The following is a 57671-nucleotide window of genomic DNA, read 5'->3' as shown; positions in this document are numbered from 1 at the left end:
AGAATATTCATCAGACTTAAAAATATTTTCACTATTTGAAATTGTAGTTGCTTCTACATATATTTCATGTCCATCCTTTTGCAATTGCTTAGTTACTTCTTTTGCCATTAAAGAACTAGATAAACCTGCATTACATACAAGAATTACTTTTTTCATATTTCCCCTCCATTTTTTGTAATTTTTTATTTAATTTTATCCACCTTTTTGCATTTTCCATTGCCATGGTAGCCATTGTAAGATGATCTTGTGCATGGACTAATATAATGTTTATTTTATTTTTTTCTCCATTTGCTTCTTCAGTGAGCATATTTGTTTGAATTTCATGGCATTTTATAAATTCATCGTTAGCTTTTTTTAATAAAGATTTAGCCTCATCAAACTTATATAATTCTGCAGCATCCATAGCTTCTGATGATAAGCTTCTGCTTTCACCTGCATGGACAATTATATTAAAAACTAACTCGTATACTTTTTGATTTTCATCCATAAAACTGCTTATTCCTCCTTTAAAAATATCTTCATAAATTTTATTTTATCGTCAGCTGTTAGCGATTCTGATATAAGATTTTTATTTGATAAGAAATTTCCCAGTTTCTCATAGTAAAATTTCATATCTCCTATATCTTTTCCGATTACCAAGCTATAAATAAGTCTAATTTTTCTACCGTTCCAATCTATCGGTTTTTTTAACATTATTATTATTGAATATGACTTTCCATCAACTTGGTCAAATATGTGTGGTATAGCAATATTATCAAAAGATGTTTGACCCATCTTCTCTCTATTTATCAACTGTTTTAAAGCTTTATTATTTGGAAAATTTGATTTTGTGGAAATTTTTTCTGCTATATATTCTAGAACTTCATCCTTGTTTTTGAATACTTTGTCTTTAACAAATATTGAGTTTGAAAATATATTGTATATCTCATCTAGATTAGAATTCTCAAATGCTAATTTCAATTTATTTAAATCACTTTTTGAAAAAATAACATCTACATATATAACTGACATATCAAATTTATCGCTAATATTTACTGATGATATGATCAAATCATATCTATCAATATCAAATTTTTTTAAATTTCTAACATCTGTTGTTGCTATGTTCTCAATATTTCCTTCAAATTGCTTCATAAGTTGTGATTTCATTATTTGAGCAGAAGAATTGCCTGATCCACATACTATAAGAATATTTTTCTTATTAGATGAATTATTACCGATTGCAGCCATTATATGTAATGCAATATATCCTATTTCGTCATCTGATAATTTTGTCATATATTTATCATTTATTATGTTTGAGCCGATTGTCGCTAACATAAAAGAAATCTTATCTTTTTTTATATCTTCAAGTATAGGATTTTTCATATTAAATCCATATTTTATCCTATATATTAAAGGTCCAAGATGTGTTGCTAAAGCAAAATAAAATTCTATGTTTGATCTGAAATCATATTTTGATACCTTATATATCTCATCTATTATATCCTGAGATAACTTTAAGATTTCTGAAGATAATTTTTCTTGATCCCTAATTGTGTTTTTTGCAATTAAGTGCATGGTTATATATACTAATTCTTGATTTGGAATTTCTATTTCTAGTTTAGCTTTTAAGCTATCAACAATTTTATTTGCAATTTTGAATTCTTCGTATGAAACAAGCTTTTTTTCTACTGATTTTGGCAATTTTACATATTCTTTTTGCTTAATTCTTAATATAGAAATATAGATATGGATAACTAAATTTTTAAAATTAACATAAGGCATATAGTAATCTTCACCAAAATCTATATTATCTATTATTTCTTGAATTTTATTAAAAAGCTCTTTATTTTCATCACCATCAAAAAGTTTTGGATCTACTCCTATTTCATTTTTTATTGCAAGTCTTATATTTTTCTCGCTACCTTCAATTTTCATTCCATAATATGGTTTTGAAATTAAATCTAGCTTGTAATTATTCAAAGTTTTTTTTATTATTGGTAAATCTTTATTTATTTGTGACTCACTTACATGAAAACTTTCAGCTAATTCATATTGCTTAATATATGAACTAGAAAATAAAAACATTCTCAAAATATTTTCGTATCTGCTATCTTTATCACCTCCACCTTGTTGAAAGTAAGCATATTTATACCAATCATTTTTTAGGAAACTTTTAAATTTATCTTGATCCTTAATTTTAAATTTAAATCCCTTCCCTGTTTTAGACTCTATTATCGCTCCCTTATCTTTAATTACTAAGTTCAATAGATCTATCTCTTTTCTTATAGTTTTTGAAGATAATTCCATTTCTTTTCCTATATCTTTAGAGGTGTGATAATCATAGTCTAAAGTTAAGTAGTCGAATATTTGTTTCATTCTTGTTTCAATCATTTAACCACCTCGTATAAACATTATAATAATTAAAAAAACAAATCTCCACACAAACATTTTCCTCATACTTATGGAAGTTTGATTTTTGAATTATATAATTTCTCTAATATAATTATAAAATAAGAGAATAAAGGAGTCATTATGAAAAAAATTATTGCAGTTGATATAGATGGTACTTTGTTAAATTCGAAAAGGCAGATTACTGAAAAAACTAAAAATGCTTTGATTAAGGCGCAAGAGCTTGGTCATATTGTTGTTATTGCATCTGGGCGTGATCCTCTTGGGGTTTATCCTTTTGCGGATATTTTGGAATTTGAAAAATATGGTGGGCTTATTTCTAATTTTAATGGTGGAAGAATTACTAATTATAAAACAAAGGATGTAATTATTAATCATCCTATGGATTTTGACCTTGCAAAAGAAATTTTGCAATTTAGCGAAAAAAATCTTTTTATGCACTATATTATTTACACTGAGGATAAAATTATTACAAGTTCTTCTAAAACTTACAAGCTTGAGGAAATTTGTCAAAAAGCCTTTACTCATTATGAAGTCATTGATGATTTGGCTTATAGTTTGGATTTTGCTCCTAATAAAATTTTGTTTTCTCAAGATCCTAACTTGATTGATGATGATGCAAAAAAATTGATGGATAAATTTTCTGATAAAACTACTCAGGTAAAATCTACTCCTTATTTTTATGAAATTATGCCAAAGGGAATTGGCAAGGGAGAAAGTCTTGTTGAAATCGCCAAATATTTTGATATGGATATGAAAGATGTGATTGCTTTTGGCGATGAGGAGAACGATCAAACCATGATTGAGATGGCAGGCCTTGGTGTGGTTATGGAAAATGGTGCTAATTTTATGAAAGAAAAAGCTGATTTTATTACAAAATCAAATGATGATGATGGAATTGCTTACTATTTGGAAAAATTTGTTTTTAATGAAAAATAATTAAAATTTTTGATTTTTTATTTGATTTGGGTATATTTTAATTGAGATATTTCGAAATATATAAGGAGGAAATATGATAATAGGAATACCAAAAGAGATTAAGGACCAAGAATCTAGAGTTGCAACTGTGCCTGGCGCTGTTGCGGAATTAGTTAAAGCTGGTCATGAAGTTTTAATTGAAAATAATGCCGGTTTAAATTCTGGTATTACAAATAAAGATTATGAAGATGTTGGCGCAAAAATTGTCGATTCAGCAAAAGACGTTTGGGAAAAATCTGATATTGTCTACAAGGTAAAAGAGCCTTTAAAAGAAGAATATAAATATTTAAGAGAAGGTTTGATTTTATATACTTATCTCCACCTTGCAAGTAATGAAGAATTAACAAAAGAATTAGTCGATAAAAAAGTTACAGGCATAGCTTATGAAACTTTAAAACTTGATAACAAATTACCACTTCTAGCTCCTATGAGTGAAATTGCTGGAAGAATGGCGGTTCAAGAAGGCGCAAGATATTTAACAAAGCCTGAAGGCGGAAGAGGAATTTTACTTCAAGGAGTTCCAGGAGTAAGACCTGCTCACGTTGTAATTGTTGGAGCTGGTACTGTTGGAGCTGGTGCTGTAAGAATTGCTGTAGGAATGGGCGCAAGAGTTACAGTTTTGGATGTAAATATTGACGCTTTGAGCAGATTACAAGATATTTTCCCAGATAAAATAGAAACACTCTATTCAAATCCTATAAATATTGAAGATTCTGTTAAAGATGCAGATTTAGTAATCTCCACAGTTTTAATTCCAGGAAGACGTGCTCCACAACTTATAAAAGAAGATATGGTAAAACAAATGAAAGATGGATCAGTAATAGTTGACGTTGCAATCGACCAAGGTGGTTCAACAGATATTACAAAAGGACATCCAACAAGCCACACCGATCCAGTTTTTGTAAAACACGGAGTAATTCATTATGCTGTTGCAAATATTCCAGGAGCAGTTGCTATGACATCAACTTATGCCCTATCAAACGCAACAACAAAATATGTAAAAACAATAGCAAATCTTGGACTAAAAAATGCCTGCGAAAAATCTCCAGAAATAATTTCTGCAGTTAATACTTACGATGGATATGTTACAAACGAAGGAATAGCAGAAGATAACGGCTACGAATATAAAGAATTAAATATAAAATAAAAATCAAATAGGGACTGTTTGAAAATGAAATAATCATTTCAAACACTCCCTTCCTTATTCACAAAATATAATTTTATTTCACTAAGCACACTAATCAAAATCAAAAAAACAATTTGGATTCCAACTAAAATCAAAACAATTTTATCATTCAAATCATATTTGTAAAAAACAAACAAGGTCATAACCATACTAATTATCCCAAAAATCAAAGACAATTTGCTAGCATAAAGATTTCCAATTTCCCAATTTTTTTCATTTTTCATAGAAAGCCTAGTCCTAAAACCAGACCATTTTGAAATTTTTTTACCAGCCTTGTTCTTTAAGAAAAAATACATAAAAAAGAAAGAAATAGGAATAATCAAACATACAAAAAATAAAAACATACCATCCTCCAAGTTTTATTACTTTACTTATACCCAAAATATACTATTTTTTAAATTTCTTAAATACATTTATAAAAAAAGAAGTAGAAAGCTCTACTTCTTTAAATTCTCTTATTTACTTATAAAATATTTATAAACTTAGCAAAAAAGCATTTTTCGCTGATTCCTCTATTTCTTCAATCATATAAAAAGCTTCTTCAATGCTTTCTCCTACTACTATCACTCCATGGTTTTCCATAACATAGGCTTTTATATTTTTATCAATACTTTTCTTTAGCTCATCAAAAAGTTCTTGACTTCCTGGATCCTTATATTTTACCCAACCCAAGTCTCCAACTTTAATTTTTAAATATGGAGTTTTACATTTTAAGTCAATAGTTTTATCTTCAGATTCTAGTATACAAGACCAATATGTTATAAAAGTACTATGAGTGTGAATTACACACTTATATTTATCATCAATATCGTATAATAATTTATGCATCGGGTATTCTTTACTTGGTTTATTTTCAGAAATAACTTTATCATTTTTTAAAACAGAAAAACTATTTTCATTCATATTTCCAAAGCATGAGCCTGTTTTTGACACATATATTATATCTTTATCTTTAAAACTAATATTTGCTGTCGAACCTGATACTTTATTTCTATCAAACAAGGCCTTAGAAACCCAAATTAAATCTTTTAAATCTTTTTCTTTCATTTTTAACCTACTATCATCTCATAAGTTTTATTGAAAAAATCTTCCTTACCAAAGTTACCTGACTTCAAAACCAGTCTTACTTTATCATTATTTACTGGCATTAAAATTGGAACTCCAGCTGCAACACTTTCACCTATATAATAAGTTTTAAAACCTAAAGTAGAAGTTGCAACTCCACTAGTTTCGCCTCCAGCTATAATAAAGTTATTAAAATCTTGGTCTAGTGCTTCTTTTGTTAATGATTCATATACTTTTTCTAAGTTTTCAGTTATTTTTTCTTGACCATATTTTTTTTGTAATTTATCCAAAGTAACAGCATCGTCACTACTATAAAACATTACTTTATCATCAACTTCTTTTAATAGTTTTTCTATATAGGTACCCGGTTCTTTCATTAGACTATCAATATCTATTTTGACCTTCTTAAATTTAAAATTATCAATTTGCTTTAGGGTCATTTTTGAGCAAGATCCTACTATATAAATTATTTTTCCTTTATTTTTGCTTTCTAAATCAAATTTATTTATATCTTTTTCTCTTTTGATTTTTTTAGAAATCGCAGTATTTAATCCACTTCCACCAGTTAGTAATTTTAAATCACCAAAAGCATCTATAATAAGATCATCATCGCCTTCTTCATAGTAATCTGGAACAAGATAATACTTTTCTTTTTCATCTTTTTTGGATTCAAATATTTTAGTTATTTCTTCTTTTCCCTTATTTAAAAAGTCTCTAGAAATATTTATTGTTTTATACTTACCTTGATCTTTCATAAGTTCGCTAATTCTACTATCCCACATAGGATTTAAAGGATGATCTTTCATATGACTTTTATGAAGCTCCAGACCATCCACATATAACTTGCCATCTTTTATTTCTCTTCCATTTACTGGCAAGGCTGGTTCCAAAATTGTATATTTTTGATCCATTTTTTCTAATAAAAAATCTGTAATAGGTCCTATATTTCCTTTTGGTGTAGAATCAAATGTAGAACAATATTTATAAAATATTTTTTCAGTATTTTTATTACATAGATACTCATATGCCTTATCTACTTTTTCTAAGGCTAAATCTTTTCTCTCGCTTCTGATTTTTAATGCTATTACAAGTACCGCATCTTTATTTAGAATAGTATTTAAATTTTCATCATTTTCATCAGGCACTCCATTACTTAAAACTGTCCTGATTTTATTTTCTGCAAAAAATGAGGCTGCATCGCTAGCACCAGAAAAGTCATCTGCTATTACACCTAATAATATACTCATCTAATCCTCCTTCTTAACTTAATGTTAGTATAGGGAATAAGGCTACAAAAATTGCGACAGCAATCATAATAAACCAAAATGGCATTAATGATTTTGAAATCTTTTCTATTGATATTTTTGATATATTACTTACAACATATAAGGCTGTTCCAACAGGGGGAGTTAGTAAGCCAACTGTTAGTAAAATTACCATAAAAACACCAAATTGCACTGGATTTATTCCAATTGAACTAGCTATAGGATATAAAATTGGTGATAACATCATTATTGCAGGGCTGCTATCGATAAACATTCCTACAATTAATAGTAAAATCGACATCAATAGTATCAACGCTAACTTGTTATCAGTTAGAGATATTATATACATTGAAACTCTTTGAGGAATTTCATTTGATGCTAAAAACCAAGTTAATGCACTTGTTGCACATATAATTAGAGTAATTGCTGCAGTAGATAAAGCTGCATCAAGACATATAGATTTTAAATCTTTTAATTTTATATCTTTATATACAAAAATACTAATTATTAGTGCATACACTGATACAATTGCTCCACCTTCTGTTGGAGTAAATATTCCTCCTCTGATTCCTACAATTATAATTATAGGCATAAATAGTGCAAAAATAGAATCCTTAAATTTTTTTATTTTTTCTTCCTTACTAATATTATTTTCTTTGGGGTAATTGTTTTTTGTTGCAACAAAGTGGCAATATAGTAAAAAACATAAGCCTATTAAAACACCAGGTATTAATCCTCCCATAAATAAATCACCTATTGATGTTTGAGTGCTGACTCCGTATACAATTAAAGCAATACTTGGGGGAATTATCAATCCAATACTTCCTGATGATGCAATTACTGCTGCAGAAAATCCTTGATCATAATTTCTATCTTTCATTTCTGGAAATAGTATTGAACCTAAAGCCGCAGTATCCGCTACTCCCGATCCTGAGATACCTCCCATAACTATTCCAGTTACAGTTACGACCTTTGCCAAAGCCCCTCTTGATTTATAAAAAATTACCAAAGCAAAATCTATTAATCTTTTGGTAATAGTACCTTTACTCATTATTGACCCTGCAAACATAAACAATGGTATAGCCATCAAAGAAAATGAATCAATTGCTGTAAAAAATCTTTGAGAAATTAAAGCTAAAGGTTCTTGTTGAATAATTAAACCTGATAAAGTAGATAAAATTATTGCGAATCCAACTGGCAATCCTAAAAATAAGAATACTAGGAATATTAAAATCAGCAAAATATTATTAATCATTATCTGCCATCCCTTCCTTTGTAAATATTTTCTCAACGGAGAATATACTGATTAGTACACCTGAAACTGGTATTACTAAATAAACTAAAAACATGGGAACTCCTAATGTAGCAGAGCTTTGATGAACTCCTAGATTCATTAAAACAATTCCTCCATATGTAATTATTATTCCAATAATACAAGTTAAGCTATAATTTAACCTAGAAACTATTTGTTTTCTATCTTCACTCATTCTATCTGTTAAAATACTTAATGCTATATGACTTTTAGTCCTAACCGCATCAGCTATTGCTAAAAATGATATCCAAACAAATAAATATCTTGACAACTCTTCTGACCAAACAAGAGGACTATTAAATATATATCTTGATATAACTTGAAGAAAAATAATTAAAGTCATTGCAAATATAGCTGCAGATAAGAAAATATTTATTAACTTTTGGATTAAGTCTAAAGTTTTTTTCATACTAATTTCCTTTGCTTTCTAAAATCTTTTGATATAATTCTTTATCAATTGAATTTGCATATTTCTCTGCTATTGGCATAGCTTTACTTCTAAATGATTCCCTATCAGGTTCAGTAACTTTCATACCATCTTCTTGCATTTGTTTTAACATTTCATCTGTAACTTTTTTAACTTCTTCATTTTGATATTCTGCCGCTACTTTAGAAGCATCTTTTATTATTTTTCTATCATCTTTATTTAAAGATTTCCAAGTTGATTCACTAAATGAAAATGTTACATATTCATATTTATGTGCTGTTAATGATATATTAGATTGAACTTCTTGCATCCTTCCACTAAACATAAACGGAATAGGATTTTCTTCAGCTTCAATTACGTTTTGACTCAAAGCAGTATAAACTTCACCCCAAGCCATTGTTGTTGGAGATGCTCCTAAGCCTTCCCAAACAACTTTCATAGCTTCAATTTCTGGAATTCTGATTTTTAATCCTTTAATATCGTCAACATTTTTTATTTCTTTGTTTGAACTAATATGTCTAGGACCCCTATCCCAAAAATCTAAAACTCTTATTCCAGATTTTTCTCTTAATCTGTCACACATTATTTGACCAACTTCACCGTTTACTACATTTTTATAATGGGTTTCATCGTCAAAAATATAAGGTATCTCTAATAAATTGAAAGAATGTTCAAAGTTACTTAGTACTCCTGCTATTAATCCTATATCAATAGATCCTATTTGCATTCCCTCAACTATATCCCTATCTCCACCTAAGGTTGAGTTTGGATAAATTTTAACTTCTATTTTACCATCAGAATTTTTTTCAACTTCTTCTTTAAATTTCAAACTAGCTTTATGCCATAAATCAGATTCAGATTGAATATGGCATAGCTTTAATACTTTAACATCTTTTTCTTTATTTCCACAAGAAACAAAGAAAAGTGATAAAAATATTACTACTAAACTATAAAGAGCATGTTTCTTTTTCATAATTAACCCCTTCATTTAAGGTTCATATCGATTAAAATTTTTACAGTATCTTCTGTCCTATCTCTTAATAATTCTAATGCATCTTGACTTTCATCTATAGGATATTTTTTAGTTACAAAACTTTCCCAGCCTATGTCATTATTAATTAGTTCAATTGCCTCTTCAAAATCTTTACTTGTATAGGTCATAGCTCCTATTAATTTTAGTTCTTTAAATACTAAATCATAACTATAATATGGTATATCATCTGTTATCATTGCAACTAAAACTATTTGTCCTCTTTTCTTTGCAATCTTACCAGCTTCAGTTAAAATTTTTGTATAACCTGTACTTAGCAAAATATTTTCGCAACCTTCATTATTGGTAATACTTGAAACTTTTTCTACCATATTTTCTTTTGAAGGATTAATAATATAATCAGCACCATTTTCTTTAGCTTCTTTTAAAGTAAATTCATCCAAATCAACACAAATTATATTTTTATAAAGATTTTGTCTTTTCGCTACTTTTAATGCCAACAATCCAATGCTACCCATACCAATTATTGTTAAAGTATCACCATGACTTTCAAATCTATTTAATGCGTGAATTGAAACTGCTGCAGGCTCTGCCAAAACTGCACTTTCATAACTTGCTTCATCTTTAACCTTGTGAACATACTTTTCAGGAGCATTAAAATATTCTACAAATGTACCAGTCCAATCACCTGTTCCTGGTGCAGATTTATTTAGACATAAATTAACAAGACCTTTTTCACAGTATTCACAATGCCCGCATCCCTTATGAGGTTCAACAGTAACCTTATCACCTAATTTAAATTCATTTACATTTTTACCAATCTCTACAACATCACCAACAACTTCATGACCCAAAACTACAGGAGGTTTTCTAAATGGATGCTTACCTTTGAATAAGTGTAAATCTGATCCACAAACTCCAGCATATTTTACTTTTATTAAAACCTCATCATCTTTTATTTCAGGAATATCATTTTCTTTTATTTCAATTTTTCCTGTATCAACTAACACTGCTGCTTTCATTTTTTTTGACATATTTTCCTCCTTATATTATCATTTAACTATATTCTAAATAAAAAAATCGTTTTCATCAAAAAATAATCTTTATATCTTCTATAACTTATTTTTGCATATTAAAATAATCTAGATTTACTTAAATAACATTATTTGCTTATAAATAAAAACAATAAGAAGGAGGAAATATGAAAGAAAAATTTGATAAATATATAAATAAAAATCCTTTTACTAACTATTCTGATCTGACTTATAAAATATTATCAGAACAAATTATAAAACTAAAAATAAAACCTGGAACAATTTTAAATGAATCTAATATATCCAACAATTTAAATATTTCAAGAACTCCTGTAAATTCAGCCATAAAAAAATTAATAAAATCTGGTTTGGCTACAAAAGATGACAATGAAAAATTTACAAAAGTTTCAGAATTAAATATGTATCATTTAAATCAATATTATAATTCTAGAATGGCAATAGAACCATATTGTGCTATGATAGCAGCAAAAAATTTTGATGATAAACAAATTGAAAAACTCGAAATTTTAACTTCAAATATAAAAAAATCTTGCGATATTGATAATTTAAGCTCAGACTTGATAAATAAATATATTGAAAATGAAATAGAATTCCACAAGTTCATTGTTATAGGAAATGAAAATAAGTACCTAAATCAAATGTTTAAAGTTACATTCGATATCGGTCTAAGATATAGGTACTATATGCTAAATTTTATAGCAAAAAACCAAAAAAATATAAATATTAAAGAATTTTTACAAGATAGCATAAAATTTCATGAATCAATCTTTTTCTCAATTAAACACCATCTATCAACAATTGCTTACGATCAAATGAAAGAAGATATAAACAGAATGATACCGCTTATTCTTGACTCTAATTTTTATATTTTTGCTAAATAAATATTTAACTTAAATAAAATTTAATTTAATAAAAAAGATGCCCTTCTTAACTGAATAATTCTTTAAAGAAGGGCATATTCATATAAAATTTTTATAACTAAATTCTATTATCATCAGCAAATCTTTGAATAGGCAAATATTTTTTGTAATCATTTAAAAATTTGTCAAAGCTTTTTATTATTTTATCATCAGCAAGCTCGGTATATTTTGATTGATTTGCAAACAAAAACTTTTCCAAAAAATCATCCAATGATTTGTAATCATCTTTTTTATCCATATACATAGCTAAGCAAGCCATTCCCCAACAACCGCCTTCACTTGCAGATTTGTATATGGAAACATTTGTATTTAAAGCTGATGCAACAATTTTTTGCATAACTTTTTTTGTTTTAAAAACGCCTCCATGAGCATACATTTGTTTTATTTGTATATTTTCTTTTTCCGTCAGTATATCTTGACCAATTCTAATACTTGCCATAATGGAGTAAAGATTTGCCAATATAAATTTTGAAAGGCTTGGAGTATTAGACTTATCTCTAATTATCATTGGTAAGCCATCAAGCACCTTATTAATAGGTTCTCCTGATAAATAATTAAAAATAGTAAAACCACATTCATCATCAACTGCTTCCAAGGCTTTATTGAATAAATAGGAATATATTCCTCCTTTTTCAGAAAAATCAATTTTTAAATCTAAAGCAAATTCTTTAAAAATATTTAACCATCCATCAAAATCAGCTGTACCATTATTACAATGAACCATAGCAACTGGTTTGCCATCTGGTGTTGTAACCAAGTCTATTTCTTTATAATATTTTTCTAATTGATGATCCAAAACTATCATAGAAAATATAGACGTACCAATAGAAATATTTCCTGTATTTTCTCTAATAGTATTTGTTGCGATCATACCAGTCCCTGCATCGCCTTCTGGTGGACAAAAATTTATTGACGCCTTTAAATCTCCATCAATATCTAATAATTTCGCTCCTTTTTCTGTAAGCTTTCCTGCACACTCCCCTGCAACCATAACTTTTGGCAAAATATCTTGCAATTTTATTCCAAGATTTTTAATCTCATCTAAATCATTTGTTTTTTTCAAAAAATCTTTATTATAATTTAAGCTATCATCCACAGGAAATATTCCAGAAGCATCTCCTATGCCTACAACTTTCTTGCCCGTTAGCAAATAATGTATATATGATGATAGGGTACAAATATAATCAACATCTTTTACAAAATTTTCTTTATTCAATATAGCCTCATAAAAATGAGCAAAAGACCATCTATGAGGAATATTATATTCATAAAGTTCACTCAAAAACAAACTTGCCTTGTCGGTATTAGTATTTCTCCAAGTTCTAAAAGGAGTAAGTAAATTCATATTTTTGTCAAAAGCCAAAAGTCCATGCATCATCGCAGAAATTCCAATGGCTTTAAAATTTGAAATTTTATAGCCATACTCTTTAAAAATATTTTCCTTTAAATTTTTAAATGAACTTTGAAGCCCCTTTGTCAACAAATCAAAATCATAAGTCCAATAGCCATTTTCAAATTTACTTTTCCATTCATATATTCCATTAGAAATTATTTTTGCTCTATTATCAATCGCTATAGCTTTTATCCTAGTAGATCCAAGCTCAATTCCCAAATAAATATTATTTTCTTTAACTTTTTCCAAAAATAAATCTTTATCGTACATTTCCCCCTCCACAAATAAAAGCTGCTGCCAATAAAATTAAAATTTTATATAGCAACAGCTAATTTAATTATTCTTTTACTTGTCCATATTCTTTAAATTTAACAAGCATTTTTGTCATTTCATCGTCATCTAAAATAACAGGTTTTCCAATAGATTTTGCCATGTAATATATTTTTGCACAATACTCAACTTCATCAATTATATTAAAGGCATTCGCAAGCGAATAAGAGCCAGATAATATTCCGTGATTTGCAAGTAAAACTGCATATCTATCTTTCATAGCTTCATAAGCATTTTCTGCTAATTCTTTTGTACCAAATGTTGCATACTCTGCACACTTTACATCAACTCCTGCAACAGCTATCATATAATGAGCAGGTGGCAAAGTTTCTCTTAAAGTTGCTACAACGGTACTATAAGTTGTATGTGCATGAATAACTGCTGTTATATCATCTCTATTTTTATATTGGATTGCATGCATATACCATTCGCTTGAAGGTTTTTTATCCCCTTCTAAAATAGTACCATCTAGTTTCATAGTTACTATATCTTCTACTTTAATATCAAAAAAATCAATTCCTGAAGGAGTAATCAACATTTTTTCTTCTGATGGAATATATACACTTAAATTTCCACCTGTTCCTTTAGTTAATCCTACTTCTACTAATTTTTTTCCATATTCAATTAACTCTTGTTTTAAATTTTCATGTGACATTTTTTTTCCTATTTTATTCGTATAGTAGTGATTTTACTTCTTTACTATCAATATTTTCAGCGTTATACCAAACTGCTCCTGTATCAATATCTTCTACTTTTTCACCTTTTGAAGCTTTAACTGCAAGCTCAACTGCTTTGTATCCTATAGAAATTGGATCTTGTGTAATTGAACCAAATAAAACACCTTTTTTGATTGCGTCGATTTGGATTGCACCAGAGTCAAAACCAACTCCTATAATTTTATCTTTTCCAAGTTTTCCACCAACAGCATTGTCAGCATTTATAATAGATTTTGCTGCAAATTCGTTAGAACCGTAAATTGCTATTAAGTCTTCTTTGTTTAATAAAGTTTGTGCTTGAGTTTGTCCTTCTGCATCAGTTACATTAGCTGGAACTGCTAAATCTATTACTAAAGCAGCATCTTTTTCTTTTACATCATTTGCAAATTTATCATTACCTACAACTGCGATTTTATCTTTTAAATTGTCAAGTTTTGAAGCTTGTTCAACCATTTTATCGATAAAACCTTTTGTTCTATCACTAATTGATGCTGAGTTTACTTCTTGAGATACAACTCCAACTCTTACTTTTTTATCAACTGAAGCTTTTTTCAATTTTGCTTCTATTTCTGGATATAATTTATCAGCTGCCATTGCTGAAGCTGCTATATTATCTGTAGCTGCTGTAGCTTGAATTGTTCCTTCTGGAGCATTTGGAACACCAGAATCAAATCCAACTACTGGAATTTTATCATCTTTAGCTTGTTTTAATAAATCAATTGAAGCTTTTGTATCTAAAGCAGCGTATGCTATAGCTGCTGGTTTTTTGTTTACAGCATTAGCAAACATTTGTACTTGTTCTTGAACAGCTGTTTCATTTTCTGGACCTTGGAAAGTAATTTCTGCATTTAAGTCTTTTGCAGCATTTTCAGCTCCAGTGTTTACAGCTTTCCAAAATTGATGTTGGAATCCTTTAGCAACTACTTCTACTTTTATTTTTTCGCCATCACTTGCTTGTTCTTTTTCATTAGAAGCCTTTTCAGTTTCTGTTGGTGCGTTACTAGCATTATTTTCTGCTGGTTTTGCTTCATTTGAGCCACAAGCTGCCAACAAAAGTGCAGCTGACATTAAAATACTTACCTTTTTAATTTTTTTAAACATAAATTTCTCCTTATTTAATAAAATTTATTTTTCTTTACGATTTCTAATTACGTCTAGGTAAACAGCTATTAACAATACAATTCCTGTAATTAATATTTGATAGTGTGATTGAAGTCCAATAAATGGTAGACCTACTTTTAAAACTGTCATTATAAACACACCAATCATTGTTCCTAGAATAGTTGCTTTTCCACCTGCCAATGATGATCCACCTATTACTGAAGCAGCAATAGCATCTAGTTCGAATCCAACACCTTCGCCTGGCATTATTGTTGTATATGTAGCAGAATATGCAATTCCTGCAAGACCAGCGAAGAACCCACAAAGTACAAATGAAAGCATTATATATTTTTCTGTATTAATTCCTGAAAGTCTTGCTGCTTCTTCATTTGAACCTATGGCTAGTAAATACCTACCAAATTTTGTCTTTCTTAATATTACTGACATTAAGATTGCAACCAAAGCTACAACGATTATTCCAACTGGAAATCCACTTCCTAATTTGAAAATTGATTTATACCAACCATCAGCTGCATCTCTTAATGGATAATTTACAGTTTGCACTTTTGTAAAAATTGAACCTAAACCTACAGCAATCATTTGTGTAGCTAAAGTTGTTACAAAAGGATTAATTTTTGCTTTTGTTATCAACAGACCATTTATTAAACCAAATATTAAACCAATAATTATTGATATAATTAATGCAACTATTATTGGAAGTCCCATTTTTATTGAAATAAATCCTGCAATAAGAGCTGAAGTATTCATTACAGCTCCGATAGACATATCAAAAGCTCCCGTTGCTATTGTAAATGTTACACCTATTGCCAAAAAACTTAGATAATAACTAGAATCAAAGATACTAGCAAGTGTAGTTGTTGAACGAAAAGCCGTACTTTTTATATAAAAGAATATGTACAGTATGGCCAAAACTATCATGGCTATACCCTGTTGGGTGCCGAATATCGATTTTTTTCCTTTATTTTCTTTTTTTATTTTCATACTAATCCTCCACAGATGCTAATTCTAATATCTTTTCTTGGCTAGCATCTTCTATTTTCAATTCTCCTGCTTTTTTACCTTCAGCCATAACGATAATCCTATCGCTAAGTCTTAATATTTCATCCATTTCTGATGAGATAACAATTATAGATTTCCCTGCCTTAGCTAGTTTATTTATAATCTTATATATTTCATTTTTTGCACCAATGTCTATACCTTTAGTAGGTTCATCAAATATTAAAATTTCAGAATCTCTTACTAGCCATTTTGCAACTATTACTTTTTGTTGATTACCTCCAGAAAGTGTCTTTACAACTTGATCAGATGAAAAACATTTTATGTTTAAGGATGTTACAAAGCTATCGCTAACTTCTTCTATTTTTTTATCATCAATAATTTTATTTTTGATAAAATCATCAATAGCACAAATTGAAATATTATCTTTTATTGGAAAACCAGTAATTACTCCGTCAACTCTTCTATCTTCTGACAAATATCCTATACCATGTTTTGCTGCATCCTCAGTATTTTTTATATTAACTTTTTTGTTATATAATAAAATTTCTCCTGAGTCTAATTTATCTGCACCAAATATAGCTCTTGCAACTTCTGTTCTTCCAGAGCCCATTAAGCCTGCCATTCCAAGAATTTCTCCTTTTTTTAAAACAAAACTTACATCTCTAATTTTTTTGCCTCTGTTAAGATTTTTTACTTCAAGAACAACTGCTGCATTATCTGCAATACTTGATTTTGTTTTTGGTTCAACATAAGAAACTCTACCAACCATCATATTGATAAGTTCATCTCTACTTGTTTCTTTAGTATTTACAGTTCCTACATATCCACCATCTCTTAGAACAGTAATTCTATTAGATATTTTTCCTATTTCATCCATCCTGTGTGAAATATAAATTATTCCAACGCCCTTTTTTTGTAAGCGATCAATAACTTTAAATAAATGTCCAATTTCTTCTTCTGTTAATGATGATGTAGGTTCATCAAATACAATAACATTTGCATTTAAAGATATAGCTTTAGCAATTTCTGTCATTTGTTGGATACCAACTGGCAACTCTCCAACTACAGTTCTAGGATCTACGTCAACTTCAAGAATTTTGAAAAGCTCTTTTGATTTTTCAATCATCTCTTTGTCGTTTATGATCTTACCATTCATAGATTCTCTTCCAATAAATATATTTTGTGCTACTGTAAGATCATTTAGCATATTTAATTCTTGATGAACTATCGCAATTCCTACTTCTTGTGCTTGTTTAGTATTGTCAAATTTAACATCTTTTCCTAGATAAGTCACTGTTCCACTTTCAAGTGAATAAACACCTGTAAGTATTTTCATTAAAGTTGATTTTCCAGCTCCGTTTTCTCCCATCAAGGCATGAACTTCGCCAGATTTCAACTCTAAGTTTACATTATTTAAAGCCTTAACATTTCCAAAAGTTTTGGTAATATTTTGCATTTTTAATAAAACTTGTTCCATAAATCCTCCGAATTTATTTTATTTTACTACACCTTTTTTGAGGATTATGTTAGCATAAAGAGCTGTTTCGCCAGTATGAACTACTGCAAAAGCTTCTTTTGCTCTTTCGTAGAATTTAAATCTTTCTATATTTCCTATAGTATAATTTTCTTTAGATTCATCTAATACTTTTTTATAATCTTCCCATATTTCAGGCTTATAAGTATCGCCCGGAGTTACTTCCATTAAGAAAACTTGTTCATCTGAATAATCAGTATCAAGAGGGAAAAGAACTAATATAGATTTTAATAAATCCGTAACTCCGGTACTATCACATCTAACAACTTTATCGTTAATTCTTTCAGATGGAAAATTTCCATCTGAAAGAACTATTTCATCGCCATGTCCCATTTCATCTAGAACTTTTAAAAGCTCTGGCGAAATATTTTTTGGAATATTTTTTAGCATTGCTTGCTCCTAACCTTTGTATAGTGGTCCAAAATATTCACAAGCTCTATAATCTACACTTTCAAGATCTTTTGTACCAAATCCATTAAATGTTTGTGGTCTAAATACATCTTTATCTTCAACGTTGTGTAATGAAACTGGAATTCTTAACATACTTGCTAAAGTTATGAAGTCTGCTCCTACGTGTCCATAAACTGTTGCACCGTGATTTGCTCCCCAGTTTGCCATTACTTTATATACTGATTCAAATCCTTCCATGCCTAAACGTGGTGCAAACCATGTAGTTGGCCAGGTTCTATCTGTTCTATCTTCTAGAATTTGTGATTCTTTATCTGGAAGATTTACTGTATATCCTTCAGCAATTTGAATTGTTGGACCAACGCCTTCTACCATATTAACTCTTACCATAGTAACTGGCATTTCTGCATTTGTTCTAAAGTGTGATGAGAATCCGCCGCCTCTAAAATATTGGTGGTTTGCTTGACACCAATCTGTATTATCAAGCATTGCTTTTATATCTTCATCTTTTAAATCCCAGAAATGTTTCATTATAGAATTTCCGTCTTCATCTTTTGCAGCTCCTGTTGCATCTAAGCAAGTAGCTCCTGAATTTATTAAGTGGATAATTCCATCTTGACCTTTTCCTTCTAATTGATAGCCTGTAACTCTTTTAACAGAATCTTTTGACCAATATGTTCTAACATCTGAGAATATTGGAGCTCTGTTTGTTAAAAGTGTTCCAAATAACATTGCAACTCCATTTAATGTATCATTTTCTGTTGCGAATGCTGTTGGAGCTTTTGGTCCATTCCAATCAAAAGTTGATGCCATAATTGATTCTGTAAAGTCAGCATTTGGTAACCAATCTGTCCATTGTCTTTGGCCTTGGAATCCTCCTGCTATAGCATTTTTACCTAGTGCTTCTTCTGACCAACCAATTTCTGCAAGCTTTGGATTTCCAAATAAAATATCTCTTACTATTAGGGCATGTTTTAAACAGAAATCCCATTCTTCTTCGTAAGGTACAACTTTAGATCTCATTAGATTTTCTTGTAAATCTAATGTTTCATTTATATTAAATCCTTCTTTAATATATTCTTTTTGCCATTTTTTTGCTTTTTCAAATTCTTCATGATCATAAATTCCTAGTTTCATTCTTCTAAGAATTTCTGTCATATCTACCCATTCAGTTCTCATTCCCAAATAATTTTGGAAGAAAAGTGCGTTTGCGTCAGAACCTGCTATACCCATAGAGATTGCACCAATATTTACATAAGCCTTATCTCTCATTTGTCCAACAGCGATAGCAGCTCTTGCAAATCTTAGAATTTTTTCTTTTACATCATCTGTTATTGAATTATCATCTGCTTCTTGAACTTCTGAGCCATAAATTGAAAATGCAGGAAGTCCTCTTTGTGCATAAGCTGACATTACTGCTGCAAGATAAACAGCTCCTGGTCTTTCAGTTGCGTTTAATCCCCAAACAGCTTTGAGTGTTTTTGGATCTAAATCCATTGTTTCTGTACCATAGCACCAGCAAGATGTAACGCTTAAAGTTGCTACAACATTTTCTGTTGAAAATTGCTCAGCACATTGTTTTGCCTCATAAGATCCGCCTATAGTTGTATTTGAGATTACACATTCTACAGGATCTCCATCAGCATATCTTAAATTAGATTCAATTAATTCTTTTGCAAGATGTGCCATATTCATTGTTTGTTCTTCAAGGCTTTCTCTAACGCCTCCCCATCTTCCGTCGATTATAGGTCTAATACCAATTCTTGGATGTGTCATATTATTTCCTTTCTTTTTTAATTATTTTTATTAGGTAAGTATGTAATTGTTTCAAATCCATCCGTTACAATTTTCCTAATATTTTCTTTTTCATTCTTATACTCTAATTGTGCCAAAATATTTCCTATAGCTGTTGCCTCTTTAGGTCCTGCTATAACTTTTATATTAAGTTTATCAGCTATCATTTGACACAACACTTTAGATTGAGAGCCTCCACCCATAACGTGAATTCTTGTAAATTTTTTTCCTAAACAACTTTCTATATTCTTAACTACTTCCTTATAATTTGCAACAATGCTTTGATAAATAATTTTAAAATAGTCCTTCTTATTTTCAATAGCTAGATTATGTTTTTCTTTAAAATATTTATCTAAATCCTCGATGAAATTATCAGATTCTTTCGTGAAAACATCATAATCAACATCAATAATACATTCATCACTTATAGAAGATTTCTCAACAAGCTTAGTTATTTCATCAAATGAAAACTTGCTTTTATCTTCCTTAACTAAACTATCTCTTAACTTTTCTATTAAATATAGTCCCGTAACATTTTTAAAAAACATATTTTTGTTATCATAACCCGTTTCATTTGTTAGGGAATAATTATAAGCTTGATCTGTTAAAATTGGTTTTTGATTACAACATCCAATTAGAGACCAAGTTCCACTTGATAAAAACAAGCAATCTTCATCATTATAAGATTCAGTAACATAAACAGCACTTGCAGTATCGTGGCTTGCTACAGAAATAACCTCAATATCTAAATCTCTAAGAGAATCTATTAAAGAATTTCTTGTGCTACCAATTACGATTTTATTGTTGATAATTTCTGGAAGTAAATCTTTATTAAGCCCTAGATTTTCAACTAAATCTTTATTCCATTCGCCTTTTTCTAAATCAAACATTTGACTTGTTGAACAAATAGTTCTTTCTCCATATTTTTTGCCAGTAAGTAAATAATTTATAAAGTCAGGTGTCATTAACAATTTTTCTGCTTTTTCATAATAAGTTTTATTAGTTAGCTTTACTGTTTCTAATTGGAATAAAGTATTTATACTCATTATTTGATTACCAGTATTTTCAAACAATTTATTGAAATCGATTTTTTCTTTTATAGACTTAAATCCTATTTCACAAGATTCATCCCTATAAGAAGTAGGATTATAAACAAGCAATCCATTTTTGTCAATTAATCCAAAATCAACTCCCCAAGTGTCAACTCCGATAGTAGAAATTTCATCCTTATATTTCAAGATAGTATTTTCTATTTTTGAAATCATAGCGTCAAAATCCCACTGTTTTCTTCCATTTATATCTTTGATTTCATGATTGAATCTCATAACTTCTTCAGTTATAAGCTGTCCATTATCTATGTAGCCAAGAATAGCTCTTATAGAAGTTGCTCCCATATCTATGGCTAAAGATTTTTTCATTTCCACCTCCTTATGATAATGTTTTCTTTACAATATTATGATAGCATTTAAATTATATTTTGTAAATTTTGAACTAAATTATTATAATAATTCAACAAAAATCCTTTTTTATTTCATTTGAATTCATATTAGTTCAGTGATATAATAATTTTAGGAAAAACAAAAGGAGAAAAATATGATTACAGAAGAAAGAATGACAAAAATTCTAGATATTTTAAAAGAAAAAGAATTTGTAAGTATACAAGAAATATCTGAGAAACTTTATATTTCAATTTCTACAGTAAGAAGAGATTTAATAAATTTAGAAAAATCTGGAGCTATTAATAGAGTTAGAGGCGGAGCTTCCTTAGTAAAGGAAAAAAATCAAATACAACCAAGTAACATCAGAAGTAAGATTAACACAGTAGAAAAAAGAATTATTGCTAATCTTGCTCTTAAATTCATTAAAGAAGATATGTCAATATTTATGGACGCTTCGTCTACCGTACAATTTTTGTGCCCAAAATTAGAAAATTTCAAAAGACTTATCCTTATAACAAATTCAGCAACTATCCCCTATATGTTAAATGACAACAGAAACATAAATATATATTGCTCTGGAGGTTTTTTGAAACCAAATTCTCATTATTTTATAGGAAGCGCTTCTACAAATTTTATTTCAGAATTTTCAACAGATATTTATTTTATGTCTTGCAAATCGATAGATTTCAACAATATATATGATGCTGATTATGAACAAATTCAACTTAAAAAACTTATGATTAAAAATTCTAAAAAAACTGTTCTACTTGTAGACTCATCAAAATTTGATGAAAATTCTTTCATAAAACTTTCAAATCTTTCAGATATAACTTATATTATAACTGACAAAAAACCAAAAAACTTTGAAAAATACGATAAAACCATTCAAGAAAAATTTATTTGGCCTGATGATTAATTATTTGACAAAAACGATTTTCTGAATTATAATGAACTAAAATAAACTATTTTAAAGGAGAAAATTATGGGTTACAAATTTGTTTTGAACGAAACTAGCTATCATGGATACGGAGCTCTTGATGGCATAACAGAAGTTATTAATGACAAGGGATTTAAAAAAATAGCAATTTTTGTTGATTCTTTCTTAAAAGAAAACAATATCGCTAAAAAAGTTACCGACAAAATCGATGCACTTGATGTAGAATATACTTTCTACACAGACATCAAACCAAATCCAACAATCAAAAATGTTCTTGGCGGCCTTAAAGTTTTAAAAGATTTTGGTGCTGATGCAGTTATAGCTATTGGTGGCGGTTCTGTAATTGATTGTTCAAAAGCTGCTGCAATTATAAATACAAATCCTGAATTTGAAGATGTTAAAAGCCTTGAAGGTCTTGCTGAAACAAAAAATGCTGCAACTCCAATAATCGCTGTTCCTACTACAGCTGGTACAGCTGCTGAGGTTACAATTAATTATGTAATAACTGATGAAGAACTTGAAAGAAAAATGGTTTGCGTTGATCCTCATGACATTCCAATAGTTGCAGTAGTTGCTCCTGAAATGATGGAATCAATGCCAAAATCTCTTACAGCAGCAACAGGAATGGATGCATTAACTCATGCTATCGAAGGTTATATTACAAAAGGCGCAAATGATCTTTCAGATATGTTCCATATCAAAGCCATTGAATTAATAGCAAAATATCTTCCATTAGCTGTTAACAATGATAAAGAAGGAAGAGAAAAAATGGCTCTTGGTCAATACGTTGCTGGAATGGGATTCTCAAATGTTGGACTAGGTTTAGTTCACTCTATGGCTCACCCTCTTGGAGCAGTTTATGATACACCTCACGGAGTTGCAAATGCAATTATTCTTCCAAAAGTTATGGAATTTAATGCTGAATCAACTGGAGAAAGATACAAAGAAATTGCAAAAGCTATGGGAGTTAATGATGTTGACTCAATGAGCCAAGATGAATATAGAAAAGCTGCTGTAAAAGCTGTAAAAGATCTTGCAAAAGAAGTTGGTATACCTGAAAATCTAAAAGAAATCGTTGATGAAAAAGATTTAGATTTCTTAGCAAAATCTGCTTTTGAAGATGCTTGCTTGCCAGGAAATCCAAGAGATACAAATCAAGAAGAAATCAAAAACCTTTATAAAGAATTATTATAAGTCCACATTTAAATAGTGCAAAAAAATACCAAATTTACGAAACTAAATTTGGTATTTTTATTACTTATTAAATTTCTATTAACATAATATATAAAATTTTTACAAAATTCCTTAAATCAAAAACCAAACTAAAAAACACCAAAAATTATTTTGGTGTTTTTAAATTTATTTTTCCCAAATATTATCTGGGTATAATCCTTGGTCGAACATTTTTTGGAAGGATTTTTGTGCTGGTATTAGGTCTTCTTTGTAAGTTATTCCTATCCATTTGTCGTTTGTTGGAAGAATTGTTATATCAGCTTTATTTTCTTTTATTAGCTCTCCTATCATTTCTGGAAGAACGTATTCGCATGAATCTAAATTTTCTTTATTTTTTTCTAGATATTTTATAAAATAATCTTCGCTCATATCAATAAATTCTGGGAATGATGCCCAAAGGTTCATTGATACTGTTGTTTCTAGGTTAAGTATATCGCTATCTAAATTTTCTTTGCTTGATATTTTTCCATCTTTTTCTAATTTTATTTCGTGAGTTTCTATTATATCTACTAATTTATTTTCTTCGTTTCCTATAGATACTCCTCTTGTAACTGCTCCCTTGTCTGATAGGGTATTTTTTAATTTATATCCTGCCATAGCTATTTGTAGCTTGTCATCGATTTTTTTATCGCTTGTTACAAGAAATTCGTGTAGGGAATTAAACACACCTTTTCCATAATAATCGTCTGCGTTTATTATTAAAAATGGTTCTTTTACTATATTTTTTGTAGATAGTAAAGCATCAACTGTTCCCCATGGTTTTTTTCTGTCTTTTGGACTTTCAAATCCTTTTGGCAAATCCATATCTTGGTAAGCATATTCTACTTCTACTATTTTTTCAATTCTATTTCCAATTATTTCTTTAAAGTCTTCTTCTATATCTTTTCTAATTATAAAAACAACCTTATTAAATCCAGCTTTTATTGCATCATAAATTGAATAATCGATTATGGTATAACCGTTGTCATCCATTTTTGCAAGCTGTTTTATTCCTTGTCCATATCTTGAGCCAATTCCTGCAGCAAGAACTACTAGTGTTGTATTCATTATTACTCCTTTTCTTCATAACCGTTAGGATTTTGTGATTGCCATCTCCATGAATCCTCGCACATCTCATCAATGCCTTTTTCTACTTTCCATCCTAATACTTCGTAAGCTTTACTTGCATCTGCAAAGCATTTTGCAATATCTCCTTCTCGTCTTTCTACAATTTTATAGGAAATTTTCTTGCCACAAGCTTTTTCAAATGCTTTTAAAACTTCAAGGACAGAATATCCATTGCCTGTTGCAAGATTTATAATTGAAACTCCTTCTAGCTTATCAATTTTATCTACAGAAAGCACATGGCCTTTTGCAAGATCTACTACATGAATGTAATCTCTAACTCCTGTTCCATCAACTGTATCATAATCATCTCCAAAAACTCTCAAATAGTCAAGTTTTCCTACAGCAACTTGGGCGATGTATGGTAAAAGATTGTTTGGAATTCCTTGTGGATCTTCTCCAATTTTTCCTGATTCGTGAGCTCCTATCGGATTAAAATACCTCAAAAGAACAACTTTCCATTCGGGATCTGATTTTTGTAAATCTGTCATAATTTGTTCCATCATGGATTTTGTCCAACCATACGGATTTGTGCAAATTCCTTTTGGAAAATCTTCAGTAATTGGAACTTTTTCTGGATCTCCATAAACTGTTGCTGATGATGAAAAAATTATATTTTTGCAAGAATATTTTCTCATAATCTTTAATAAGGACAAAGTTCCACTTATATTGTTATGATAATATTCTAGAGGTTTTTTCACTGATTCTCCTACAGCTTTCAAAGCTGCGCAGTGGATTACTACATCTATATTTTCTTTTTCAAAAACTTCGCTTAATTTTTTTTCATCAAGTATATCAGCTTCATAAAAAATTATATTTTTGCCAGTAATTTCCTCTACTCTTTTTACAGAAATTTTTGATGAGTTTGTTAAATTATCATATACTATAACCTTGTAATTTTTATTTAATAATTCAACTGCTACATGGCTTCCAATATAACCTGCTCCACCGGTTATCAATACATTTTTCATTTAAAATCTCCTTATAGAAGAATATTTTTTTGACTTTCTTTATCAAAGAAATGCATTTTTTCTTCGTCTAGGTATATTTTTATTTCCTTATTCTTTTCCAATAAATTTTCAACGCTCAAAGCGCAAGTAATTTTTTCTTCTTTGCACTTAATATAAGCGTATTGTTGGGCTCCTAATAATTCTACAAAATCAACTTGTCCTATTAATGTTGAATTAGTTTTTCTAAATCCATCATATATATGCTCAGGTCTAATTCCACAAACAATATCTTTTGATAAATATCCTAAATCTTGAAGTTTTAATGCTTTTTCTTGACTAATATGGAATTTTACATTTTCATTTTCCATATAATAATCGTCATCTTCTTTTATTATTTTACCACTTATTAAATTCATTTGTGGAGAACCAATGAAAGTTGCTACAAATAGATTTTCTGGTTTTGAATAAACGTTTATAGGAGTATCTACTTGTTGGATAACTCCGTTATTCATAATTACAATTCTATCTGCCATAGTCATTGCTTCTGTTTGATCGTGGGTTACATATATAAATGTTGTTGCAAGTTGCTCGTGAAGTTTTGATATTTCTGCTCTAGTTTGCACTCTAAGTTTTGCATCCAAGTTACTAAGAGGCTCGTCCATCAAAAATACTTGAGGATTTCTTACAATCGCACGCCCTAAGGCAACTCTTTGTCTTTGACCACCAGAAAGAGCTGCAGGCTTTCTATCAAGATATTGTTCTAGTCCCAAAACTTCTGCTGCTGCTTTTACTTTTTTATTTATATCTTCTTTTGGAACTTTTGCAATTTTTAAAGCGTAGCTCATATTATCTTTTACAGTCATTTGTGGATATAAAGCATAATTTTGAAATACCATTGCTATATCTCTATCTTTTGGTTCAATATCATTTACTAACCTATCTCCAATATATAGCTTTCCTTTTGATATTTCTTCAAGTCCTGCAACCATTCTAAGAGTTGTAGATTTTCCACAACCAGATGGCCCAACAAAAACAATAAACTCTTCATCTTTTATTTCTAAATTAAAGTCATTTACAGCAGTAAATTTATTATCATATATTTTATAAATATGCTCGAATTTTAATCCAGCCATATCAAACCTCCTTAAACATGTCTTCTATTATATAAAAACAAAACTAAAAGCATAAGCGCTAGTGAAACAAATTGAATTAAAAGTGGGCCATAGCCTGCTTTTCTATGTCCTACAAATTGCAAAATAACTCCAAGAACAAATATTATAAAAAGTACAATATTATTTAATTTTTCTTTTTTGTAATAATCCATATTTACTCCTCAAACCAGATAATTTCGCCTGCATCAATTTCTATTTCGTGCGCATTTTTATCTCCATCATAAACAATAGATTTTACTTTTTCATTTGAATTGTTTATTACACAATATTTAGAAATTTCAGGATAAGCAGTTACTTCTAGCCTAATGTCTTTAGCAAAATATTTTTCTAAAATATCTTCCTTATGAGAAACATAGTGAATAGCTCTTTTTAACAATCTTGTATTTTCTAAACTATAGGAAAGGCCCATAGCATAAAAACTTCTTCCTTTTCCATAATCATTTGCTGCCATATAGACTTCATTATTTTCATATTTTAAAATTTGAGTCTTTTCATTTATTGCATAAACATTTGGTTTTTCTTCCCCATATTTATATTCTTTTAAATCTTTAGTTATAAAATGATCTTTAGTTTCTTGTGTAAAATATCTATCAAATCCTTGTGAAAATCCTTTTTCAACATCAACTCCCAATACATCTGCAAGTTGGAAAAATCTTCCTTGATGTTGGTAAGCACTTGGCTCTCCTATTCCTATAAAACCTCCGCCTTCATAAACAAATTTTCTAATATTTGCAAGGACTTCTGGATCTAAGAAATTTTCTCCACCAGAAAATGCAGTATAAGCATCTCCAGCATTAATTATTACATCAATGTCCTTATCAATTCCTTTTTTTACATCTTCAAAATTAATAAATTTAACATCCATGTCCATACCAGAAAGTGCTTCAATTATTCCACTGTATGAATAAGCTAATTTAAACCATTTTCCATGAGCTACAACATAAGCTCCCCAAGTTCTTATAGATCCCCAAGAATTTAAAATTGCAACTTTACAAGCCTTATAAGGTTTTGCCTTTGATGAAATATCATAAATTTCTCTAAATTCATCTGCAACTTTTGTTATATAATCAATAAATTTTGGAAATTTGTAAGCAAGAGATAAGTATCCGCCATATCCAATCCTATCAAGAGGATTTCTCAATAAAGCACGTCTTGCCTTTACCCAATTATCTTTTGCTTCAATTGATGGGTCATTTCCTTCATAAAATTCATCTGGGAAAAAGTATGGTAAAAATCTTCCCTCTGTCATAGGAACATCTATGTCTGAAATTATTCTTAAAGTTGCTCCATCTCCAACAGAACCAACAACTCCATCAAGTCCTATATTTTTAAAATATTTTCCATAAGGCTCTGTTCCAATCCAATGATCTCCCAAAAACATTATTGCTTTTTTGCCATATTTATGAACAAGATCAACTAATTTTTTTGCCTTATTAGAAACAAATCTTTGTTGAAAATCAATGTAATCTAAATATTTTTTGCTTGGTATTCTGTAATTACTATTATAAAAACCTTGGTCAACAAAATCTTCGCTGGTTAATCTATAACCATATTCTTTTTCAAAAGCAATCATTGCCTCTGGGGAAACACTGTTTGAATATCCAAACCAATCTACATATTTTTCCTTAGCATCTTCATTAAAGAAAAGTGAAAATTGATAGAAGAATGTAGTAAATCTTACTACATTTGTTTTTGGATTTTCTTCTAACCATTTTTCTAAATTTTTTTCTACAAATTCACTAGATTTTTCATATCTAACATCAAAAGGAATATGATGAGCAACTTCATCTCCCCAATCATTTGTTATGTGATTGTACATTTGAACTGGATCCCAAATTCCATAAGCCAAAAAGTTTACTGTATAAACATGATAAGGAATTGTTTTTACACTAACTATATCTTTTTCTTTATCAATTTCCCAATTTGAAGGATCAACTACTTCGCCTGTGCTTCTATCAATAACTTGCCACCATTTTTTGGGATCATAATCATAATCAGCTATTAATTGTTTTTTGTAATAACCTTTTAGAAAATCTATTTTTGTAATATCGCTAGTTGCTGTTACAAAATCACTTATCAAAAAAAATCTAGATCTTTCAAAAGGAACAGTTTCTGCAAATTCGTTGTGACCACGAGTTGGAAAGAAGTTTGTATATATGTCAACTCCTTCTATATCTTTAATCTCATCTGGAAGATATGTTCCATCAGAATCTCTTATTGCATCTGCTCCAAGCTTTTCAAGCATTTCGCAAGTTTCATCATAAAAATTAGCTTCACTTGGAAGAGTCAATCTTCCTCTTTTTTTATCTATCATCCCTTATCTCCTCCTACCATCATTCCTTCAGTAAGTTGTTTTTGAACTAAAATATAAATTATTAATGTTGGTATCATTACAATTACTAGACCTGCGTAAAGTCTTCCATAATTCGCTGCTCCTCTTGCTGCTTGTTGAAGATTTATTAATCCAACTGGCAAGGTTCTTTTTGATGGATCAGTCATAAGAGTTAGGGCTAAAATATATTCATTCCAAAAACTCAAAAAATTAAATAAAATAACTGTAATAACTGCTGGTCTTGCCATAGGTATCATTATATCCATCATAGTTCTATAATAACCAGCCCCATCAATATAAGCTGCCTCTTCATAAGATTTAGAAATTGATGAGAAAAAGTTTGTCAAAAGATAAACTGTAAATGGAACTGCTGTTGACGCATATATTAATGCAAGGACAAATCTATTATTTAATAAAGCTAATGGAATAGATTTTGAAACATCTCTTAACATTAAAAATATTGGTATAACGATGTATGACAAGTTTATAAATAAACCTGCTTTTATATATGAAGTTACGAATCTTCTTCCTTTAAATTGCATTCTTGCTAAAATATATGAAAATGGAAGTGATATAAGCAAAAGCAAAGCCAAAGCAATTGCTGTAACTATCAAAGAATTTAAAAAATAATCTCCCATATTAGCAGCGGCCCACGCATCTTTAAAGTTATTTAAGTAAAAACTCATAGGCAAGGCCCAAGGGTTGCCATAAAATTCTGGATTTGTTTTTATTGATGCCATAAAAACCCAAAAAACTGGGACTAAAATTGATAAGGCAAAAATAACCAAACACAAATAAATAAATATATTAAAAAGTTTTGATTTTTTCTTCATTTTTTTCTCCTAGTATTGCATGATATCTCTTTTTGTCAATCTATGAATTATTGCTGAAAGAATAAAAGAGAATAAGAACACGACAACACCAATAGCAAGTCCATAACCAAAAGATGAATTGGTGTAGGCTTGTTCATATTGATAATTTAATAGGGTAAGACTTGCACCATCAGGTCCTCCGCCTGTCAAAGCTTTTATAATTTGGAAAGCTATGTTGATATTTGAAATTACATAAAATGTTAATGTAGTTCTAATTGTTTGCCATGTAAGTGGTAAGGTAATATCAAAAAATTGGCGAATTTTTCCAGCTCCATCGAGGTTTGCTGCCTCATATAAATGTTCAGGAATTTGACTCATAGTTGACATATACATTACCATATAATATCCAATCGCTTGCCAAATCATTGCAAAGCCAATTGAATAAACAACATACATCCTATCTCCTAAAAAAGGAACATTAGTATGATTACCATTAAATAATCTCATAAATCCATTTATAAGACCTTGATCCATTCCATAAATTGCTGCAAAAATTGATGCAATAACTGCTATAGAAAGGATGTTTGGTATATAAAATATAATCCTAAAGAAATTTTGGCCTGCTATTTTTTCTCTTGATAAAATTGATGCGAAAATAATTGCCAAAAACATAGTCACGATTGTAACTATTACTATTAAAAATATTGTATTTTGAAAAGACCTAATAAAATTACTATCAGAAAATAATAATTTAAAATTAGCTAGACCAACAAAAGTTTTATTTCCAGACAAGCCCCCTGTTTTAAACAAAGATTCATAAAATACGTTTATGGTAGGATAGACCATAAAGATAGTATAAAGTATCAATGAAGGTAATAATCCTAAGGCTATAAATCGTTTTTTATCCTTACTATTTTTCATATTAACTCCTTATAAAAATTTAAGGCGGAATAGACCGCCTTAATTATTTTCAATTACTTTTCAGCTTTTACAGCTTCTGAAATTTTTTGTGCTGCAGATACTACATCTTTTTGCCAATCTTTTACAGATTTATCTTTATTTGCTACTGAGTTTATAGCATCAAATAATTCTTTTGACATATCTACACCTTCAACTGCTGGAGCTGCTGCCCATCCACCTAGAGCTGCTTTTACATCATCGCCATAGATTGAATAGAATAATTTTTGATTTTCATCTGTTATCATATTTTCAACATCGTTGATTGGTTGAACTGCTCCACCATTTTCTATAAATGCTTTTGCTGCTTCGTCTGAGTACAAGTAAGCAAGAAATTCTTTAGCAAGTTCTGGTTCTTTTGCAGTTTGTGTTACAAATATTTGTTCAAACCAAGAATATGCATATCTTTCGCCGTCTTTCATTGAAGGAAGTGGCATAAAGCCCCATTCAAATCCATCAGCAACGCCTTTTGCATCTTTCATTTCTTCAACTACCCAAGTTCCGTTTGGCATAAATAATGCTTCGTTTTTCATAACTTGTAGTTGGTTTTGTGTAAATGATTCGTTGTTAGCTTGAGCTACTGTATTTGGATTTAAGTATTCCAAAATTTTTCCTACTGTTTCAAAATATGGTGTAGCTTCATTTTCCCAAGCTTTTGCATCGTAGTTCATCAACTTATCAAATAATTCATTTCCACCAATGTTATAGAACATTGCAAATGAGAATGTGTCAAAATATCCTGTTGTAGGATATGTAAATAATGAAATTTTATCTTTTTTAGCTTCTTCGCCAAGTGCTAAGAATTCATCCATTGTTTTTGGAAGTTCATATTTTCCGCCACCATCTTTAAACATTGCTTTGTTATACCAAAGTCCTGTTGGTGAATAGAATAATGGAGCAAGATATGTTTTGCCATCGCCGTAAGGATTTGTTACAGCAGTATCTGTAAATCCTGGAATTATTTTTTCTCCTACAGTTTTTTCTTCTCCTGGAACTTTTTTGTCCAAAACATCGCTTATATCCATAAGCATTTTTTCTTTAATCATAGTTTCTGTAAGACCTGATTCTTGTCCAATATTATTATAAATTACGTCAGGAGCATTTCCTGCTTGGATTTCTGGTCTTATTACTTCGTGAATATTTTTTTCAAATTTTGCTTCTACTTTTGCGCCTGTCTTTTTTTCAAAGTTAGCTATAACTTTTTTCCAGCCTTTTGTTCCATATCCGCCGTCAAGACCTGCTAGTGTTAATGTCTTACCTTCGAAAGCCTTTTCAGAATTATCTGAACTTTTTTCAGTTTCTGAAGACTTGTTTGACGCTGCATTATTGCTAGTATCGTTTGCTTTGTTATTGCCACAAGATGTAAGTGCAAATACTGCTAACAATGCCACCAAAGTTGTTTTCCATTTTTTCATATTTTCCTCCTCGTATATGGTAATTACCTATATTGTTATTATAATTAATAACTTTCAAAAAGTCAAGATTTTTTAGAAACATTTTCAAGGCTTAGAGTGTGAAAATACTTTCAATTTTTCCTTTTAAAAATACCGTTTTCTAGGAAATAATTTCAAAATTTATTTCTTTATTTTAAATTTTAGTAAAAAAATAGAGTTCGATAAATAAACTAATCTTTTTTTATCAAACTCTTGTGTTTTTTATAAATCATAGAATCCTTTTTCATATTTTTTTAAAGAAGATTTATATAAAAAAATTATAGAAATTATTATTAAGCTTATTACAAATAAAAATCCCAAGTAAATATTTGTAATATTATAAATTAAATACGCAAAAACCCCTACTATTGTCATTATTATTCCGCTAATTACATAATAACCTACATTTTGTGATGAGCCTTTTGTAAGATCTCTTTCTTTTTGCCAATGAATGTTAATTGAATTTGCATCCATCAAAAGTCCCAAAAAAGATGAAAGAAGACTTGCAAGTGTAAAGCCCAAAAATATCGCTAGGCTTACGGGGATATTTATTTTAATTATAAATTTCACTACCAAACAAAAGAAAATATTTATAATTAAATTTACAAAATTTATTGATAGGGCTCTTCCCAAAATATTTTCTTTTGGACTTATTGGCAAGGTTAGGGTTTGGTACAAGCTTTCTCCTTCTCTTGAAAGGGAAGAATTTATTCCCAAGTCATTTGCTGATATGAAAAATCTAAAGACAAATGCTCCAATAATTATAAATAAATATATTTCTACATTTGAAAAATCAAGTTTTTTTATAAAATCAAACATTTCAATTGTCCCAAATCCCCATATACATGTAAAAATAATCATAGATGAAATAATTGGAAACAAATATACCGGACTTTTTATAATAGTTTTAAAATCTTTTTTAAAAATTGCTATTATAACCGATGATTTTTTGCTTGATATTTTTATATTTTTCTTGTGAATTTTTCTTTTTTCATTTCCTAATAGGGAATCAAAATATATTTTTGATGCAATTTTTGCCAAAATGTATAGGATTAAAAAAGTGTATATATAAAGAAGGAAAGTATAAATAATAAAATCTATTCCACTTCCTCCTAAACTTTTTCCATAAATTCTTGTATGGAAAAATAGAAGTGACAACTTATCTTTATGGTCAAGAAAAAATTTTGTTACTAGCTTAATTATATTTTCGTCTCCATTTTTCCTATAAGAATAAAAATATATAAATCCCAAAAGCAAAAGCAAAAATCCGTATCCAATAAATTTCAAACTTGTTTTGTAAAATCTTATGTTTGAATACCTCATAATTACCATTATAAAAATAGAAATTATGGCAACTGATGTTACAAATATTGGAAATGAATTTATTATCAAGGCAAAAAATTTAATAAAGGAAAATCCCATATTAAATAAATACACCAAAATCATCAAAATATAAAAATAAAATATTTCAAATTTTGATAAAACTATGGCAAGAAATTTTGACAAATAAATTTCTTCATCTTTTATTGGCATAGTCATCAAAATATTTGTATCCTTGCTTTTTGAATAATCAGAAATCAAATCAACCGCCGATAAAATTATTGTAAAAATACTTATAAGTAAACTGGCAGATAAAAAATAGGAATATTCATCATTTTTACTTAAATACGAAAACGCCAACAAAGAAAATGTTGCAAGTCCCATAACAGTATAAAATCCATACATCAAAAGTATGTATAAAATCCTCAGTGTATAATCATTTGGAAGTCCATAAACTTTTGTTCCTGGCAAATATTGGGCGATTTCTTCCTTAAAATTTTTCCTAAAAAGAATTTTTAATCTTTTATTTTTCATCTGTAAGCTCCAAAAATAATTCTTCTAGGGATTTATTTTCATTAAGATTTGCTCTCATTTCTGAAAGTGAACCTACTGCTACAATTTTTCCCTTAGAAATTATAGCAAGTCTATCACAAATATTTTCTGCAACTTCCATAATATGAGTTGAAAAGAAAACCATCTTCCCCTCATCTTTTCTTTCTTTCATTATTTTTTTAAGATTAAAAGAAGATTTTGGATCAAGACCAACCATTGGCTCATCTAAAATCAAAAGATCTGGATTGTGGATAAGGGATGCAATTATGGCAAGTTTTTGTTTCATTCCATGAGAATAAGAAGAAATTAAATCCGCCATAGCCTCTCTTATGTCAAAATAATCAAGATAGGTATTGAGCCTTTCATTTCTAGTTTTTTCATCAATTCCATAAATATCTGCCACAAAATTTATGTATTCAACTCCTGTAAATTTATCAAATAAATCCGGATTATCGGCAAGATAGGAAAATTTATTTTTGTAGAAAATAGGATCATCTTCTAATTTTAATCCATCAATACTTATCTCTCCATCTGTTTTTTTGATAAGACCTACAATTGCCTTTATAGTTGTAGATTTTCCAGCACCATTTGGTCCCAAAAATCCAAAAATTTCTCCATTTTTCACTTCAAAAGAAATATCATCAACGGCAAGCTTGCCATTATTGTATTTTTTTGTAAAATTTTTAACTTCTAACATAAAATCTCCTTTATCTTAAAGCCTATAAAATATTTACCCAACTTCCAAACAAAAAAATCTCACAGAATTTTCCGTGAGATTTTTAAAAATTTATTTAATTTGCGCCATCAATTTTAACAACCGGCTTTTCGTATTCGCCGTGAACCTTTACAGGGTCAACTGTTAGACGAGCAATGTTAAACGCATGGTCTCCGATTCTTTCTACTGTTGATGCAATATCGACAAAAACTGAGCTTGCAACTGTAGATAATTTTTCGCCTTCGGTAAGTCTTCTATAATGAGATCTTCTTAAATTTTGTTCTAATAAATCCAAGTTTGCCTCATCTTCTCTGAGTGTTTCGTACAAGGCTGAATCTTCAGATTCAAAAACTTCTATGGCATTTACATAGTTATGAATTACAAGCTCATAAATACTATTTAAATCAGCCAAGGCCTCATCGTTATATTTTTCTCCCGCTTCATTTATTTCATCAAAATATTCTCCAAGATTTTGAGCAAGATCTGAAACTCTTTCTACATTTATTTGTACTTGCAAATAATTGTGTATATCAGCCTCAAGCTCGCTAACTAAATTTGATTTTGAAATATCTAAGATATATTTTTGAATTTTTGTATCCATTTCATTTACCAAAGCCTCAGCTTGATTGGCAGTTGATAAATCATTTTTATCTCTTGAATTTAAATATTTTTGAGTTGATTTTATAGTTTCAAGAGCAATTTTACTTTCTTTTATGATGGCAGTTTTCGCTTGGTCAAGAGCTGCTGCTGGGAAAGTATTTATTAGACTTTCTTCAAGTTCAATGTCTGAAACGTCAGAGAAAATTGAATCTTTACCAGGAATAATTTTGTGAAGTATTGTTGATACTTGCTTAATAATTGGAACAAATAAAATCATACCCACAAAGTTAAATGAAAAATGTCCCAAGGCAATAGTCATCATTGGATTTAAGGAAAATTTATCAGAAACAAAAGAAATAAATCCTTCGTAAGGCACCAATAATACCAAAAATATTGCTGAAATTATAACATTAAACAAAACATGGAATAAGCTTGTTCTTTTTGCAGACAAAGAGCCACCCAAAGATGCAAGAACTCCAGTTATACAAGTTCCAATATTTGCTCCAAATAAAAATCCTAAAGAAAGATTTAAGCCAATAGCTCCAGACGCATACAAAGATTGAACAATACCAATAAAAGCAGATGAAGATTGGATAATAGCAGTAAGAACTGCTCCAACCAAAACAGCAATTATAGGATTTTTGCCAAGATTTGTAACTATATCTTCAAAGCCTGGAATATTTTTAAGCTCAGCAAGGCTATCTCCCATCATTTTTAGACCAATAAATAAAAGTCCAAAACCAATTAAAATTTCTCCAATATATTTGCCCTTTCTCTTTTTTGAAAATAAAAAAACAATAACTCCAATAAGGCAAATAAAATAAGATAAATAATCTAAATTAAAACCAATCAAAACAGCTGTAACAGTTGTACCAATATTAGCACCCAAAATTACACCGATTGCTTGCTCAAGGCTCATCACACCTGCCCTAACAAAAGAAATAGCTATAACTGTAGTTGCTGATGATGATTGAATTAATCCCGTAATAACAATTCCAACTAGAACTCCTTTAATAGGATTTGACGTATACTTTTCTACATATCCCCTAAGTTTTGGTCCAGCAAAATTTGTAAGAGAATCCCCCATCAAATTAATACCGAACAAAAATATTGCAAGTCCCCCTGCAATAAGGTTCCATTGCAAAGACGATAAAGTCGATAATTGCATAATTCCTCCAAATAATTTTTTTAAGATAAAAGATTTTTCAAAAATCTCACCTAGTTATAATATTATCATAAAAAATATAAAACAACAATTGAAAAATAAATATTTCAAACTAAAAAACAAATTAAAATCAGACAAATATTTTCCCCTTTTAAAAATTTTTATCTGCTAAAAAAATTTTTTAAAAATAAACCAAATTATAATTAAAAATAAAAAAATCTTAAAAAATAAATATAATTGACAGCTAATGATTATTAGCCTATAATGGAATTAAGAAATATTTCTTAGGAGGTCTAATGAATACAAAAGAAAAAATTTTGTCAAAATCATTGGATTTATTTTCCAAATATGGATATTCTGATATGTCTATGGAAAATCTTGCAAAAGAAGTTGGCATAAAAGCTCCTTCTATTTACAAACATTTCAAATCAAAAAAAGATATTTTTGATACTATCGTAAAAGATGCAATGATTAGAATAGACAATCAAATTGATGATGTGGATGATTACAAAATAATAAAAAATAATCAAAAAACATTAAATATAGAAAAATTATCTATAGATATTTTTAAATACTTACTTCACGATCCCTTTGTTTCAAAAGTTAGGAAAATGTTATCTATAGAAATGTACAAAAATCCACAAGCCATGCAATTTTATGTAGAAAAATTTATCCATAATCCAATGACAAAACAACAAGAAATTATAGATTATTACGGGCTAAGCAAATTTGCTGATTTGAAAGTTTTATCAACAATCTTTTATTCTCCGATTTTACTTGCAGTAAAATTATATGACGCAGATCCTGAAAAAGAAGATGAGCTTATAGAATTATTAAAAAAATCCTACGAACAATTAGAAAAAATTATTATATGAAAATTTATTTTTATATTTCAAATAATAAAAAGGAGGAATTATGAATATAAACAATAAAGTCAAAACATACGGTGTAGAAAAAACTTTAAAATATGTTCACAAAGATCCAGAAAAAAATTTAAAAAAAGCAATTGATTTAGCAAAAAAAATTTCGCCAAATGATTATAGAACACAAATAGAAACAATAGATAAAGTAATAAAAGATCCAGAAGATGTTTACCATAAATACATATTAAATATGCTAAATACAATAGATCCCGAAGTGTTCGACAAAACAATTATAAATTTTCTATTAAATTCAGTCTTATTTAGTGAAGATTTAAAAAAAGAAAGTAGAAAAAAATATAAGTGTAATATTCCTTGGACAATTCTTCTAGATCCTACAACAGCCTGCAATTTAAAATGTAAGGGTTGCTGGGCAGCAGAATATGGAAATAGTTTAAACCTATCCTTTGATCAAATTGATGATATAATTTTTCAAGGAAAAGAAATTGGAATATATTTTTACATATTTACAGGCGGAGAACCACTTGTAAGAAAAAAAGATATAATAAAAATTTGCGAAAAACACAATGACTGTGAATTTTTAATTTTTACAAATTCAACCCTAATCGACCAAGATTTCATAGACGAAATGCTTAGACTTAAAAATATAGTTCCAGCCATATCCGTTGAAGGAGAAGAATTTACAACCGATGCAAGAAGAGGAGATGGAGTTTATAATAAAGTAATTAAAGCAATGGAATTATTAAAAGAAAATAAACTTCCATTTGGAATATCATGTTGCTACACTTCCCAAAATTATGAGTCAATAATTAGCGAAGAATTTGTAGACGAAATGATAGAAAGAGGAGCCTTGTTTGCTTGGTACTTCCACTTTATGCCAGTAGGAAAAGGTACAGGCAAAGAACTCTTACCAAAACCAGACCAAAGAAAACACGTCTACCGCCAATTAAGGAAATTTAGAAAAACAAAACCACTATTCTTCCTAGATTTTCAAAATGACGCTGAATATATCGGAGGCTGCATTGCAGGAGGAAGAAATTACCTTCACATAAATGCAAACGGCGATTTAGAACCATGCGTATTTATCCATTATTCAGACTCAAATATAAAAGAAAAAACCCTAGTAGAAAGTTTGCAATCACCATTATTTATGGCATATCACGACGGACAACCATTTAACGAAAATATGCTAAGACCATGTCCAATGCTAGAAAATCCAAATTTATTAAGAGATATGGTAAAAAAATCAATGGCAAAATCAACAGATATATTAGAAAAAGAAAACGTAGACGATTTGTGCGATAAATGCGAAGACTACGCCAAAGATTGGAAACCAGTCGCAGAAGAATTGTGGAATAAATAATTAAAAAATAATCAAAATCGAATTAGCAAAACTTATTGAAAAATAAGCATTTAAAAAAGTGCCTTAAGGCACTCACAACTAAAAAAAACAAATCCTCATGCAAAAATTTATTTGATTTCAAATTTAAAAATCAAAAATTTAGAAGCCTAAAATTTGTATTTGAGGATTTGTTTTTATTTAAAACACATTCAAGAAAAAAACTTAATCACTTTTTCCATCTTTCGAATAAATCGTCTCAAGTCTTTCATCTTCATTTACCACTTCCATTTTAATTATTTCATCTCCCGAAACATAGCAGATTACATAAGTTTTTTCACTTACCCCTTGCCTTATTTCAAAAACATTTTCATCCTCTAAGACCTCTCCATTAGCTTTTCCTATTTCATTTAAAAGTTTTTTGTAGTCAGTGCTTTCTCTTATAAAATTTCTAAAAAAATCAACAGAAAGCTTCCTATCAACGGGCTCATATTCTCTTCTATTTCCATACAAAATCATAGTTTTGTAATCTTCACAAGCTTCTTTTTGCACATATATTCCATCTTTAGAATGCCAAAGGAAATATCTGTCTTCGTAAGCATTTTTTGTCGACAAATCAATAATGTGAATCCCTTGATTTTTTGGATTATTTTTATCCGAAGTTACAACTTTCATATAAATAAAAAATTCTTCCTTACCCTTTTTCAACATCAAATCAGCATCCAGACACCAATAACTCTTATCTTGAATGCCTTGTGTACGAGTCAAAATATCATTCCTATCAAAATCGCTGGATCTAGCATTTACTTTATAAAATTTCAAAAAATCATTTAATTTCTTATCAAACTTATCCTTATTTCTTACATTTTCTGCAAACATCTTCTTTATAGCTTCCTTATCATTTTCATCAGCCGCACTAAGAAAATCCGTAAGAATGTTAGAAAAATCCTCATCATCAGAAGAAAATAAATAATCAGCCATAAAAGCTCTCCCACATCCAGATAAAAATATAGTAATAAATAAAAAAATTCCTATTATCCTTTTTTTAATCATTAAATTTCCCCAAATTATTCCTATAAAATTATATATCAATTGTTAAAAATTTCACTTAAAATAAAATTCAAGAAAAAATTTCATCAAACAAATCATTTTGGCAATCCAAATGTCCAACAAAGCCAACAGGAATTTTCCCGCAAGTTGCATCAATAATCTCCCTTGCACCACTTTCCCCAAAAGCCCCACAAAGCTCAATCACATCAGCAATCCCAATTAAAGATTTAGCAACCACTTTAGCCTCATCCAAATTTCTAACACCAATAATTTCAGCATTATCGTTTTTTCCAATGGCTTTTCTGTCAACCTTTGAATCAAAAGGCCCTATAATTATATAAATAAATTTCATAATCCCTCTCTTACTGCAGTGTTTCTTTTGCAAACTTCCTAATATCTAAATTTATCATACATTTTCTAATGAAATATTCGTTAAAACTAATTATATTTTTCGAATATTTTTACTACCCAATTCTTATAAATTTTTCAATAAAGATCATTTTACTATAGTAGTTACAACAGAGATTAGAATTATCCCTATAATAGAAATTATCGGCCAATGATTTTTAAAAATATTATTTCCAGTATAAATTTTTCCTACTGATCTATAACCACTGATTATGTCTTTACTATTCATAGCTGAAATCATATCATCTGTAACTCCAGGAATTACTTTCGTTATAGAATTTAATCCATTTCTACTCGCGGCCGCTTCTTCTATGTCCAGCATATTCTGTAAAATCCATTCTTCAAATTCTGTACGTTCTCGGTTACAAAAATTAATGTATCTTGTCATCATTCCCACCTGAATTCTTCCAACAAAAAATACAATAAGCCCAATAACTAATGTACCAATTGTAGCAAGAAACATAAAAACCTCATTAACGTCACAAAACATTATTATAAAAGAAAGAATCCCCCCAAATAATAAGTCAATCCCCCAATTCGACAAATAGAATCCTCTTCGAAGTCTTTTAGTAACTTCTTCCGGAGAATAAACAATCTTATTTTCATCGAATTTCTTAAAAATACGAAAAATCAAATATGAAGGAATTCCTATAATAGCCAATGCTATAAGTAATAAAACAATGATTTCCATACAACTACTACCCCTTTGTAAAAAATTATATTTATAATTATATTATATCATTCATTATAAAAATTCACATTTGTATTTTTTCAATATACAATACAAAAATTATTGTAAAACTGATATTTCCATCATTCCCCAACCTATTTTTCTCTATGTTGTTTTTATTTATAAAATGCTTATCTATTATAAGTAAGACTATATTTATACAAAAAAAATTATATTTCAAACAAAAAAATGCAAGATGAATAATTCAATCTTGCATTTTTTTGTTTGAAATACTGTAAGGTTTTGAAAAGAAACTAGGTTAATTTTAATGATTTTTAATCATTTTACAACAACACGAAAAACGTATCTTTTTTAGGTATTTCAATTTCAATTTATCTTGTATCTTATTCCCGCTCGATATTCCCATTTATATTGTTTTGTATAAATGGCACAAAATCAATGTTATTCTTATATTTTTAAGCCTTATTATCTAGTTTATTACTGTTTATCTGATTTTTTTAAGCAGAAATTGATTTTTCAGATCAATATTTATATTTATTTAAAATATTCATTCAATTTGGAGTGTACTTTTTTATTTTTCCTTACTCTATTAAAAATATATTTTCTAAATTCCATTGCTGAAATTATTGCTATATCCGTTTCATAGAAAGTTGGAAAATAGCCACACTGAACAATCCTATTCCTCAATTTTTATTTCCTATAGATTTACTAAATTTATAATAAATATAAGAAAAAACATCTCTTCCGTCACTCTAAAGCACCTATCATATAAAGTATAATACTTTTTTTACAGGTAAATCCTTATGTTCCACAATAATCTTTTAACGTTCATGTGTTTTATAAAAATAATGCAATATACAGTTTTCTTTTGTAAAATTAAATAAACTCTTATCTTCCAATGCTAATTGAAATGGCAAAGATATCTCAAATTCTAAAAATCTATTTATATCAAATTTAACATTTTTATAATGTGGCTTAATTTGGCTATAAAAAAAATCTTCCCCAATAAGAAAAGTTTTCTCATTTCCCAAACAACATTTTTTATATTTTTTCCCACTTCCACATGGGCAAGGATTATTTCTACCAATTTTCATAATTATTCCTCACATAATCACAATCCAATTTCCATCACGCTTTGATCCAATTCTTTCTATCATTTTCTTTAAATGTAAAGATTTCAATGTCCTGTCGATAGCTCTCTTTTCTACACCTGTTTTTTGAAAGTTGAATTGATTTAAATCTTGGATTTTCTATCAAAATTTCTATCACTTTCTTTTCAGTCTTATTCAATACGACACTAAAACCGACATTTTTATTGTCGATATAGACAATTACTTCTCGCTCAAAAGGAATATTACATCTAGTATAGTTGCTTTCAATTTCAAAAACGTCTTCCCCATATTTTTCTAAGAACTTCATCAATTTTGTAAATTCCAACCACAAGTCCATTATCTTTTATACCAATTAGAATTGTTCCTCATGTACCATTAAGGGAAGATACTATTACCTTTGTATTATATCTTTATTTTTTCTTTTAGTTCCAATGTTTCTGATTTAATTTATCGGTTTATCGAAATTCTAATCTAATATAATAATTATATCAGATTTGCGACAATGCTAGAATTTAAACCGACATTTTATTGTCTCTTTTAATTTTACAACCTATCAAATAAAATAAAAAAGACCATAACACTTAAGTTATGATCTAATTTTTTGTCCAAATTTAAACCGCTTGGAACTATTATTCAGTTTATTCTTTTTTACTTCCAGTACCATTTGAGTACCAGTAGCTGTTTTTCATTCTCTTCGTTTGAGTAAGTCTATATCATACTTGAAAATTACTTCGTAATTTTCAAGCCCATTCAGCGAATCAGAAAAGCCAACGCTCCTATTCGTCGCGTCGGCTTGTTTAATGGATTTAGATTAATTTACTTATAAACGTGGTATAATATTATAGAAATACTGTACAAAGTAGAAGATTATATTGAGGTGGATTATGGGATTTTCCTATGATAAATTATGGAAAAAATTAATAGATGAAAAGATGAATAAATTAGACCTACAAAAATCCATAAAAACAACTCCTCATACCATAGCTAAAATGGGACGAGATGAGAATGTTAGTATGGAAATACTGGGTAGAATTTGTAGGTATTTTAAATGTGATATATCGCAATTTTTGGAGCATAAAATTGAAAATATTAATGATTGAAGATGACAGCACAATTGCCTTTGCTGTTAAAACTTACTTAAACAAAGAAAATATTGAGACTATTATTTATAACAATCTTTCTCTGACAGAAAATCTTAATTTTAATGATTTTAATTTAATTCTACTTGATGCCAATCTTCCAGATGGATCAGGCTTTAATTTTTTGAAGTGGCTGAGAGAATTTTCTGACCTTCCTGTAATAATGCTTACTGTAAAAAATGAAGATGAATATGTTATAAAAGGTCTTTCTCAAGGAGCAGATGACTATATTACAAAACCTTTTTCTCTTCCTGTCCTAAAGGCGAGAATAGACAATGTATTTAGCAGAAAAATAAAAAAGGTTGATGAACTGACTTTTGAAAATTTATCTTTAGATCTTATATCAAAACAAGCTTCGATAGATGGGAAAGATTTAGACCTTAACTTAAAAGAGTTTGCTATATTGGAAATGCTTTTAGAAAACCAAAATATAAATCTACTAAGAGAGCGAATTTCAGATTATGTTTGGGGTTATGATTTTTATGAAGTTAATGACAATACCCTAACTGTCACCATAAAAAGACTCAGATCTAAACTTGGAAATTATGGCAGTCATATAAAAACTCTTAGAGGTATAGGATATAGGTGGGACAATGAATAAAAACAAAAATATTTTACTTGTCTTAATTTTAAATTTGATAATGTCTTTGTTTGTAGTTTATCTCAATCCAAGATTTGATATTCTAACACTTATTGGTTTTTTACTTATAAATATAATTCTGTTTATAGTTATTTCAAAAATTGAAAAGAAAAAAGAAAAAGCTCTTGAGGATAAGATTAATAATATATTTAGCCTCCTCCATTCACTTTATATTGACTCAGATAATTATGAAATTATAGACGATGAATTTGGCAAACTCAGAGATGAGATTATTAAAATTATTATAGAAAATAAGAGAATAGCTGAAAATGCTGAAAAAAACAAAGAGATCTTAAGAGAATATACTGAAGACATTGCCCATCAAATAAAAACTCCATTGACGGGGTCCTTATTATTGCTAGACCTATTAGAAGACGAAAATGACAACTTTTCCGAAGAATATATAGAAAGACTCAGAGATAATTTACTTAGACTCCACAACTTGTCTGATATTTTATTAAAACTTGCAGCCCTTGATTCTGGAACAATAGAAATGGCAAAAGATAGTATATCAGCTAGAGAGTTAGTTGAAGATATCATACGAAACCTAAAAGATTATTTTATCAATGATAATATTGAAATTCCTCTTGATGGAGAAGACTTTTATCTTATATGTGATAAGAAATGGACCTATGAAGCAGCATTTAATGTGATGAAAAATGGTCTAGAAGCAACAGAAGATAGGCATATAGAAATTCAACTTAAAGAAACAAATCTATATAAAAGTATTTTTGTGGAAGATTTTTCTAAAGGTTTGGATCGTGAAATGTTAGAAAAAGTTTTTAAACGTTTTTATAAGCTGGATCCAAATTCAAAAGGTTATGGGATTGGGCTTCCTATGGCAAAATCTGTTATGGAAAGACAAAATGGAGAGCTTTTATATCATAAGGGAAAAAAATCAAATGCCTTTGAACTGAGATTTTATAACTGATTTAATTATGGCTGTGTAAATAAAGCACAGTCATTTTTTTCTAGTCACTTTCCAGTCACTTAAGTCTAATATCATACAAGAAAGATAAGGAGGACTAAATATGAATATTGTAAAAACAGTAGATTTAACAAAAACTTACAATAGTGGTGTAGAAGTATACGCTCTATCAAATGTGAATTTTGAACTAGAAAAAGGAGATCTTGTCGCCATTATTGGAGATAGCGGGTCAGGAAAGTCTACCTTGCTTCATTTATTAGCAGGAGTTGATAAACCAACAAGTGGGGATATTTTTATTCAAGATAAAAATATTACCAAGTTTAACAAAGATGAGATGACAATCTTTCGAAGAAGGAATATAGGCGTTGTCTATCAATTTTTTAATTTGATTCCAAACATTAACGTTCGAAAAAATATTTTACTTCCTCTTTTGTTAGACAATAAAAAGGCAGATGAAGAATATTTAAAGGAAATTTTATCGATACTAGGAATAGAAGGAAAGCTTGATAGGTATCCAAAACAATTATCCGGTGGTGAGCAACAAAGAGTTGCCATTGCCAGAAGTCTTATTACAAGACCTGCCATAATTCTAGCAGATGAACCTACAGGAAATCTCGATAGAAAAAATTCTGAAGAAATCACAGGACTTTTCAGACTTGTAAATAAAAGATTAAATTCTACAATTATGATAATAACTCATGATGAAAAAGTAGCAAATTCTTGTGACAAGGTTTATAGAATGGTAGATGGTAGGTTAAATTTCTTAGGAGATGGAACTTATGAAAATTATTAATGACCTAGCTGATGGAGCTGTAAAAAATAACAAGAAAGACAGTTTTGCTATTAAAATATCAATACTTTTAGCAGTCATGTTATTAGGAACTGTAATTTTTATCTTCAACTCGTTAAAAACTGACAAGTATGAGTATGTAAAGAAAACTTTTGGAGATTATCATGTGAATATAAGTAATATTGACCAAGGTTTTTATGATAAATTAAAAAATGATAAAGATATAGAAAAAGTTTCTTTCAACAAAATAATAAAAACAGACTTAAATGCAGTTATATATGAAAATGGAGATCCTGCAAGTCTTTTAAGCTATGACATTAAGGAAGGAAAAAAGCCAGAAAAAGCAAATGAACTTTTAGTTCCAGAGGGATTTTTGATAAAAAATAAAGAATATGATCTGGGTTCTGAAATAACTGTTCGTGATAAAACTTATAAAATAGTTGGTATTTATGAAGATTTTAGCTATTCATTTGAAGAGGCTATGCTTGTAGGTTTATCTGAAAGTGATGATAAAAAAGTCATATTTGAAAAAAATGGTGGAATAGAAGCCCAGATTTGGTATAAAAATATAAGAGATACTTATACAAAAACTAGAGAAATATTGTCAGAAATGAATATTGACGAGAACCATGCCTTAGATATTGGTAGAGTATTTTATAATAAAGATATCTTAGAATATAAAATGGTCTATCCAAAAGGAATCATTCCACCAAAAAGTGTTGTTAATTCAGCTTTAGAAGAATATGGAGCAGATTTCTTACTTTGCCTACTCTTTGCTTTTATCATTTATGGGGCTTTTAATGTGTGGAATAATAGGGATTTAAAGGAAATTGCCCTTTTAAAAAGTACAGGAATGACAGATAAGCAGGTCAAAAAAATGATTCGAAAGAAAGCTTTTAAACTTTCAACCTCACCAATAACCTTGGGAACAATTCTATCTTTGGCATTTGCAAATTTGCTCTTATATTTGATGTGGCTTAACAATTCCATATCCTATAAAAATATGTCTGAGATAGTGGGAGAAAGTTTAAAATCGCCAGACTTTCATTTCGTTTATCCAAATCCTATTTCTATAATAATCATTCTCTTATTATCTCTTTTAATGGTGTATTTGTCTGCGACAATCCCTGCTAGGAAAAGTGCAAAATTAAAGATAATAGAAGGTTTAAATGGGATTACAGAAAAAAATATTAAATTAGGAAAATCAAAAATAAATGGACCTATAGAAAAGACTTTAGCAAAAGATTATTACAGGTCTTATCGTTCAACCTATCGAATTATTGTAATCTCAATGGCTCTATCAGCCTTTGTACTGACTACAGTTTTAGTTAGCCAATCATATAGAACTTTGAACGAAAAATATAACTCTTATAAAAGTCCTTACAATTTTGACTCCAGTATTTATGTAGATGATTTTTTGGATAAAAACATTGTTCATGATATAGAAAAAGTTGAAGGCATAGACCAATTGCATGTATACCAAAGAGTTGATACAAAATTTTACCTTGGTGATAATAAGGATTTTATTTCTAATGATTTAATGGAAGCTTTAAATAGCGGTAAAATACCGGAAGATAAATTATATTCCAACATATATGCCCTAACAGATAAGGATTTTGAAAATCTTTTAAATGAAAATAATATTTCGAATGCAAAGTATTTACTACTAAATAAAATTCCAAAAGATAGTAGAAGTCCTTATTCTTTTAATGAATATATAAAAATTTCTGATAAGGATACAGGAAAAGTTACTTTAAAATATAATGCAAATGGTAAGTCCATGCCTATAAAAATAGATTCAAGTATCGATGAAATGCCTTATAATCTAGAATCTTATAATGACAATCAAATATCCATCTTTACAAGTGAAAGTACTATGAAGAAATTTATTGATGAATATGGAATAGCTGAAGGCGACCCAGTCTATTATTACTTTGTAAAAATTAAAGCTGATGAAGATAAAGAAAAAGTTTTCGATGATGTCGAAAAGGTAATTTCTTCCTATGTTTCGAAATCTGATCATGGAACTTCTACAGAAATTATAAAAGCTGCTATGAATAAAGAACAAATGAGAAATGAAAAACTTTTAAATCTTGGCATCCAAATCATTCTTATAACCATCGCTCTTTCCAATGCCTACAATAGTTTCAAAGGAAACCTTAGAGCGAGAGCCAATGATTTTAAACTTCTATCAACAGCAGGTATGACAGAAAAACAAATGGAAAAGATGGTCTTCGGAGAGGGGAAAATATTGTTTAAAAATATTTTCTTAGCCTATATCTTTATGTTCATTATTGGAATTGCATTGAGAGCCTATAGAAGTAACTATGAATTAGGCTTTGGAATAAAAGGTCTGATAACAGATATGAATTATCTCCCTCTAATAATAGTATTTATCTTTCTGGTCTTAGGTGTATTACTTGCAATAAAAAGTGGTTTTAAAACAATAAACGAAAACTCAGATAATACTTTCAAGAGTATATAAGAAAAAGGCTGTGAGCATTAAACTCATAGCCTTTTTTATAGCACCAAACTTCCCTATAATAAAAAATTGTATTAGAATCACATACAAAACTGAACTATTACTATCATTGTCTTCTCGTGTTTTCAAAAATTGAATATGTGCAGTAGATAGATGACATTTGAATGAAGATACCAAAATTTTTCAATCAATTTTTTTCACTTTTAGTTGTATAATCTATTGCCAAATATAGAGTTGATTTTATGGGATGTATTTTTGTAATTGCCATACTAATCACCAGAACTTTCTTTTGATTTATTAAGAAGCAGGGAATGTATATCCCATATTTCTTTTGATAATTTTTCTATTTGTTTATTCATTGATTCAATTTCATTTTTGTAAATAACACCAGTTGTATTAGTAGCTTTTGCAATCTGGTTTATGTTATTTGTTGCATTTGAAAGTAGCTATTGGGGATCTCTAAATGGTTCTAGGTCTACAATATAAATTTCTTTTTCTAATACACATTTTCTAAGAAAGTGGGACATTGTTTTGACATTAACATCTGGCATTATTAATATTTTTAAATCATTCTCTAGAAAAAATTTTATACTAGGATATACCCATTTAAAAAAGGTATACCCTAGTATGCTCATTACTATTACAAACAAACTAGTAATTTTTCTTGCATCTCTTTTAGTTATTCTCATTTTTCAATAAACTCTATATCTTTTGCCTTTACACTTAACATATTAGAGTAATCTCCATAGACCTTAGCTTCAGCCTCTATAATCTTAACTTTAGATAGCTTTTTAAAATGCTTATTCTCTGCACTTACTTTAATAGTTAAAGATTCTACAGCATTAACTCCTGCATCTTTAGGATTTTTATACTTGGTATTATCTGAAAATATAATACACTTATACTTAGTACCAATTGTTTTTCCATCACTACCTTGGCTATAATCTATCCAAGGCTCTGAAGCAAGAACTCGAATATCTTTTTCTTTTAAAAAGGCATCTAAATCAAATGCCATAAACTCTATGAGTTTTTTCATTTCTTATCCTCCTTATTATCTAAATCACAGAAAACTTCTTCTAAGAGATTTTTTAATCTTAACATTTTATTTATATGTAAGATTAAATCTTCAGTACGTTTAATATACGGACTTAACTCTTTTAGAGATTTTAAGTCCTTGACTGTAAAATCATAATCCGATTTAACAATACCATGTAACTTTCTAATATCTAACTCGAACCTATCAAATTGCTCAGTGGTTATAGCTTTCTTTTTAGCTATATTATAAAAAGCTGTATAACCATAATTTGCTAGAATATCAGCGCGTAAATTTTGATATTCTTCTCCTTCTCTTGTTAAAACTAATATTTCAAATTTCATTTATTCTCCTTTTTGATGAAGCCCCATCATTTTGTTATATTTTTAACCTTGTTTTTTTATATTTATCCTTGCTATCAATGGGGTTTAACTAGTATATTTATATTATATGATAGTTTATATAATTTTTCTATGGAGAGTTTTTTTGATTTTTTCTAAAATTCCCACACTATTAGGTCCATCTAAAATTTCTACTATAAATGATATACTTATAATAATAAAGGAGATATTATGATTAATAATCAAGGATTAAAACTATATAAAAAGTACCCTATTTATAATGAAACAACATGTTTTATATTAAACATGGCCGCAGATAGAGTTATTAAATTAAAAAATATAAGTAATAAAACTAACGAAGAAATCTGTACAGTTAATAAATCATATTTATCAAAGGTGCTTAATAAGACAATAAAAGAAAAAAATAGATATCTATTTACAGACAATGTACTCTATGGAATAAAATCTTCTTTTAATTTTAGATCTTATGCTGAAATAATATTTGGTAATAAAAAAGAACAACGTTTATATGGAGGAGAACTATTTTATCATTTAATTACAGATATATTAAGTTTAGATTATAAAAATTATAAAGATAAAATTGAGCTAGTAAGATCAACTCTTATGGAATACTATGAATATTCCATAGCATGTTTTTTGAAAGATTTAGAATTTAGTGATGAGTTTAATAATCCTATTATTTATAAAATATTAAATGAAAATGAATTTAAAAGAGTTATAATCAAACCTGATGAATATGAAATAGTTTTAAGATATTCTACAGCTTATACATATAAAAATATTGAAGAAGAATTCTTAGATATTTTTTATAATTTTAGTAAAAAATTTGAAGAAGATGGGACTAAAAAAATATGCGAAAAGTTTGACTTGTTAATAGATAATTTAAGTAATTTATTTCTTGAGCAAATAAATAGCTCCATTAGTGGTACAAATCTTTATGATGTACTTTATTTTGATTCATTAAAACTAAAAGATATGGATACTAATAAACAAGATACTAAATATCAAAATATAAAAAGTAATATAAAGTTGAATTTAAATTTTTTATATGATAAAAGTAAATTACAACATAAATATATAGATAAAGTAATAAAAAATGAATGTACTGAATATAATTATATGCAATACATGTTTGATATTTTGAAATCTAAATGGTGTATAGATAAATGGGATAAAAAAAGCATAGATAGTTAAAATATTTACTTAAATAATCAAATATTAATTTATTTGGTTATTTTTATATCTCGGTAAATTACAAAATTAAGCATGAAAATAAAGACAAATGTTTAATGATTCCTAGTATTATTGATATAAAATAATTAAAAATAAACTAATTTTCAGTATATACTTAACTTATATTCAACATAACCGTTTTGACCTTTGGTGCCTATTTTTGTTTCAGCATTTGGGTCGTTTACAGCTCTAAATGTTTTAAATGGAATTTCTTCTCTTTTAATTTCTTTTGTTATTTTTTCTTTCTGGTTCAGATGTTTTTTCTTCAGAAGGTTTATCTGGATTAGATGGTGTTTCTTCTTCTATTTTGATGCCGTCTAAATCTTTTGAGTTGATGTTTAACTCTTCGATTAAGTTATCATTTCCTAAGTCTTTTGCAGCGTGTACGCTTGGTGCTGTTAGTGTTAGTCCTATTGCAAGGATTAGGGCTGTTGATATTGTTTTTTTTCTTCATAATTAGTCTCCTTACATAAAATATTATAATTGATATATATACATTATATATATTGTCAAAATTTAGTTATTATAGTAATTCAAGGGAATCCATTAGTAGAATTCTTAATAAAAAACCAGACTTTGAAATTCAAAATCTGGTTTAATAATTTAATATTTAGTTATCTACTAGGTTTTACGATGAAATTCAAAAAATAAGTAAGTTATGTGGATTATATTTTGAAATTCATCTATGATATACTTAATTTATAGATATAATAATTTCTGGTCGAATGATAAATCATTCCACCAATGGAAAGAATAATAAATTATTCCTACCTTAAGATCCAAATCCTTAGAAGGATTTTGGAAGGGAACTATGTTTAGTTTAATGGATTTTCTTTTATTTAACCCATCCAAATCGGCTTAAATTAGGCATTCCCCATTCAAATCGTGTAGTATGTTTATTCCCATTCTTCTTTTCCAAACGTACGATATATCCCAAACCATTCAAAATACTAGGTTCTATTTTTTCTATTATCACTAAATCCACCTAATTATAGGACGTTTTCAAATTTTTAGTCCCGTCCCAGTCCCAGTACCGGAGAAAAAAAATTATTTATAGCTATTCTACATAAACGCACAAATACATCTAACCAATAATAAAAATAAAAATATACCAAATATTCTCATTTGAAATTTTCCAACTTCTGGCTTTTTAATAATTAGTTCAAATTTACTCTCAATATCTGACTCTGATTCAAATAGAATTTTATCTTTATATATGTGCTTTAATACATTATATTCTTTCTGTAAAGATTTGATCTCAGAAACATAAGCTATGAATATGAAAATCAATGCTATAATAAACATTCCTACTACAATACCTTTTTTCGAGCCTTTAGAGAATAAAAGATAATGCAATAAATTATTTCCATTATATCCAATAATTATATTAAGTAACTGTACTCCAAGTGAACCTAACCATGCAAAAAAAGTAAGATTCAATGTTCTTAAAGTATTATTTTCATTTTTTGAAAGATTAAGAAAGTCATCCTTTAATTTATTGATTTGTTCAAAATAATCATCTGTCTTTCTAGATATTATTCTCCTGTAAGCTAATTTGCTATCTTCTAATATTTCGTTAGTATTTTCTAAAGTTCTTTTATTTACTATTACTTGCCTAACTATTTGCAGTTTTACTATATATGAATCTTTATATTCATTATTATTTATAATCCAATCATAAATAGGGAATAAATAGAAAGGCTCACAATCAATGTTAAAATTTGTTTCATATCTTTTGTCCCCAATTATAAATTCAGACTCTATTTCTTCAGCAGTGTATCTGATTTTTGTTGATAAAGCAGATAAAATAAAAAAATCTATTATTAATGCCGATTTCCTATTATTACTATCTAATACTTCATTCAAAACATTTATAGATATTGGAAATTCTCTCGTAGTTCCATCAATATTGTTCCCTTTAATTATTTTTTCATAAATAATCTTATCTTTTTTATCTGCTTCTATTTCTATAAAGCCAGTATTAGAATCAATATAGACTTGTCCTAAATTATTATAATCTTTTTGAATAAATTTTGTGATTATTGATGGTAGTCTCCTTGAATCATCAATAAAATCATCTTCATATATAAAATATTTGCTTTGATTCTCTAAAAAATAAATATTACCTTCACATCTCAAATTAATAGATTGGTTCTTTAAAGACTTTATAAAATTTGATTCTACATTTTCTTGCAAATCAATTTTTAAAGATGTTCCCTGCCATGATAATAATTCATTCACTTCTTAGAATCTCCTTAACTGTTGGTAGATACTCATCATCTACTACAATGACTATCTCTTTATTCTTTTCATCAAAAATTATCTCATTATCCCTTATACTTTCTAGATAATTTTTAGTTGTTATAGTGACCTCTTTTGAAGTTTGAATTTTCTTTTGATAGTTGTTGTTTAGCACTTTTTCTGAAATATCAAAATCCGAATCTATCTGTTTTGATTCTTCAGAATATAGCTCATCTTCTTTACTTAATTCTAAAAGACCACTGCTATTTAAATTGTCAAATAAATCTGATTTATCAAATTTTTTGTTATCAAATAAATAGTATTCTGTATATCTTTTAATTTCATCATAATTCCTTTTAGTAACTACATCCTCTGTAAAAAGTTTATCTTGATTGATAAAGTTTACTATATCTTGGGTATTATCATCAGAATTTCTTTTTCTCTCAAGTCCTAGAAATTTTTTATACCAATATTTCGCAGCTGTTTTATTCTTATCTATTATTTTTACATCTTCATAGTTTCCAGAAAAAATCCCTACTTTGAAATAGTCTTTCTCCTTGCCAAGTTCACTTTTTATCTCGTAGGAATCTTTATCTATAACCTCTAATTTCTCTAGCTTCATTATTGTAATAGAAGTATCATTAGATTTAATAAATAAAAGTCCTTCTCTAATTGTACTATTTCTTGTTCCATCAAGCTTACACTCTGCACTTAATAAATCTTCTGCTATCCTTTTGAAATCAAAATTTTCTTTATCTTCACATTCTTTAAAGTAATATATAGGACTAGATTTATAACTTTCAGAATTAATATCTAGATAACAATGAGTGATTAAGTCCCTCTCCTTGGTTAATTCTTCAAAAATTTTTAATATATTTTGTTTTTGCGATTCATCAAGTGTATTCTCAGTAATTTTATCTGAAATATCAAAGACTTTAATATTCATAAGACACATCCTCTCTAAAATCATCAATCCTATCTCCATATGGCAAGCTTTTTATATAGTTTTCCATAAATTTCCAATCAGGAACATATCCTTTATCAGAATACTTTTTGTTTTTATCAAATACATAGTCATTACCATCAATCAAAACTGGTAATTTTATTGTAAAATCTTTTCTAAAATGTGAGTTTAATTCTCTTCCAAAAGCCTGATATTTTATTTTGCATTCATTCCTTATCAGAGTCGAGATAAATAATTTTGTGTGAATACTAAGCGGTTCTTTCTCTTGCAATATCCCTACATTTTGTGCCGTATAGAATGGTTCTTTTTGAATAAAACAAGAACCTAAAAAACTACCACCTAGAGCTAATGACATGGCGCCAGCAGGGAATGGCTTTTGTCCTTCAACTTCATCAACAAATCCTACAACACCGTTTCCATTACTATCACGTGATACATAATTGAACTTTGGATTATCATTTGTTGTAGCTATTGCATCTATTCCATTCCCCATAGATGTATTAAATAATTTGTGCAAGTAAAATTCTTTCCATGTACTTGCATTTACATCAGATAATTTTTTATTATTTCCTGTTTTTATAGGCTTATGCTTTAAAGATTTCATAAATCTTTCCATCCAGTCCCAATCAGGTTTACCTTCATTTGTAGCAGGTAAATTGATTTTAGACTTAACCATTCTTTCAGGACGCCATTTTCTACCATATCCCCACCTATACCTATCTTTCATAATAATAGATGCCACAAATAAACCTGTAAAATAATTAAATTCACCATCTTTTCTATAAAGTGGATTCACATCATGACTGCATGTGAATTCTGTTTCCTGATAATAAGCATAGCCTACAGAGCCATTGTTTGTAACACAAACCGATTTGCCAGGAAATATTTTCTTATCTATAGTATCATTTGGCAAGCTCCCAGTTTTTGAAGAAGAATCTATTTCATCTTTCGTATAATAAGCGGTTACACCATTGTTTTTATCAGTTGCTCCTAAAAAAGGTATAGTACCATTGCCTGACTCTTCGGGTTTTTTATTATAGAATCCTTTTTTAATTATAAATACTTCTGTAAATAAAAAAGTTTTCCATTTGCTAAAATCAATCTTCATAGATAAACCCCTCTTTTATTAGATAAGATAAATAATCATTAAGAACTTTTTGAAAATCTTTAGTTTCCAATGTTGTATAGTCAGTTTCCATATAAGCCTCAGCCAACCATTCATCTTTCCAAGTAACTTTCTTCATAACAGATAATCCCGGCACTTCTTTTTTGTTTTTATATAAGTCAAGCCATTCATCTTTTGTGCTTACCCACAAACTATTCCCGTCGCTATCTGTTTTTTCAACCCTACCTAATCCTTTTCTTTTTATAAATTTATCGTCTTTAAAATATCCAAAAAAAGTTTCCTTATTAGACCTTTCATGCTTTTGAGATAAATCAAAAATCATACAGCAAGCTATAGCAGCAGCACCTGGATAAAACATTTCATTTGGCAATGAAAAAACTGCTTCTAAAGTATAATTATCTAACATCTTCTTTTTAAATTTTTTCACATCTCCACTATTTCCAATAGCTGCTTGCATTGGTAATAGTACTGCTATTTTTGAGTTAGCTGGTATATGTCTTGCAACATATTCTACAAAATGGAAGCCTTTAGAAGGATCTTCTTTTTTACTAGACCCCCAAGTTTTAACATATTCTGGATCGCAGAATTTTCTAGTGGCGTTGTATGGTGGATTCATTAAAACAATATTTATATTTTTATCTTTAATCCATTCTCCTCTTTCAAACATAGAAGCTTGGATAACATTTGAATTGCCATCTCCATGAATCAACATATTTGTTGATGATAAACCAAATGCTCCATCTTCATATTCAATACCAAAAATTTGATTCCTTTTTACCTCTTCACGTTCTTCTTCTGTATCACAATCATCCATTGCATCTGTCATTGCCCTTACTAAAAATGCGCCGCTGCCAGAACAAGGATCTAAAATGCGTGAGTTTTTATTTACTCCTACAGCTTTACACATAAAATCACAAATGTGATCTGGTGTAAATGCCTGATTCTTATCTGATTTACCAACATATTTATTAAATGTTGTAAAGAATAGATTTAATAAATCTTGTCCTGCAGTATTTGAATCATTAATAAAAGGAATTATATTGTTGTCTATAAATTCCAATATTTTTTGCAATTCATCATATGTTAAACTAGCTATATCTTGATCATCTAGCACCTTACTACTTAATACAGATAATTTGCCAGCTTTATTTAGAGTATCCACATCATTATTTTTTGATAACAAGCCTGACAGAATATTTTTTATATCTTTTATTATTATTTTTTCTTGACTTAAATCTTTTCCAGTATTAGGATCCAATGTCGGTTTTAAATTTTTATATGAAAGTCCATTCTTTAATGCTAACAGGCAAGTGCCTACAAACTGACTTCTCAATTTCTCATTTACACCATCTGAATGTAGCATTTCATTTAAAACCTTTATTGAATCAACAACTTTTATTTTGTCATTAACTTTTCCAAAAACTATATTCTCATATTCTTCAAAAGATTTTAAAACGGTTTCTTCTTTTTTCCTGTGTTCTTCATCAATAATAACTGATTGTCCATGCCAAACCCATATATCATCTCCATCTGTTTCTATTAGCATAGCAATTATTTTTTTATCAGAATAGGCTTTTTCATACCTTACATAATCCTGTAATTGTTTTCTAATTTTATTATGATCCCATCTATTAAAGCTATTTTTTGTTTCTACTAATATAACTAATCTATCATTTTCAAATCTTATGTCTAAGTATTGATGGTTTGTATCTGTGTCTCCTTTTTGGTAATCTTTTATATTTTTCCCAACAGTTCTAAGTGCTTGAACATAACTAAATTCTCCTGATTCAGTATTGCCAATCTGATACATGTTACCTATTTTTTGAATAATTTCGTATCTATTCATTTTATTACCTCACATAATCCATAATATCTTCAACTTTACACTCAAGAACACAACAAATCTTTGCTATAGTTTCTAAATCAATTCGCTTAACTTTGTTATTGCAATAAGAATTAAGTTGCGTTCTTTGAAGATTTGCTTCCTTTTCTAATTTGTTTTTGCTTATATTTTTTTCTTCTAAAACTTGGTCTATTTTAAAAATAATTTTCCCAAAGTTTTGCATAAATTTCTCTCCCTTGTAATTTTAAAAATCGGCATTTCAATTAATTATATTATATCATATTTTTAAAACTTCTTACAGGTCTAAGATATTTTAGGCGAGTAATTCTATTTAGTTCTGTTTAATAAAAGGGAATGTATATCCCATATTTCTTTTGATAATTTTTCTATTTTTTCTCTCATATAATCTATATCTTTCTTATAAATTACTCCCGTTGTATTAGTAGCTTTTGCGATCTGGTTTATGTTATTTGTTGCATTTGAAAGTAGCTATTGGGGATCTCTAAATGGTTCTAGGTCTACAATATAAATTTCTTTTTCTAATACACATTTTCTAAGAAAGTGGGACATTGTTTTACAATTTGCAAGTTTCATTTTCTCTTCAAATATTTCTTTTTCTTCGTCTGTTAAATATATTTTAAGTTGATTTTTTCTTGTTCTATTATCCATACATTTCTCCTTTATATTTGTTTTTTGGGGTCTTAGGGTTCTCCCTAACAAGGTAAAAATCGTAAAATTATATAGCCTTAAAGGCTATTGATTTTTTGATTTTTTCGTAAGTGGGTACTCACTTACTGTG

Annotated in this window: 55 protein-coding genes and 3 pseudogenes (1 of these 58 running past the window's edge); 13 read left to right on the top strand and 45 right to left on the bottom strand. The window is 28.6% G+C overall.

Annotated elements, in window-relative coordinates:
- The 3 genes in view from HMPREF2782_RS04090 to HMPREF2782_RS04080 are tightly spaced (at most 8 nt apart) and all read right to left on the bottom strand, a layout consistent with a single transcriptional unit that may run on beyond the window.
- Positions 1-156, bottom strand: partial view of a PTS cellobiose transporter subunit IIB gene (locus HMPREF2782_RS04090; RefSeq protein WP_070641065.1) — the start only. It extends 165 nt beyond the left edge of the window; only the first 156 of its 321 coding nucleotides appear in the window; the start codon lies at positions 154-156; its stop codon lies beyond the left edge, outside the window.
- The gene (locus tag HMPREF2782_RS04085) at positions 131-487 is read right to left on the bottom strand and encodes a PTS lactose/cellobiose transporter subunit IIA (protein ID WP_070641063.1); all 357 of its coding nucleotides are present in this window, start codon (positions 485-487) and stop codon (positions 131-133) included. The genes HMPREF2782_RS04090 and HMPREF2782_RS04085 overlap by 26 nt, the downstream gene beginning before the upstream one ends.
- 8 nt (positions 488-495) lie before the next feature.
- Positions 496-2376 (bottom strand): BglG family transcription antiterminator, encoded by a 1881-nt coding sequence (locus HMPREF2782_RS04080; protein ID WP_070641061.1) that lies wholly within the window; start codon positions 2374-2376, stop codon positions 496-498.
- A 141-nt stretch (positions 2377-2517) separates the two neighbouring features.
- On the opposite strand from HMPREF2782_RS04080, the gene HMPREF2782_RS04075 reads away from it, so the two are divergent.
- On the top strand, positions 2518-3333 hold the full coding sequence (locus HMPREF2782_RS04075; RefSeq protein ID WP_070641059.1) for a Cof-type HAD-IIB family hydrolase: 816 nt from the start codon (positions 2518-2520) through the stop codon (positions 3331-3333).
- Positions 3334-3406: 73 nt separating this feature from the next.
- Positions 3407-4519 (top strand): alanine dehydrogenase, encoded by a 1113-nt coding sequence (gene ald, locus HMPREF2782_RS04070; RefSeq protein WP_004839233.1) that lies wholly within the window; start codon positions 3407-3409, stop codon positions 4517-4519.
- Between the two features lie 38 nt (positions 4520-4557).
- On the opposite strand, the gene HMPREF2782_RS04065 is transcribed toward ald, so the two are convergent.
- The 7 genes from HMPREF2782_RS04065 to HMPREF2782_RS04035 form a co-directional block, all read right to left on the bottom strand.
- Positions 4558-4902, bottom strand: a complete 345-nt coding sequence (locus HMPREF2782_RS04065) for an SdpI family protein (protein WP_070641057.1) — start codon at positions 4900-4902, stop codon at positions 4558-4560.
- A gap of 130 nt (positions 4903-5032) precedes the next feature.
- A complete protein-coding gene (locus tag HMPREF2782_RS04060) occupies positions 5033-5605 on the bottom strand; it encodes a class II aldolase/adducin family protein (RefSeq protein ID WP_070641055.1) in 573 nt (190 codons plus the stop codon).
- A 2-nt stretch (positions 5606-5607) separates the two neighbouring features.
- Positions 5608-6870 (bottom strand): 3-oxo-tetronate kinase, encoded by a 1263-nt coding sequence (otnK, locus tag HMPREF2782_RS04055; protein WP_070641053.1) that lies wholly within the window; start codon positions 6868-6870, stop codon positions 5608-5610.
- 13 nt (positions 6871-6883) lie between these two features.
- On the bottom strand, positions 6884-8143 hold the full coding sequence (locus tag HMPREF2782_RS04050; RefSeq protein ID WP_070641051.1) for a TRAP transporter large permease: 1260 nt from the start codon (positions 8141-8143) through the stop codon (positions 6884-6886).
- A complete protein-coding gene (locus HMPREF2782_RS04045; RefSeq protein WP_070641049.1) occupies positions 8136-8609 on the bottom strand; it encodes a TRAP transporter small permease in 474 nt (157 codons plus the stop codon). The genes HMPREF2782_RS04050 and HMPREF2782_RS04045 overlap by 8 nt, the downstream gene beginning before the upstream one ends.
- A 1-nt stretch (position 8610) precedes the next feature.
- On the bottom strand, positions 8611-9600 hold the full coding sequence (locus HMPREF2782_RS04040) for a TRAP transporter substrate-binding protein (protein ID WP_070641047.1): 990 nt from the start codon (positions 9598-9600) through the stop codon (positions 8611-8613).
- 11 nt (positions 9601-9611) lie between these two features.
- Positions 9612-10652, bottom strand: a complete 1041-nt coding sequence (locus tag HMPREF2782_RS04035; RefSeq protein WP_222563136.1) for a zinc-dependent alcohol dehydrogenase — start codon at positions 10650-10652, stop codon at positions 9612-9614.
- A 167-nt stretch (positions 10653-10819) separates the two neighbouring features.
- Here HMPREF2782_RS04035 and HMPREF2782_RS04030 point away from each other — a divergent pair, with 167 nt between their 5' ends.
- Positions 10820-11554, top strand: a complete 735-nt coding sequence (locus HMPREF2782_RS04030; protein ID WP_070641046.1) for a GntR family transcriptional regulator — start codon at positions 10820-10822, stop codon at positions 11552-11554.
- Between the two features lie 97 nt (positions 11555-11651).
- Here the strand turns inward: HMPREF2782_RS04030 and HMPREF2782_RS04025 are convergent, their stop codons facing one another.
- The 8 genes from HMPREF2782_RS04025 to HMPREF2782_RS03990 form a co-directional block, all read right to left on the bottom strand.
- Positions 11652-13256, bottom strand: a complete 1605-nt coding sequence (locus HMPREF2782_RS04025) for an FGGY-family carbohydrate kinase (protein ID WP_070641044.1) — start codon at positions 13254-13256, stop codon at positions 11652-11654.
- A 67-nt stretch (positions 13257-13323) separates the two neighbouring features.
- The gene (locus tag HMPREF2782_RS04020) at positions 13324-13971 is read right to left on the bottom strand and encodes an L-fuculose-phosphate aldolase (protein ID WP_019118425.1); all 648 of its coding nucleotides are present in this window, start codon (positions 13969-13971) and stop codon (positions 13324-13326) included.
- Positions 13972-13984: 13 nt separating this feature from the next.
- Positions 13985-15133, bottom strand: coding sequence for a substrate-binding domain-containing protein (locus HMPREF2782_RS04015; protein ID WP_070641042.1), 1149 nt, complete (start codon positions 15131-15133; stop codon positions 13985-13987).
- Between the two features lie 24 nt (positions 15134-15157).
- Complete coding sequence (locus tag HMPREF2782_RS04010) at positions 15158-16135, bottom strand: ABC transporter permease (RefSeq protein ID WP_070641040.1); 978 nt, start codon at positions 16133-16135, stop codon at positions 15158-15160.
- Between the two features lies 1 nt (position 16136).
- On the bottom strand, positions 16137-17630 hold the full coding sequence (locus HMPREF2782_RS04005; RefSeq protein ID WP_070641038.1) for a sugar ABC transporter ATP-binding protein: 1494 nt from the start codon (positions 17628-17630) through the stop codon (positions 16137-16139).
- 18 nt (positions 17631-17648) lie between these two features.
- On the bottom strand, positions 17649-18077 hold the full coding sequence (gene fucU, locus HMPREF2782_RS04000) for an L-fucose mutarotase (RefSeq protein WP_019118427.1): 429 nt from the start codon (positions 18075-18077) through the stop codon (positions 17649-17651).
- Positions 18078-18086: 9 nt separating this feature from the next.
- A complete protein-coding gene (locus HMPREF2782_RS03995) occupies positions 18087-19871 on the bottom strand; it encodes an L-fucose isomerase (RefSeq protein ID WP_070641036.1) in 1785 nt (594 codons plus the stop codon).
- 17 nt (positions 19872-19888) lie between these two features.
- Positions 19889-21307, bottom strand: a complete 1419-nt coding sequence (locus HMPREF2782_RS03990) for a rhamnulokinase (RefSeq protein WP_070641034.1) — start codon at positions 21305-21307, stop codon at positions 19889-19891.
- A gap of 175 nt (positions 21308-21482) precedes the next feature.
- On the opposite strand from HMPREF2782_RS03990, the gene HMPREF2782_RS03985 reads away from it, so the two are divergent.
- Together HMPREF2782_RS03985 and fucO are read left to right on the top strand one after the other, a co-directional pair.
- Entirely contained in the window at positions 21483-22244 is a 762-nt protein-coding gene (locus HMPREF2782_RS03985) for a DeoR/GlpR family DNA-binding transcription regulator (RefSeq protein ID WP_070641032.1), read from the top strand.
- Positions 22245-22310: 66 nt separating this feature from the next.
- Entirely contained in the window at positions 22311-23459 is a 1149-nt protein-coding gene (gene fucO / locus HMPREF2782_RS03980) for a lactaldehyde reductase (RefSeq protein ID WP_070641030.1), read from the top strand.
- Between the two features lie 165 nt (positions 23460-23624).
- Here the strand turns inward: fucO and HMPREF2782_RS03975 are convergent, their stop codons facing one another.
- The 11 genes from HMPREF2782_RS03975 to HMPREF2782_RS03925 form a co-directional block, all read right to left on the bottom strand.
- The gene (locus HMPREF2782_RS03975; RefSeq protein WP_070641028.1) at positions 23625-24545 is read right to left on the bottom strand and encodes a nucleotidyltransferase family protein; all 921 of its coding nucleotides are present in this window, start codon (positions 24543-24545) and stop codon (positions 23625-23627) included.
- A 2-nt stretch (positions 24546-24547) separates the two neighbouring features.
- The gene (gene galE / locus HMPREF2782_RS03970) at positions 24548-25573 is read right to left on the bottom strand and encodes a UDP-glucose 4-epimerase GalE (protein WP_070641026.1); all 1026 of its coding nucleotides are present in this window, start codon (positions 25571-25573) and stop codon (positions 24548-24550) included.
- A gap of 11 nt (positions 25574-25584) precedes the next feature.
- Complete coding sequence (locus HMPREF2782_RS03965; protein ID WP_070605903.1) at positions 25585-26685, bottom strand: ABC transporter ATP-binding protein; 1101 nt, start codon at positions 26683-26685, stop codon at positions 25585-25587.
- A gap of 11 nt (positions 26686-26696) precedes the next feature.
- Positions 26697-26876: a DUF6903 family protein gene (locus tag HMPREF2782_RS03960; RefSeq protein WP_004839238.1), complete on the bottom strand. Its 180-nt coding sequence runs from the start codon at positions 26874-26876 to the stop codon at positions 26697-26699.
- 2 nt (positions 26877-26878) lie between these two features.
- Positions 26879-29038: a 1,3-beta-galactosyl-N-acetylhexosamine phosphorylase gene (gene gnpA, locus HMPREF2782_RS03955; protein WP_070641024.1), complete on the bottom strand. Its 2160-nt coding sequence runs from the start codon at positions 29036-29038 to the stop codon at positions 26879-26881.
- Positions 29035-29889 (bottom strand): carbohydrate ABC transporter permease, encoded by an 855-nt coding sequence (locus tag HMPREF2782_RS03950; RefSeq protein WP_004839240.1) that lies wholly within the window; start codon positions 29887-29889, stop codon positions 29035-29037. The genes gnpA and HMPREF2782_RS03950 overlap by 4 nt, the downstream gene beginning before the upstream one ends.
- Before the next feature lie 9 nt (positions 29890-29898).
- The gene (locus HMPREF2782_RS03945; protein ID WP_070605901.1) at positions 29899-30789 is read right to left on the bottom strand and encodes a carbohydrate ABC transporter permease; all 891 of its coding nucleotides are present in this window, start codon (positions 30787-30789) and stop codon (positions 29899-29901) included.
- Positions 30790-30842: 53 nt separating this feature from the next.
- A complete protein-coding gene (locus HMPREF2782_RS03940) occupies positions 30843-32240 on the bottom strand; it encodes a carbohydrate ABC transporter substrate-binding protein (RefSeq protein WP_019118440.1) in 1398 nt (465 codons plus the stop codon).
- Positions 32241-32480: 240 nt separating this feature from the next.
- Positions 32481-34112 (bottom strand): ABC transporter permease, encoded by a 1632-nt coding sequence (locus tag HMPREF2782_RS03935; protein ID WP_070641022.1) that lies wholly within the window; start codon positions 34110-34112, stop codon positions 32481-32483.
- Complete coding sequence (locus HMPREF2782_RS03930; protein WP_070641020.1) at positions 34102-34827, bottom strand: ABC transporter ATP-binding protein; 726 nt, start codon at positions 34825-34827, stop codon at positions 34102-34104. The genes HMPREF2782_RS03935 and HMPREF2782_RS03930 overlap by 11 nt, the downstream gene beginning before the upstream one ends.
- A gap of 94 nt (positions 34828-34921) precedes the next feature.
- Entirely contained in the window at positions 34922-36613 is a 1692-nt protein-coding gene (locus HMPREF2782_RS03925; protein WP_070605898.1) for a Na/Pi cotransporter family protein, read from the bottom strand.
- Positions 36614-36906: 293 nt separating this feature from the next.
- On the opposite strand from HMPREF2782_RS03925, the gene HMPREF2782_RS03920 reads away from it, so the two are divergent.
- Both HMPREF2782_RS03920 and HMPREF2782_RS03915 read left to right on the top strand, forming a co-directional pair.
- Entirely contained in the window at positions 36907-37485 is a 579-nt protein-coding gene (locus HMPREF2782_RS03920; RefSeq protein WP_070641018.1) for a TetR/AcrR family transcriptional regulator, read from the top strand.
- Between the two features lie 40 nt (positions 37486-37525).
- Entirely contained in the window at positions 37526-38854 is a 1329-nt protein-coding gene (locus HMPREF2782_RS03915) for a radical SAM/SPASM domain-containing protein (RefSeq protein ID WP_070641016.1), read from the top strand.
- 201 nt (positions 38855-39055) lie between these two features.
- Here the strand turns inward: HMPREF2782_RS03915 and HMPREF2782_RS03910 are convergent, their stop codons facing one another.
- The 5 genes from HMPREF2782_RS03910 to HMPREF2782_RS09565 form a co-directional block, all read right to left on the bottom strand.
- The gene (locus HMPREF2782_RS03910) at positions 39056-39811 is read right to left on the bottom strand and encodes a DUF5104 domain-containing protein (protein ID WP_261668613.1); all 756 of its coding nucleotides are present in this window, start codon (positions 39809-39811) and stop codon (positions 39056-39058) included.
- Between the two features lie 139 nt (positions 39812-39950).
- Positions 39951-40232, bottom strand: a complete 282-nt coding sequence (locus HMPREF2782_RS03905; RefSeq protein ID WP_019118447.1) for a DUF6506 family protein — start codon at positions 40230-40232, stop codon at positions 39951-39953.
- Between the two features lie 144 nt (positions 40233-40376).
- Entirely contained in the window at positions 40377-40979 is a 603-nt protein-coding gene (locus tag HMPREF2782_RS03900; protein ID WP_070641012.1) for a hypothetical protein, read from the bottom strand.
- A gap of 821 nt (positions 40980-41800) precedes the next feature.
- Positions 41801-42073 (bottom strand): YecA family protein, encoded by a 273-nt coding sequence (locus tag HMPREF2782_RS09570; RefSeq protein WP_070641010.1) that lies wholly within the window; start codon positions 42071-42073, stop codon positions 41801-41803.
- A 34-nt stretch (positions 42074-42107) separates the two neighbouring features.
- A complete protein-coding gene (locus HMPREF2782_RS09565; RefSeq protein WP_070641008.1) occupies positions 42108-42428 on the bottom strand; it encodes a hypothetical protein in 321 nt (106 codons plus the stop codon).
- 547 nt (positions 42429-42975) lie between these two features.
- On the opposite strand from HMPREF2782_RS09565, the gene HMPREF2782_RS03885 reads away from it, so the two are divergent.
- From HMPREF2782_RS03885 to HMPREF2782_RS03865, 5 genes are all read left to right on the top strand, one after another.
- Positions 42976-43191 carry a helix-turn-helix domain-containing protein gene (locus tag HMPREF2782_RS03885; protein WP_070641006.1) on the top strand — a complete coding sequence of 72 codons (216 nt, stop codon included), beginning with the start codon at positions 42976-42978 and terminating at the stop codon, positions 43189-43191.
- On the top strand, positions 43172-43831 hold the full coding sequence (locus HMPREF2782_RS03880; protein ID WP_070641004.1) for a response regulator transcription factor: 660 nt from the start codon (positions 43172-43174) through the stop codon (positions 43829-43831). Before HMPREF2782_RS03885 ends, HMPREF2782_RS03880 begins: the two co-directional genes overlap by 20 nt.
- Positions 43824-44801 (top strand): sensor histidine kinase, encoded by a 978-nt coding sequence (locus tag HMPREF2782_RS03875; protein ID WP_070641002.1) that lies wholly within the window; start codon positions 43824-43826, stop codon positions 44799-44801. The genes HMPREF2782_RS03880 and HMPREF2782_RS03875 overlap by 8 nt, the downstream gene beginning before the upstream one ends.
- A gap of 100 nt (positions 44802-44901) precedes the next feature.
- Positions 44902-45591, top strand: a complete 690-nt coding sequence (locus tag HMPREF2782_RS03870; RefSeq protein ID WP_070641000.1) for an ABC transporter ATP-binding protein — start codon at positions 44902-44904, stop codon at positions 45589-45591.
- Entirely contained in the window at positions 45578-48073 is a 2496-nt protein-coding gene (locus tag HMPREF2782_RS03865) for an FtsX-like permease family protein (RefSeq protein WP_070640998.1), read from the top strand. The genes HMPREF2782_RS03870 and HMPREF2782_RS03865 overlap by 14 nt, the downstream gene beginning before the upstream one ends.
- A gap of 33 nt (positions 48074-48106) precedes the next feature.
- On the opposite strand, the pseudogene HMPREF2782_RS03860 reads toward HMPREF2782_RS03865, so the two are convergent.
- The 4 genes and pseudogenes from HMPREF2782_RS03860 to HMPREF2782_RS03845 all read right to left on the bottom strand — a co-directional run.
- Positions 48107-48338: pseudogene (locus tag HMPREF2782_RS03860) on the bottom strand (hypothetical protein); the annotation flags it as partial.
- A gap of 1 nt (position 48339) precedes the next feature.
- Positions 48340-48621, bottom strand: a pseudogene (gene mobC / locus HMPREF2782_RS03855) (plasmid mobilization relaxosome protein MobC).
- 134 nt (positions 48622-48755) lie between these two features.
- A complete protein-coding gene (locus HMPREF2782_RS03850) occupies positions 48756-49106 on the bottom strand; it encodes a hypothetical protein (protein WP_070640996.1) in 351 nt (116 codons plus the stop codon).
- Positions 49103-49447 carry a hypothetical protein gene (locus HMPREF2782_RS03845; protein ID WP_070640994.1) on the bottom strand — a complete coding sequence of 115 codons (345 nt, stop codon included), beginning with the start codon at positions 49445-49447 and terminating at the stop codon, positions 49103-49105. The genes HMPREF2782_RS03850 and HMPREF2782_RS03845 overlap by 4 nt, the downstream gene beginning before the upstream one ends.
- Before the next feature lie 228 nt (positions 49448-49675).
- On the opposite strand from HMPREF2782_RS03845, the gene HMPREF2782_RS03840 reads away from it, so the two are divergent.
- Positions 49676-50659: a hypothetical protein gene (locus tag HMPREF2782_RS03840; RefSeq protein ID WP_070640992.1), complete on the top strand. Its 984-nt coding sequence runs from the start codon at positions 49676-49678 to the stop codon at positions 50657-50659.
- Between the two features lie 874 nt (positions 50660-51533).
- Here the strand turns inward: HMPREF2782_RS03840 and HMPREF2782_RS09500 are convergent.
- The 7 genes and pseudogenes from HMPREF2782_RS09500 to HMPREF2782_RS03805 form a co-directional block, all read right to left on the bottom strand.
- Positions 51534-51674 carry a hypothetical protein gene (locus HMPREF2782_RS09500; protein ID WP_186821652.1) on the bottom strand — a complete coding sequence of 47 codons (141 nt, stop codon included), beginning with the start codon at positions 51672-51674 and terminating at the stop codon, positions 51534-51536.
- 86 nt (positions 51675-51760) lie between these two features.
- Complete coding sequence (locus HMPREF2782_RS03830) at positions 51761-52939, bottom strand: hypothetical protein (RefSeq protein WP_070640988.1); 1179 nt, start codon at positions 52937-52939, stop codon at positions 51761-51763.
- Positions 52932-53885: a hypothetical protein gene (locus tag HMPREF2782_RS03825; RefSeq protein ID WP_070640986.1), complete on the bottom strand. Its 954-nt coding sequence runs from the start codon at positions 53883-53885 to the stop codon at positions 52932-52934. Before HMPREF2782_RS03825 ends, HMPREF2782_RS03830 begins: the two co-directional genes overlap by 8 nt.
- Entirely contained in the window at positions 53875-55011 is a 1137-nt protein-coding gene (locus tag HMPREF2782_RS03820; RefSeq protein WP_070640984.1) for a restriction endonuclease subunit S, read from the bottom strand. Before HMPREF2782_RS03820 ends, HMPREF2782_RS03825 begins: the two co-directional genes overlap by 11 nt.
- Positions 55001-56875: an HsdM family class I SAM-dependent methyltransferase gene (locus tag HMPREF2782_RS03815; RefSeq protein ID WP_070640982.1), complete on the bottom strand. Its 1875-nt coding sequence runs from the start codon at positions 56873-56875 to the stop codon at positions 55001-55003. Before HMPREF2782_RS03815 ends, HMPREF2782_RS03820 begins: the two co-directional genes overlap by 11 nt.
- A gap of 4 nt (positions 56876-56879) precedes the next feature.
- On the bottom strand, positions 56880-57095 hold the full coding sequence (locus HMPREF2782_RS03810; protein ID WP_049689898.1) for a helix-turn-helix domain-containing protein: 216 nt from the start codon (positions 57093-57095) through the stop codon (positions 56880-56882).
- Positions 57096-57199: 104 nt separating this feature from the next.
- Positions 57200-57541: pseudogene (locus HMPREF2782_RS03805) on the bottom strand (plasmid mobilization protein).
- Positions 57542-57671: the final 130 nt, after the last annotated feature.

Origin of the sequence: Anaerococcus sp. HMSC068A02, assembly GCF_001811125.1 — a bacterium.
Taxonomy (GTDB): domain Bacteria; phylum Bacillota; class Clostridia; order Tissierellales; family Peptoniphilaceae; genus Anaerococcus; species Anaerococcus vaginalis_C.
The sequence above is the reverse complement of the archived record's forward strand: the minus strand, read 5'-3'. Positions and strand labels throughout refer to the sequence as shown.

Bases quoted from the DNA above. Each gene is read 5' to 3' on its own strand.
- otnK (WP_070641053.1), bottom strand. From the start codon at position 6,870: ATGAGTATATTATTAGGTGTAATAGCAGATGACTTTTCTGGTGCTAGC.
- HMPREF2782_RS04020 (WP_019118425.1), bottom strand. From the start codon at position 13,971: ATGTCACATGAAAATTTAAAACAAGAGTTAATTGAATATGGAAAAAAA.
- HMPREF2782_RS04005 (WP_070641038.1), bottom strand. From the start codon at position 17,630: ATGGAACAAGTTTTATTAAAAATGCAAAATATTACCAAAACTTTTGGA.
- ald (WP_004839233.1), top strand. From the start codon at position 3,407: ATGATAATAGGAATACCAAAAGAGATTAAGGACCAAGAATCTAGAGTT.
- HMPREF2782_RS04075 (WP_070641059.1), top strand. From the start codon at position 2,518: ATGAAAAAAATTATTGCAGTTGATATAGATGGTACTTTGTTAAATTCG.
- HMPREF2782_RS04025 (WP_070641044.1), bottom strand. From the start codon at position 13,256: ATGTACGATAAAGATTTATTTTTGGAAAAAGTTAAAGAAAATAATATT.
- HMPREF2782_RS03850 (WP_070640996.1), bottom strand. From the start codon at position 49,106: ATGAAAAAACTCATAGAGTTTATGGCATTTGATTTAGATGCCTTTTTA.
- HMPREF2782_RS03865 (WP_070640998.1), top strand. From the start codon at position 45,578: ATGAAAATTATTAATGACCTAGCTGATGGAGCTGTAAAAAATAACAAG.
- HMPREF2782_RS03990 (WP_070641034.1), bottom strand. From the start codon at position 21,307: ATGAAAAAATCTTTAGCCATAGATATGGGAGCAACTTCTATAAGAGCT.
- HMPREF2782_RS03925 (WP_070605898.1), bottom strand. From the start codon at position 36,613: ATGCAATTATCGACTTTATCGTCTTTGCAATGGAACCTTATTGCAGGG.
- HMPREF2782_RS03940 (WP_019118440.1), bottom strand. From the start codon at position 32,240: ATGAAAAAATGGAAAACAACTTTGGTGGCATTGTTAGCAGTATTTGCA.
- HMPREF2782_RS03995 (WP_070641036.1), bottom strand. From the start codon at position 19,871: ATGACACATCCAAGAATTGGTATTAGACCTATAATCGACGGAAGATGG.
- HMPREF2782_RS04085 (WP_070641063.1), bottom strand. From the start codon at position 487: ATGGATGAAAATCAAAAAGTATACGAGTTAGTTTTTAATATAATTGTC.
- HMPREF2782_RS04035 (WP_222563136.1), bottom strand. From the start codon at position 10,652: ATGTCAAAAAAAATGAAAGCAGCAGTGTTAGTTGATACAGGAAAAATT.
- HMPREF2782_RS03935 (WP_070641022.1), bottom strand. From the start codon at position 34,112: ATGAAAAATAAAAGATTAAAAATTCTTTTTAGGAAAAATTTTAAGGAA.
- HMPREF2782_RS04060 (WP_070641055.1), bottom strand. From the start codon at position 5,605: ATGAAAGAAAAAGATTTAAAAGATTTAATTTGGGTTTCTAAGGCCTTG.
- HMPREF2782_RS03875 (WP_070641002.1), top strand. From the start codon at position 43,824: ATGAATAAAAACAAAAATATTTTACTTGTCTTAATTTTAAATTTGATA.
- HMPREF2782_RS03870 (WP_070641000.1), top strand. From the start codon at position 44,902: ATGAATATTGTAAAAACAGTAGATTTAACAAAAACTTACAATAGTGGT.
- HMPREF2782_RS09565 (WP_070641008.1), bottom strand. From the start codon at position 42,428: ATGGACTTGTGGTTGGAATTTACAAAATTGATGAAGTTCTTAGAAAAA.
- HMPREF2782_RS03920 (WP_070641018.1), top strand. From the start codon at position 36,907: ATGAATACAAAAGAAAAAATTTTGTCAAAATCATTGGATTTATTTTCC.
- HMPREF2782_RS03845 (WP_070640994.1), bottom strand. From the start codon at position 49,447: ATGAAATTTGAAATATTAGTTTTAACAAGAGAAGGAGAAGAATATCAA.
- fucU (WP_019118427.1), bottom strand. From the start codon at position 18,077: ATGCTAAAAAATATTCCAAAAAATATTTCGCCAGAGCTTTTAAAAGTT.
- HMPREF2782_RS03985 (WP_070641032.1), top strand. From the start codon at position 21,483: ATGATTACAGAAGAAAGAATGACAAAAATTCTAGATATTTTAAAAGAA.
- HMPREF2782_RS03930 (WP_070641020.1), bottom strand. From the start codon at position 34,827: ATGTTAGAAGTTAAAAATTTTACAAAAAAATACAATAATGGCAAGCTT.
- HMPREF2782_RS04050 (WP_070641051.1), bottom strand. From the start codon at position 8,143: ATGATTAATAATATTTTGCTGATTTTAATATTCCTAGTATTCTTATTT.
- HMPREF2782_RS03840 (WP_070640992.1), top strand. From the start codon at position 49,676: ATGATTAATAATCAAGGATTAAAACTATATAAAAAGTACCCTATTTAT.
- HMPREF2782_RS03885 (WP_070641006.1), top strand. From the start codon at position 42,976: ATGGGATTTTCCTATGATAAATTATGGAAAAAATTAATAGATGAAAAG.
- HMPREF2782_RS04065 (WP_070641057.1), bottom strand. From the start codon at position 4,902: ATGTTTTTATTTTTTGTATGTTTGATTATTCCTATTTCTTTCTTTTTT.
- HMPREF2782_RS09570 (WP_070641010.1), bottom strand. From the start codon at position 42,073: ATGAAAATTGGTAGAAATAATCCTTGCCCATGTGGAAGTGGGAAAAAA.
- HMPREF2782_RS04045 (WP_070641049.1), bottom strand. From the start codon at position 8,609: ATGAAAAAAACTTTAGACTTAATCCAAAAGTTAATAAATATTTTCTTA.
- HMPREF2782_RS04040 (WP_070641047.1), bottom strand. From the start codon at position 9,600: ATGAAAAAGAAACATGCTCTTTATAGTTTAGTAGTAATATTTTTATCA.
- HMPREF2782_RS03915 (WP_070641016.1), top strand. From the start codon at position 37,526: ATGAATATAAACAATAAAGTCAAAACATACGGTGTAGAAAAAACTTTA.
- HMPREF2782_RS03910 (WP_261668613.1), bottom strand. From the start codon at position 39,811: ATGGCTGATTATTTATTTTCTTCTGATGATGAGGATTTTTCTAACATT.
- HMPREF2782_RS03945 (WP_070605901.1), bottom strand. From the start codon at position 30,789: ATGAAAAATAGTAAGGATAAAAAACGATTTATAGCCTTAGGATTATTA.
- HMPREF2782_RS04080 (WP_070641061.1), bottom strand. From the start codon at position 2,376: ATGATTGAAACAAGAATGAAACAAATATTCGACTACTTAACTTTAGAC.
- HMPREF2782_RS03965 (WP_070605903.1), bottom strand. From the start codon at position 26,685: ATGGCTGGATTAAAATTCGAGCATATTTATAAAATATATGATAATAAA.
- HMPREF2782_RS04015 (WP_070641042.1), bottom strand. From the start codon at position 15,133: ATGTTTAAAAAAATTAAAAAGGTAAGTATTTTAATGTCAGCTGCACTT.
- HMPREF2782_RS03950 (WP_004839240.1), bottom strand. From the start codon at position 29,889: ATGAAGAAAAAATCAAAACTTTTTAATATATTTATTTATTTGTGTTTG.
- HMPREF2782_RS04030 (WP_070641046.1), top strand. From the start codon at position 10,820: ATGAAAGAAAAATTTGATAAATATATAAATAAAAATCCTTTTACTAAC.
- HMPREF2782_RS03960 (WP_004839238.1), bottom strand. From the start codon at position 26,876: ATGGATTATTACAAAAAAGAAAAATTAAATAATATTGTACTTTTTATA.
- HMPREF2782_RS04010 (WP_070641040.1), bottom strand. From the start codon at position 16,135: ATGAAAATAAAAAAAGAAAATAAAGGAAAAAAATCGATATTCGGCACC.
- HMPREF2782_RS03975 (WP_070641028.1), bottom strand. From the start codon at position 24,545: ATGAATACAACACTAGTAGTTCTTGCTGCAGGAATTGGCTCAAGATAT.
- HMPREF2782_RS03905 (WP_019118447.1), bottom strand. From the start codon at position 40,232: ATGAAATTTATTTATATAATTATAGGGCCTTTTGATTCAAAGGTTGAC.
- galE (WP_070641026.1), bottom strand. From the start codon at position 25,573: ATGAAAAATGTATTGATAACCGGTGGAGCAGGTTATATTGGAAGCCAT.
- HMPREF2782_RS03820 (WP_070640984.1), bottom strand. From the start codon at position 55,011: ATGAAGATTGATTTTAGCAAATGGAAAACTTTTTTATTTACAGAAGTA.
- HMPREF2782_RS03815 (WP_070640982.1), bottom strand. From the start codon at position 56,875: ATGAATAGATACGAAATTATTCAAAAAATAGGTAACATGTATCAGATT.
- HMPREF2782_RS03825 (WP_070640986.1), bottom strand. From the start codon at position 53,885: ATGAATATTAAAGTCTTTGATATTTCAGATAAAATTACTGAGAATACA.
- fucO (WP_070641030.1), top strand. From the start codon at position 22,311: ATGGGTTACAAATTTGTTTTGAACGAAACTAGCTATCATGGATACGGA.
- HMPREF2782_RS03810 (WP_049689898.1), bottom strand. From the start codon at position 57,095: ATGCAAAACTTTGGGAAAATTATTTTTAAAATAGACCAAGTTTTAGAA.
- HMPREF2782_RS03900 (WP_070641012.1), bottom strand. From the start codon at position 40,979: ATGGAAATCATTGTTTTATTACTTATAGCATTGGCTATTATAGGAATT.
- gnpA (WP_070641024.1), bottom strand. From the start codon at position 29,038: ATGATAGATAAAAAAAGAGGAAGATTGACTCTTCCAAGTGAAGCTAAT.